This window comes from Pseudomonas sp. W2-17, from assembly GCF_041060445.1.
Lineage (GTDB): Bacteria > Pseudomonadota > Gammaproteobacteria > Pseudomonadales > Pseudomonadaceae > Aquipseudomonas.
Genome location: NZ_JAUFNS010000001.1, coordinates 227,475 through 284,051, shown reverse-complemented (window position 1 = coordinate 284,051; position 56,577 = coordinate 227,475). Strand labels below are relative to the sequence as shown.

Below are 56,577 nucleotides of genomic sequence, written 5' to 3'. Positions count from 1 at the left end.
GGCCACGACATCCAGAAAGATGCGGATGGAGGCGTCGATGATGCCGCTGTCGATGTTGTGGTTGTGGCGCACGCGGCGGATGGTTTCACGGAAGGTCTGGCCGACTTCGCTGACCAGCGCCAGGCCCAAGTGGTCCATGTCATCGAAATGCCGGTAGAAACCGGTGGGCACGATGCCGGCGGTTTTCGCCACTTCCCGCAGGCTCAGACTGCCGAAACCGCGCCCGCTCTCCATCAAGCCCCGGGCTGCATCGAGCAGGGCGTGGCGGGTCTGCTGTTTCTGTTCGGCGCGGGGCAGCATGGGGCGCGTATCTGATGGAGGCATGGGCCGCAACTCTAGCAAATGCGTTTGCGTGGCGTCGAACCCGGTTTATGTCGGGCAATAAAAAGCCCAGCGATCAAGGCCGGGCTCTTTATCTTTTAGTGGGACCGGCTTTAGCCGGGAAGCTTTTGATGCAGCGGATAAAAATCAGGAAACGCGCTGGTACTGCTGAATCAGCCGATCAGGGCCGTTGTCGGCAACGCGCTGGTATTGATTGATCAATCGATCCGGGCCGTCCTGCGCAACGGTCGGCAAACCGGAATGCTGCGTCGCCTTCGCCTTGCCCAGGATCGCTTGTTCGCTGGCAGGCATCGCGAACGCGCTTGAGGCAAGTAGGGAAAGGGTCAGGGCAATCAATTGGCGTTTCATGGAAGGATGCTCGGGTGTAAAGGGTTGTGTGAACGTGCTGGCGATTTTACCGCCGCACTGTGGATAAAGAAGTTCAGCGGGCTGATGGTGACCATCGACAGAAATGATGCGGCTGCGGACCCTTTGCCGGGCGGGCTTCTCAGCGCGTTTCGGATCAATAGTGGCGCTCGTCTGGACGTACGGTATGGATGGGGGGCGGAACTTTTCTGACCCTGAATACAGATTTCATCAAACCGACGCGGCTTTTCTCAGTCGAACCGTTACGACGTACGAGACGCGCCCTGGACGGCGCGTCGGTTTTGGGGAGATGACGCAATGACGCGAGGCCGTAAAATTTTCGCCTGGACAGCCGCAATCCTGCTGCTGTTGCTGGTGATTCTGATCATTGTGATCGCCACGTTCGACTGGAACCGGCTCAAGCCGACCATCAACGAGAAGGTGTCTGTAGAACTGCATCGCCCCTTTGCCATCAACGGCAATCTGGCCGTGAGCTGGCACCGTGAGCCCGACGAAGGCGGCTGGCGCGCCTGGGTGCCGTGGCCGCATATGTCGGCGGAAGACATCGCCTTGGGCAACCCGGAATGGTCGAAGACGCCGCAGATGGTCACGCTCAAGCGCGTCGATCTGCGCTTGTCCCCCTTGCCATTGCTGGCCCAGCGCGTGGTCATTCCACGTATCAACCTGACCGAGCCCAACGCCAAGATCGAGCGTCTGGCCGATGGCCGCGCCAACTGGGTGTTTGATCTGCCCAAGAGCGACCCGAACGCCAAACCCTCGAGCTGGGTGGTCGATATCGGCTCGATCGGCTTCGATAAAGGCTTCGTGAGCTACAACGACCAGAAGATCAACACAGCCGTTGACGTGGTCATCGACCCGCTGGGCAAGCCGATTCCCTACAGCGACATCGTTGGCAGCAGCGAGGCGAAGAAGGTCCAGGACAAAGGCGCTTCCGCTCAGGACTATGCCTTCGGCTTTACCGCCAAAGGCCAGTATCACGGCCAGAAACTCAACGGCAGCGGCAAGGTGGGTGGACTGCTGGCGTTGAAAGACGCGGCGTTGCCATTCCCGGTGCAGGCCGACGTCAGCGCTGGCGCCCTGCGTGTCGCTATCGCAGGCACCGTGACCGATCCGCAGAACCTCGGTGAACTGGACCTGCGCCTGAAATTGTCAGGCGACAGCCTCAGCAACCTGTATCCGCTGACAGGCGTGACCCTGCCGGATTCCCCGCCGTATTCCACCGATGGGCGTCTCGTCGCCAAACTGCACGATCCGGCGGGTGCGTCGTTCCAGTACAAGGGCTTCAACGGCAAGATCGGCGACAGCGATATTCACGGCGATCTCGGTTTCGTGGCGAGCGCACCGCGTCCCAAACTGACCGGCGCGCTGGTGTCCAACCAATTGCTGATGGCGGACCTCAAGCCGCTGATCGGTGCCGACTCCAATGCCGAGCAGAAAACCCGCGGCGGCGAGAGCAAGCAGCCAACGGACAAAGTGCTGCCGGTCGAGGAGTTTAAGACCGACCGCTGGGCTGCCATGGATGCCGACGTTGAGTTCACCGGCAAGCGCATCGTGCAGAGCGCCGACCTGCCGTTTACCGATCTGTACACCCACGTGGTGCTCAACGATGGCGTACTCAGCCTGCAGCCGCTGCGCTTCGGTGTGGCCGGCGGCAAGCTCGACGCCGACATCAAGCTCAACGGTCACACCCAGCCGCTGGAAGGCCGCGCCAAGTTGTCGGCTCGCGGCTTCAAGCTCAAACAGTTGTTCCCGACCTTCGAACCGATGAAAACCAGCTTTGGCGAGCTCAACGGTGACGCGGATCTCAGTGGCCGCGGCAACTCCGTCGCTGCCTTGCTGGGCACCTCCAACGGCGAGCTGAAAATGCTGGTCAATGATGGCGCTGTCAGCCGTGGCCTGATGGAGATTGCCGGGTTGAACGTGGGTAACTACGTGGTCGGCAAGCTGTTCGGCGACAAGGACGTGAAGATCAATTGCGCAGCCACTGATGTGGGCTTCAAGGACGGCCTGGCGAGCACCAAGGTGTTCGTGTTCGATACCGAGAACGCGATCATTTACGTCGACGGCACGGCGAACCTGAAGACCGAGCAACTGGACATGAAGATCACGCCCGAGTCGAAAGGCTTCCGGGTCTTCTCGCTGCGTTCGCCGCTGTACGTGCGCGGGCCGTTCAGCAAGGCCAATGCGGGTGTCGAGTCAGGTCCGCTGTTGCTGCGTGGCGCGGGCATGGTGCTGTTGGGCGCGGCAGTGGGGCCGGCGGCAGGCTTGCTGGCACTCGTAGCGCCGAGCAGCGGCGACGCGCCTAACCAGTGCACCGCGTTGCTGGAACAAATGCGCTCGGGCAAGGCGCCGAAAACGGTGAAGTGAATTCGGCACAGGATTCTGGCCGCACTTGGCCATTGTGGGAGCGAGCTTGCTCGCGAAGAGGGAGGTTGATCCAACGCATCTCAGGCGGCCATGATGCCGCCTTCGTGAGCAAGCTCACTCCCACAATTCCAGTGGCGCGCCCGAGATATCGAGTCAACCACTACCCCGTGGGAGCGAGCTTGCTCACGAAGAGCTCGGCATACCCTAAACATCCCGCCTAAAAGTTATCCACAAAAAAGCCAGGGCGTGTGCCCTGGCTTTTTGCATTGCGTGCTTCGTATCAGAGGCCGTCGAGCAAGTCGGCCATGTCGTCGGCGTGCTCTTCTTCCTGCGCCAGAATCTCTTCAAAGATGCGGCGGGTGGTTGGGTCCTGGTCGCCGATGTACTGAATGATTTCGCGGTAGCTGTCGATCGCGATGCGCTCGGCCACCAGGTCTTCAGTGATCATCTCTTTCAGCGTGTTGCCGGCCACGTACTGCGCGTGGGAATTCTGGCTCAGCAGGTCCGGGTTGAATTCCGGCTCGCCGCCCAGCTGCACGATGCGCTCGGCCAGCTTGTCAGCGTGTTCGAGTTCTTGATTGGCATGTTCCAGAAACTCATCGGCTGCTGCGTGGGATTTAATGCCCTTGGCCATGAAGTAGTGGCGCTTGTAACGCAGGGTGCAGACCAGTTCAGTGGCCAGCGACGAGTTCAGCAAACGAAGGACCTCATCACGATCACCGTTGTAGCCTTCAGTGACGGCGCCGTCTTCAACGTTTTTGCGCGCGCGCTCTCGCAGGGTGGCGACGTCGGTCATTGGGTGCAGATTGATCATCAGATTTCTCCAGGGCTGTTCCGGTTTTTTCCGTCGCGCTCTGTTGCGCCATGCCGAAGCAGGCGCCCGGCAGGATCGGGGTCTTAAGGTGTGAGTGGTGCGCGCTGGCAAAAGTTTGATTTTTGTTGAGGGACTTTTTGACGCGGGGCTTTTTTAGCGGGAGCAAAGCGGGGCGAGCGTGCTTCAGGATGAATCCCCCCGCGATCACGGCAGTGCCGGGCATCCTTGCGATGCACCGGCGCCTGTAATTGCGAGCGGACTCATCCATTCAAACCAATGGCGTCAGATCACATGGCGCGCTCGTTGGCGTCACGCTGTTCGCACGTCATGAAGCCTTTGCTGTTAACGCGGCCATTGTTGTCAAAGGTGACGTAGTAAGCCTGCTGATGGCCTTCGCGATTCAGCACGTAGTTGTTGCAAGTGCCGGGGTGGGCGCGACGCTGAACAGTTGTCGATGGCGTGCCACCGATGGTCAGGACTTGTTCCTTGGTCATGCCTTCTTCGACTTGCTTGACCAGCGGCTCATTGCGATAGGTCGCGTAATCAACCGGGTTGGGCAGGGTGGTCGATGCGCAACCAGCCAATGCGGCCATGGAAATCACTACTGCAAGGGATTGCTTGAACATTCGAATCGCTCCGCGAAAAAGGCCATTGTTGGCCCGTTGCTCTTAGGAGCATTGGAGAGGCAAAAGAGTTCGATCAAATTGATGGCGATGGGGCATTACCCGCACCTGTCGCCCTTATGGGCAATTCCGTCCCATCCTGGCCTGGTCATCGTCAAATCTCTCCTGCCGAAAATTGCTCGCACGTTCCCGAAACAGCGAGGTCAATCTGATGGCATGGTCGGGAGATGCAGTTCTCATCTGGTTCAGTCATCGGTGATGAATGCCCGCTCGACCATTTCGACATCGTCAACCAGCACTTCGGTCTGGTGGGGAAGGGAGCCAATCCCTTGGGTGGTTCCTTGAAAATGCCGCGCGTCTCAAAGCCGCCGGTCTTTGACTTATTTGGCCGTAGTTCGTGATCAGTCGACCCGTGAGGTCGCGTAGGAAGAGATGCGATGAGCGATAAAGAGCTTTATGAAATCGAGTACACGCTGGCCGGTGAGCACCATGTCGATCTGATTGAAAACCTCGACGTGCCAATCATCGAGGTCGTGCACGAGCTGGCGCTCAAGCACAACGTGGCCGTTGAAGATGACCCCTTCGATACTGGCGAAGACACCATCGGTCTGCCCCATGTGCTGGGCATTACCGATGTGTCGATTCACGCTGCGGAGGATCACGACAAAGCCTGACTGCCGGGTTCATCCGACAGACAGGTTTAACGGATCGCGGCCTTGCGCAGCGGTGTGGTCCAGCGTTCTGCCAGGATCACCCCGCCCAGCGTCAGGGCACCGCCGATAAAGTGATACGACGCCAGCTGCTCGCCCAGCGCAAGCGCGGCAACCAGCGCCGTCAGGATCGGCACCAGGTTGAAAAACAACGTGGTACGGCTGGGCCCGAGGATGGAAATTGCTTTCATCCACAGCAGCGGCGCGAGCATTGAAGTCGGGATGCATGCATAGAGCACCAACGGAATGTTGCTCGCATTCAAGCCAGTCTTCGGTGAAATCACGAACAATGGAAACAGCGCAATGATCGCCACGAGAATCTGCAGATAGAGCAGCTGCAATGGCGGCATGCGCAACTGCCATTTCTTCAGCAGCGTGCTGTAGGTCGCATAGGCCAGCGTTGCGACGAGCATCATCACGTCGCCGATGTTGATGCCATGGGCAACCAGCAAACTCCAGCTCCCCTGTGACACCACCCATAAGACGCCGGCAAACGACACAATTGCACCGACCAGTGCGCCTGCAGTCAGCCGCGTGCCGAGGCTGGCGATCGACATGCCCAGCGTCATCACCGGCACCAGCGACAGAATGATGCCCATGTTGGTGGCCGTCGTGATGTTCGCCGCGTAGTACGCAAGGCTTTGATAAATCGCCATGCCCAGGACGCCCAGTACCACGACCTTGCCAATGATGGGTTTGATCTGCGCCCGGTTGCGCAGCACGGGGGCGAGCAGAAACGGCGTGAACAACAACCCTGCCAGCAACCACCGATAGAAGCCGATTTCAGCCGGGAAAATACGCCCTGCGGCGGCCTTGGTGATGACGTTGTTGCCCGCCCAGATCATGACGGTCAGCAGTGGATAAAGGTATTGCATGAGCGAACCGGCTGTTGAATGAGGCGCCATTATCGGCCTGCCAGTCCGCACGTCCAGCGTACGCTGCGCATTTGCAGAAATATGCAGCAACATTCTTTGACTACACTGCTTTCAAAGCCATGCAGGTGCGTGGCGCTTCCGGAGAAAACCGATGACGATGCTGCGTATTCCTCTGCTGGTGATGGGCCTGCTGCTGAGCGCCCAGGGTTTTGCCGCCACCGCGCAACAAAACAAGATGACCACCTGCAACGCCGATGCCTCGGCCAAGTCCCTGAAGGGCGACGAGCGCAAGGCGTTCATGAGCACCTGTCTGAAAGCCGCGCCTGCGCCTGCCGCCACTCAGCAGGAGAAGATGAAAACCTGCAACGCCACGGCCAGTACCCAGGCGCTCAAGGGCGATGCGCGCAAGGCATTCATGAGCGATTGTCTTAAAAAGAAATAATTTTCCGAGCCGATTCCAGGCGCTGAAACGCGGCGCCAACCCCTGTACTTTCTGCGATTGCGGCCGATGATCTGGCCTGCAATCGCAGCCTCCTTGCGCTTGAGCCCTCAAGGGCTTTCGCGTCGCTGGTTCTCCACTCAGAACGCTGGCAGACTGCCCATCCTTCACGCCGCTCGTTTTGAGGCTGTATGCCAACGTTTACGCCCCGTCAAGTCTATCTGGCCAGTTGCATTCTCGTGTTCGGCGGGTTGCTGCTGGTCCTGCCGCTCAACCTTCTGCCCAGTCTGCTGGCGGGTTTGCTGGTGTATGAGCTGGTCGACATGCTCACGCCGCAGTTGCAACGGCTGATCGCCGGCGAGCGCGCGCGGTGGCTGGCGGTGGCGTTGCTGGGCACTCTGGTGGTGACCGTGTTGGCGTTGCTGTTTGCCGGCGCGATCAGTTTCCTGCTGCACGAAGCGGAAAATCCCGGCGCGTCGCTGGATAAATTCATGGTTCTGGTGGACCGTGCCCGCGGTCAGTTGCCGCCCTTCATCGACAACTACCTGCCCGCCAGCGCCACCGAGTTTCAGGTGTCGCTCAGCGCCTGGCTGACCAAACACCTCGGCGAGCTGCAACTGCTCGGCAAGGGCGCGGCGCACATGTTCGTGACGCTGCTGATCGGCATGGTGCTGGGCGCGATCATCGCCTTGCAGCGCATCCCCGATGTCACCAAGCGCAAGCCATTGGCGGCGGCGTTGTTCGAGCGTCTGCACCTCCTGACCCAGGCCTTCCGCAATATCGTCTTCGCGCAGATCAAGATCTCGCTGCTGAACACGGCGTTCACCTCGATCTTCCTGGCGGTGATCCTGCCTCTTTGTGGCGTGCACTTGCCGCTGACCAAAACTCTGATCGTGCTGACCTTCCTGCTGGGCCTGCTTCCGGTGGTCGGGAATCTGATGTCCAACACGCTGATCTTCATCGTCGGCATGTCGTTGTCGATCTGGGTGGCGATGGCGGCGTTGGGGTATCTGATCGTGATCCACAAGGTCGAGTATTTTCTGAATGCGCGGATCGTCGGCGGGCAGATCAGCGCCAAGTCGTGGGAATTGCTGCTGGCGATGCTGATCTTCGAAGCCGCCTTCGGCCTGCCGGGCGTGGTCGCAGGGCCGATTTATTACGCATACCTGAAAAGCGAACTGCGCCGGGCGGAGTTGGTTTAGCGACAGGTGCTCAACAGATGTGCCCCCTTTTCACCGCTCCACGCGGTCAGTAGGACCGGCTTCAGCCGGGAAGAGGCCGGTTTGTGCACCATAAGATTTGCGGCGTGACGCCTTCCCGGCTAAAGCCAGTCTTACATTTGCATGCGGTGTCTTAGTGGGACCGGCTTCAGCCGGGAAGAGGCCAGTGGGTGCGCCATAAGATTTGCGGCGTAACACCCGGCGTCTTCCCGGCTAAAGCCGATCCCACCAAGAGCATGTGGTCCCACTGAGGGCAAGACAGCTGCGAATCAGCCGTAGCGCTTTTTCGCTTCAATCGCCAGGCCGCTGCCGATGCTGCCGAAGATGTTGCCTTCGACGTGCCGGGCCTTGGGGAGCATGGCGGCGACGCTGTTGCGCAGGGCCGGGATGCCGCTGGAGCCGCCGGTAAAGAACACGGTGTCGACATCGGTCACGCCAACGCCTGCCTGATTCAGCAGATTCGTCACGCTGCCGCGCACGCGTTCGAGCAGCGCATCGATGGATGATTCGAACAGCTGGCGCGTCAGGTCGACGCTCAGGCCGGGCTCGACGCGGTCCATCGGCACCAGGCGGCTGTCCGCCTGAGTCAGCTGGATTTTCGTCTCTTCGACTTCCATCGCCAGCCAGTGGCCGGCGCGTTGATCAATCAGCTTGAACAGCCGGTCGATGCCCTGGGTGTCTTCGATGTCGTAGCGCATGCTGCCCAGCGCCAGTTGCGACTTTTGCGAATACACCGAGTTGATCGTGTGCCAGGTCGCCAGATTCATGTGGGTGCTGGTCGGCATGTACGCGCCGCTTTTCATCCGGCTGCCATAACCAAACAGCGGCATCACGCCCTGCAGGCTCAGTTGCTTGTCGAAGTCGGTACCGCCGATGTGCACGCCGCCGGTGGCGAGGATGTCGCTGTGGCGGTCATCGATCAGCCGGCGTTCGGGCGACAGACGCACCAGCGAGAAGTCCGACGTACCACCGCCGATGTCGACGATCAGCACCAGCTCTTCACGGTCCAGCGTCGACTCGTAATCAAACGCCGCCGCAATCGGCTCGAACTGAAAGGAAACGTCCTTGAAGCCGATCTTGCGCGCCACCTCGGCCAGGGTGTCTTCGGCCTCCTGATCGGCGGCAGCGTCGTCATCGACGAAATGCACCGGCCGGCCCAGCACCACTTGCTCGAAGGTGTGACCGGCAGCGGCTTCGGCACGTTTTTTAAGTTCGCCGATGAACAGCCCGAGCAGGTCCTTGAACGGCATCGCCGTACCAAGCACGCTGGTGTCGTGCTTTATCAGCTTGGAACCCAGCAGGCTCTTGAGCGAGCGCATCAGGCGGCCTTCGTAGCCCTCAAGGTATTCGTGAAGGGCGAGGCGACCGTAGACCGGGCGGCGCTCTTCAATGTTGAAAAACACCACCGAAGGCAGCGTGATCTTGCCGTCCTCCAGCGCGATCAGCGTATCCGCTCCGGGACGCAGCCAGCCGACCGTGGAGTTGGACGTGCCGAAATCGATGCCAAGGGCACGGGCCGGGGATGGAGTGCTCATCTGCATTGCATACCAGTCAAAAAACGGCCGCGCAGTGTATGCGAGTGCGCGCCGGATGCGTAGCGCGAAACGTCGGTTTATCAGCCGCCGGGCATCTATTTCGCGCGCATGTCTTGAACTGCGGCCCCGCGCCCCAATCTAGCAGGCAACTCTTAATGCTTTTGGCCGGTCTGGACAGCGTTTCATTTCGCGCGACTGCGTGCCGATAACCTTGCAACGTTCAACGCAGCCAGCGTTCACATGTGAAACGCGGTGCGGACTGGGCTGGATATTCCAGAATTGGGTGACCGTCAGATGGACTTCAAAGACTATTACAAGATCCTTGGCGTAGAGCCGACGGCGGACGAGAAGACAATCAAGACCGCCTATCGCAAGCTCGCGCGCAAGTATCACCCCGACGTCAGCAAAGAGCCTGGCGCGGAAGACAAATTCAAAGAAGCCTCCGAAGCGTATGAAGCGCTCAGCGATCCTGAAAAACGCGCCGAATACGACGAGATCCGCAAATACGGCAGTCAGGGCCGGTTCCAGCCGCCGCCTGGCTGGCAGGGCCGTGGCGGTGCGGGCGCAGGTCCGGGCTTTGGTGGCGGTGGCTTCGAGGACGGGGATTTTTCCGACTTCTTCAGCTCTATCTTCGGCAATCGTGGTGGTCAGCAAGGCGGTCGGGCGCAGAGTCCGGGGCGTCGAGGGCAGGATGTGGAGATGGAACTGGCGGTGTTTCTGGAGGAGACGCTCTCCACCGAGTCCAAGCAGATCAGCTTCAAGGTGCCGCAGCACAGCGCCAACGGCCAGCGCATGGCGGACATCACCAAGACGCTGAACGTGAAGATCCCGGCGGGCGTCACCGATGGCGAGCGCATTCGCTTGAAAGGGCAGGGCGCTCCCGGCGTGGCCGGTGGCGAGAAGGGCGATCTGTATTTGATCATCCGTCTGGCGCCGCACCCGATGTTCGACGTCGAGGGCCACGACCTGATCATCACGGTGCCGATCGCGCCGTGGGAAGCGGCGCTGGGCACCAAGGTCGCCGTCCCGACACTGACCGGCAAGATCAACCTGACCATCCGTCCGGACAGTCAGAACGGCCAGCGGCTGCGGGTCAAAGGCAATGGTCTGTTGAACAAGCAAGGCCAGCGCGGCGATCTGTACGCACAACTGAAAATCGTCATGCCCAAAACCACCGATGAGGCTACCAAAGCGCTGTGGGAGAAGCTGGCCGAGCAGGCCGCCTTCGATCCGAGGGCTCAATGGAGTAACTGATCATGAGCAACACCCTGGTCATCGACATGCAGGAGTTCTGTCAGGTGGTCGACCTGCCGGCCGCCTTCGTCATCGAGATTGTCGAACATGGCATTCTCGAACCCCAGGGAAGGCAGCCGGACGAATGGCTGTTCGATAGCGCGGCGCTGTCGATTGCCAAGCGTGCGGTTAAATTGCATTACGAATTGCAGCTGGAGTGGGACGGCGTCGCCCTGGCGCTGAACCTGCTCGAAGAGCTTGAACACGTGAGGGCGGAAAACCGCATGCTCAGGCAGCGGCTGGGGCGGTTTCTTGAGTGAGGCGCCGCCATAGGAAGTTGGCGGAGCCGGCCTGGCGCCTGCTATCAGGAACCGGATCGACTCGCTGATTTTCCTGCTGACCACGATCCTGTGGGAGCGAGCTTGCTCGCGAAGAGGCCTTCTCATTCGTTGCATCTTCGGCGGCAGGACTGCCGCCTTCGTGAGCAAGCTCACTCCCACATGCATCGAGTGCCCCTGCAACAGCGCGGTGTTTGGCGGATTTCGCGCAGTCGCTTGCTAGCCTTTCTTCGGCAACTCCACGGTAAACGTCGTACCGTCTCCGACGTTCGACACAACCGTGATGCCGCCGCCATGGGCGTTCACCACTTCTTTTACGATGAACAGTCCCAGGCCCAGGCTGGTGGACGGGTTGTGGATGCCGGCCTTTTCATTGGCCGAGCGCACCAGCGGGTCGAAGATGCTGCCGATGGCTTCCTCCGCAATCGGCTCGCCGTCGTTATGCACCGAGAGGCTCACATGGTTTTCGCTGCCGGTGAGCGTGACGGTGACACGACGCGTCGCCGCGCCATGCTGCAAGGCGTTGCCAATCAGGTTTTGCAGCAATTGCGCGATGCGCGCCTGATCCCACTCGCCCCGGGTCTCACCGGTGCTGGTGAACACTGCGTTGCAATCGGGCTGCCCCGCCGTGGCCGCGTCAATGGCTTCACGGCAGGCGAGGGTCATCTCCATCGGCTTGCGCTCGACCGGCAAGGTCACGCCGAGACGGCTGCGGACGAATTCCAGCAAATCGCTGATCATCGTTCCCATCAACAGGCTGCTGCTCTTGATGCGCTTGATATACGCAAGATCGGCGTCGGTCAGCGCGGTCTTGCGCATCAGCACTTCGGACGACATGCCGATGGCCTGCAAGGGCGCGCGCAGGTCATGACCGAGAATGGCGAGAAAGATGTCACGGGAGCGCGTCACGCGATCGGCGTAGGCGGCCGTCGACTCGGCCAAGGCTTCATCGATGGCCTCGTTGAAGCGAATCATGTCGGTCATGTGACTGGCCTGTGGCTCCAGCTGGCTTTCTGCCCAGAAGCGCACGACGGTGGCCCGCAGGTGGCGGAATTCAGAGGTCATCTGCACCAGATCAAACCCGACGATATGCCGCAGCTCGCCATGACTGGAGGCGGCCTGATCGAGTGTCGGGGTTTTGCCGATGTCTTCGCCCTGAGCCTTGGCGATGCGTTCGGCTTTGGTCTGGGCGGTATTCATGTCACGGGCCGCCGCCAGCAGGATCGCCTCGGCGTGGTCGCGCAGCTCGATCGAGCTCATCTGGGCGGCTGCAGGCGTCAGCGTGGCCGCAAACCGTTCCCACTCATCGACGATGCGATCCACATTCTGAACGATGAAGTCCGAAAGACGCATGGGGGGACTACCTTGCTGGCGGCGCGCTGAGTAAGAGCGCGCATAGTACCGCCATGTTGTTGCAGGAAACATCACGCATTTGCGCGCGCTTCCTTTTAGAGCCGGCTTGTCGTCCAGTTGGAGCAGTGTCGGGCAGCAAACACAGCCATGTGGAGTGAGTGTGCTCAAGAAGACGCCTTTTCAGCCGCTGAGACAGATGGCGGATGCGCCGGCCCCTTCGCGAGTACGCTTGCTCCCACAAGAAACTGAGTTCTGCGCTTAAAACAGAAAATACCGCTGTGCCATCGGCAGCACGTCGGCTGGTTCGCACCACAACAGCACGCCGTCCGCCTTGACCTGATACGTCTGCGGGTCGACGTCGATGTTCGGCAGGTAGTCGTTGTGGATGAGGTCGGCCTTGGTCACGCTGCGGCAGCCCTTGACCACGCCGATCTGTTTCTTCAGCCCCAATTGCTCCGGGACCCCGGCATCGAAGGCCGCCTGGCTAATGAACGTCAGGCTGCTGGCGTGCAATGAGCTGCCGTAGCTGGCGAACATCGGGCGGTAGTGAACCGGTTGGGGGGTCGGGATCGAGGCATTGGCGTCGCCCATGAGGCTGGCGGCAATCGACCCGCCTTTGAGGATCAGCGTCGGTTTTACCCCGAAGAAGGCCGGGCGCCAGAGCACCAGGTCCGCCCATTTGCCCACTTCCACCGAACCCACTTCATGGCTGATGCCGTGGGTGATCGCCGGGTTGATGGTGTACTTGGCGATGTAGCGTTTGGCGCGGAAGTTGTCGTTGCCTTCGCCATCACCGGGCAATGGCCCGCGCTGGCGTTTCATTTTGTCGGCGGTCTGCCAGGTGCGCATGATCACTTCGCCGACGCGGCCCATGGCCTGGCTGTCGGAGCTGAGCATCGAGAACGCGCCCAGATCGTGAAGGATGTCCTCGGCGGCAATGGTCTCGCGGCGGATGCGGCTCTCGGCGAACGCGACGTCTTCGGCGATGCTCGGGTCCAGGTGATGGCAGACCATCAGCATGTCCAGGTGCTCGTCGATGGTGTTGCGGGTGAACGGCCGGGTCGGGTTGGTCGAGCTCGGCAGCACGTTAGGGAAGCCGCAGGCCTTGATGATGTCCGGTGCGTGACCGCCGCCGGCGCCTTCGGTGTGGTAGGTGTGAATGGTGCGGTTCTTGAACGCTGCCAGGGTGGTTTCCACGAAGCCGGATTCGTTCAGGGTGTCGGTGTGGATCGCCACCTGCACGTCGTACTGATCAGCGACGCTCAGGCAGTTGTCGATGGCAGCAGGCGTGGTGCCCCAGTCTTCGTGCAACTTGAGGCCGATGGCGCCGGCCTTGACCTGCTCGATCAGCGGCTCGGGCAGGCTGACGTTGCCTTTGCCGGTGAAGCCGATGTTCATGGGGAACGCTTCGGCGGCCTGCAGCATGCGCATCATGTGCCACTTGCCGGGCGTGACCGTGGTCGCGTTGGTGCCTGTCGCGGGGCCGGTGCCGCCGCCGATCATGGTGGTGACGCCGCTCATCAGCGCTTCTTCGATCTGCTGCGGGCAGATGAAATGGATGTGCGTGTCGACGCCGCCGGCGGTGAGGATCATGCCTTCGCCTGCAATCACTTCGGTCGCAGCGCCGATGGCGATGGTCACGCCGGTCTGGATATCCGGGTTGCCGGCCTTGCCGATGGCCGCGATGCGCCCGTCCTTGAGGCCGACGTCGGCTTTGACGATGCCCCAGTGATCGATGATCAGCGCGTTGGTGATCAGCGTGTCGACGACTTCGGCGGCAACGCCCTGGCCCTGGCCCATGCCGTCACGAATGACCTTGCCGCCGCCGAATTTCACTTCCTCGCCATAGACGGTGAAATCCTGCTCGACCTCGATCCACAGCTCGGTGTCGGCCAGACGCACACGGTCGCCGACAGTGGGGCCGAACATGTCGGCGTAGGCTTGTCGGCTGATCTTCATACTTCGTTCCTCGAATCAAAGCGGCAAGCCTCAAGCGGCAAGCTGCAAGTAAAAGCGAATGTTGTGTACGCCGCGGACTGCTGTGCTTGGCCCTTGTGGCTTGGCGCTTGCAGCGTGACCTGGCTGGAAAGTGAACGCGTTTTACAGTTCACCCATAACTCTTCCGGCAAACCCGAAAACCCGCCTCAACCCGGCCAGGTCCACCAGTTCCACTTCCCGCGCCTGCCCTGGCTCGAAGCGCACGGCGGTGCCGGCCGGGATGTTCAGGCGCATGCCCCGGCTGGCGGCGCGGTCGAAGGTCAGGGCGTCGTTGGTCTCGAAAAAATGAAAGTGCGAGCCGACCTGAATCGGCCGGTCGCCGCTGTTGGCGACGCTGAGGGTGATGGTGCGGCGACCGGCGTTGAGCTCGATGTCGCCGGGCTGGATCTGGTACTCACCAGGAATCATGCGCTCTTCCTCGACAGTAACTTGTAGTAAATGGCCGTGGCCTTGTATTCGCCGTCGGGGTTGCAGGCGTAGTCCGGCAGCAGGCCAGACAGCTCGTAACCCAGCGCGCGATAGAAATCTTCAGCATCGGAACCTGCCAGCGTGTCCAGAAATAACAGCCCGCGCTGATGCTGCTGCGCGGCCTGTTCCACGGCGGTCATCAATTGAGTTGCCAGCCCGCGCCGACGCGCCTGACTGAGCACCAGCAACTTCTGCACCTCGGCGCGGTTCAGGCCGTTGGCCTTCTGGCACAGCGCCAGTTGCACCGTCGCCAGCACCTGGTCTTCTTCTGCCACCACCCACAGCAGCACGTTGCCCTGCTTGACCTCGGCTTTGACGCCGTCCCACCAGTCGGCAGCCTCCTCGGCGCCTAGATCCGCCATGAACCCGACCGACGCGCCGTCGCGCACGGCGTCGAGCAATAGCGCCACCAGACCCGGGCGGTAGTGGGCAAAACTTTCTGGCGTGACGCGGCGTAAGTGGGCGGCATTCATGGGCGAAATCCTTTCAGAATGAAAACTCAAGCGACAGGCTTGATGCCGGGCGCTTGCGAGGGTGGAGCAGAGGCGCCGGGCGACAGGTCCAGCTGCATGAAGGTCAGGTCCAGCCAGCGGCCGAACTTGGTGCCGACCTGGGGCATTTGCCCGGTGGTGATGAACCCCTCGCGCGCGTGCAGGTGAATCGACGCCGCGTTTCCGCTTTCGATGGCCGCGACCATCATGTGCTTGTCGCAGGCGCGGGCCCGTTCGATCAGCGCTTTCATCAGCAGCGGACCCAAGCCGTTGCCGCGTTGATCGGCACGCACGTAAACCGAATGCTCGACGGTGTGGCGAAACCCTTCGAATGGCCGCCAGTCGCCAAACGACGAATAGCCCAGCACCTGATCGTCGGCGTCGACCGCCACCAGAATCGGGTACGCCTGGGCCTGGCGCGCAGCGAACCAGGCTTCGCGGTTGGCGAGGTCCACCGGCTGCTCGTTCCAGATCGCCGTGGAGTTGAGCACGGCATCGTTGTAGATGGCCAGCACGGCCGGCATGTCCGTCAGCAGTGCGTCACGAATCGAATAGGTCATGTTCGTTTCCACGGGTTCCTGTGTGGCTGTTTCAGTGGGCATCTCAGCTTCAATGCGCAGTTCAGGCAATCGGCTGATGCACCGTGACCAGCTTGGTGCCGTCCGGAAACGTGGCCTCGACCTGGATTTCCGGGATCATTTCCGGGATGCCTTCCATCACCTGCTCACGGGTCAGCAGAGTGGTGCCGTAGTGCATAAGGTCGGCGACGGTCTGGCCGTCCCGCGCACCTTCCAGCAGGGCGGCGGAGATGAAGGCCATCGCTTCCGGGTAGTTGAGCTTCACACCGCGTGCCAGCCGCCGCTCGGCCACCAGGCCTGCGGTGAAGATCAACATCTTGTCTTTTTCGCGTGGTGTCAGGTCCATGGGTTTTGTCCGTCTCAAATAACTGAATAAGTCAGTACAGCAAGGCTTTTTGTAGGAGTGAGCTTGCTCGCGATAGCGATTCGTCAGATAGGAACATGTTTCCGACACAGCGCAATCGCGAGCAATCTCACTCCTACAGGAGTCTATGCATGCCCCGAGGGAGCGAATTGGGGAACGCGCCCCATCAAGTGCTCCAGATCCGCGGCGCCACTGCTTCCCGGCCCAACAGGGCAGGGCGCAGCAGCTTCCATAATTCAATCAGCCAGGCCCGGGCATGCAGCGCTTCGTCTGCCAGGCAGCGGGCAATGATCAGGCCGGGCAGCTGGCTCAGGTCGCCGCGTACGGGTGAATGTTCGGCCAGCTCGCGGCAGCGCTCCATTAACTCAGCGTCGATTTCCCCGGTCACAATCAGCGTCGCGAACACCGGTTTGCCACACAGGCCGATCGGCGAATCCAGCAAGCCGTCATTGCCGACAATGCGCTGGCGCTCATGCCACAACAGCTTGCCATCGCGCCGGATATCCAGATGTGCCTGAAAGTGGCCGTGATCGAATCGCTCGCCGCTGGCCGGTCGGCCCAGCGCAACCACATCCCAATAAAACAGCCGGGCGTCACCCTCAAGCTCGATTCGCGTGGTCAATTCAGCCTTGGCCTCGCTGAACACGATGCTCTCCTGCGGCAGCCACTCCAGCGTGCCGCCTGCAGCGACTTTGATGTCCAGTTGCTGATAGGCCGGACCCGCCGCGCGGTACCACTTCGCTGCGCCGGGGCTGGTCAGTTGCGCCCAGGCATTGGCGCCCACGCTGGCGCTGATGTCCAGCCGGTCGCCGCCGGCAATGCCCCCCGGCGGGTGAACGATGATGTGCTGGCAGACCTGCGGGCCTTCGGCGTACAGATGCTTTTGCACCCGCAACGGACCTTTGTGACGCCGCTGGGTCGGGCGCGTGCTGTCGCCGAAACGCCCATACGCCAGCTCCAGCTCGGCATGCCAGCTGGGGGTGAACAGGGCGGTGTGGGCAGGAAGATTCATAAGTCGATTATCGTGTTATCGAAGGACCGTACCTTAGCTGATCGGCGCATTAAATAGTGACCAGACCCCGAACGCCTTCGGCTTCCATGTTTTCGCCACGGCCCTGTTGGACGATTTCGCCCCGGGACATAACGATGTACTGATCCGCCAGCTCGGCGGCGAAATCATAGAACTGCTCGACCAGCAGAATCGCCATGTCACCCCGGGCGGCGAGCTTTTTGATCACCGCGCCGATTTCTTTGATGACCGAGGGCTGAATGCCTTCGGTGGGCTCGTCGAGGATCAGCAGGCGAGGGCGACTGGCGAGGGCGCGACCGATCGCCAGTTGCTGTTGCTGACCGCCGGACAGGTCACCGCCGCGCCGGTGCTTCATCTGCAGCAGCACCGGGAACAGCTCGTAAATGAACGGCGGGACTTCCTTGGCCTCCGAGCCCGGGAAACGCGACAGGCCCATTAATAGGTTTTCCTCAACGGTCAGTCGGCCGAAAACTTCCCGGCCCTGGGGCACATAGGCGATCCCGGAATGCACACGCTGGTGAGGCTTGAAGCCGGTGATCGGCTTGCCTTCCCACTGCACCACGCCCTCCTTGGCCGGCAACAGCCCCATCAGCACTTTCAACAGGGTGGTCTTGCCCACGCCGTTGCGACCGAGCAGGCACGTGACCTCGCCGATTTTTACGTCAAACGACAGGCCTCGGAGGATGTGGCTGCCGCCGTAGAACTGGTGGAGCTTTTCGACTTGGAGCATGGCTGAATTCTCAAGCAAATAGGTATGACCTGTAGGAGTGAGCTTGCTCGCGATTGCGGTGGATCAGTCAACGCTCATGTGTCAGATACAGCGCAATCGCGAGCAAGCTCACTCCTACACGGGGAGCGCATTACCTTCCGAGATACACTTCAATCACCCGTTCATCCGCCTGCACGTCTTCCAGCGATCCTTCCGCCAGCACGCTGCCCTGGTGCAGCACGGTAACGTGGTCGGCGATGGTGCCGACGAAGCCCATGTCGTGCTCGACTACCATCAGCGAGTGCTTGCCAGCCAGGCTTTTGAACAGCTCGGCGGTGAATTCGGTTTCGGCGTCGGTCATGCCAGCGACGGGCTCGTCGAGCAGCAGCAGTTGCGGGTCCTGGACCAGCAACATGCCGATCTCCAGAAACTGTTTCTGGCCGTGGGACAACAGCCCGGCGGGCCGTGACATCGACGCGGTCAGGCGAATGGTTTCCAGCACCTCATCAATGCGGTCGCGCTGCTCACCGTTGAGCTTCGCCCGCAGGCTGGCCCACACCGATTTGTCGGTCTTCTGCGCCAACTCCAGGTTTTCGAACACGCTCAGCGCTTCGAACACCGTGGGCTTCTGAAACTTGCGCCCGATCCCGGCCTGGGCGATCTGCACCTCGCTCATCTTGGTCAGATCGAGGGTTTCGCCGAACCAGGCCTTGCCGTGACTGGGGCGGGTCTTGCCGGTGATCACGTCCATCAGCGTGGTCTTGCCCGCGCCGTTGGGGCCGATGATGCAGCGCAGTTCGCCGACGCGGATGTACAGATTCAGATCATTGAGAGCCTTGAACCCGTCAAAACTGACGCTGATGTCTTCGAGCGTCAGGATCGTGCCGTGCAGCGTGTTCAGCCCCTTGCCGGCAACCTGCCCGAGACCGATGGCGTCGCGGCTGGTACCGGCATCGCTGTTCGGATCGAGCACCGGATCGAATGCGGGCGTCGGAGTGCTTTTCATTGCTCGCCCCTTTTCTTGATCAGGCCGATCACGCCTTTGGGCAGGTACAGCGTCACCACGATGAACAGCGCGCCAAGGAAGAACAGCCAGTATTCAGGGAAGGCCACGGTGAACCAGCTCTTCATGCCATTGACCAGACCGGCGCCGAGCAGCGGGCCAATCAGCGTGCCGCGACCGCCCAAGGCTACCCAGACTGCCGCTTCGATGGAGTTGGTCGGCGACATCTCGCTCGGGTTGATGATGCCGACCTGCGGCACATACAGCGCCCCGGCCAGGCCGCACAGCACGGCGCTCAACACCCACACGAACAGCTTGAACCCGCGCGGATCGTAGCCGCAGAACATCAGTCGGTTCTCGGCATCGCGCACGGCGGTCAACACACGACCGAACTTGCTGCGCGCCAGACGCCAGCCGACGAACAGGCTGCCCGCCAGCAACAGCACCGTCAGCAGAAACAACACCGCGCGGGTGCCCTGGGAGGTGATGCTGAACCCCAGAATGCTGCGAAAGTTGGTGAAGCCGTTGTTGCCGCCAAAGCCGGTTTCGTTGCGGAAGAACAGCAGCATGCCGGCGAAGGTCAGGGCTTGGGTCATGATCGAGAAATACACGCCCTTGATCCGCGAGCGGAAGGCGAAGAAGCCGAACACCAGTGCCAGCAACCCCGGCGCCAGCACCACCAGGCACATGGCCCAGAGGAAATGCTGCGTGCCGACCCAGTACAACGGCAGTTCGGTCCACGACAGAAAGGTCATGAACGCCGGCAGGCTGTCACCCGACGCCTCGCGCATCAGGTACATGCCCATCGCGTAACCGCCCAGGGCGAAGAACAGCCCGTGGCCGAGGGACAACAGGCCTGCGTAGCCCCAGACCAGATCCAGCGCCAGCGCGACGATCGCATAGCAGAGGATCTTGCCCACCAGCGTCAGCGTATAAGCCGACACCTGCAGGCCGTTGCTTTCAGGCAGCAGGGATAACAACGGCAGGGCGATCAGCAGGGCAAGAATCACCCCGCCGACTGCGACCGTGATTTTGGTGCCGGCGCGTTGCGCGGCAGTGACCATCAATGGCTGATTCATCAGTCGATCACCCGTCCTTTGAGTGCGAAGAGGCCTTGCGGACGTTTCTGAATGAACAGAATGATCAGCGCCAGGATCAGGATCTTGCCCAGCACCGCGCCGATCTGCGGTTCGAGGATCTTGTTGGCGATGCCCAGCCCGAAGGCCGCCGTGACGCTGCCGGCCAGTTGACCGACGCCGCCGAGCACGACCACGAGGAAGGAGTCGATGATGTAGCTCTGGCCCAGGTCAGGGCCGACATTGCCGATCTGGCTCAGGGCCACGCCACCCAGACCGGCGATGCCGGAGCCGAGCCCGAAGGCCATCATATCGATGCGGCCGGTGGGCACGCCGCAGCAGGCGGCCATGTTGCGGTTCTGGGTGACCGCGCGCACGTTGAGGCCCAGGCGTGTTTTGTTCAGCAGCAGCCAGGTCAGCACGACGACAAACAGCGCGAACGCAATGATGACGATGCGGTTCCAGGGCAGCACGAGGTTGGGCAGCACTTGAATGCCGCCCGACAGCCATTCCGGGTTGGCGACTTCGACGTTCTGCGCGCCGAACACCACGCGAATCAGCTGGATCAGCATCAGGCTGATGCCCCATGTCGCCAGCAGTGTTTCCAGCGGGCGACCGTACAAGTGGCGAATGACCGTACGCTCCAGCGCCATGCCGATGCACGCAGTCACGAAAAACGCGATCGGCAGCGCCACCAGCGGATAGAACTCAAGGGCGCCGGGGGCGTAGCGCTGAAACATCATCTGCACGACGTAGGTGGCGTAGGCGCCGAGCATCAGCATCTCGCCGTGGGCCATGTTGATCACACCGAGCAGGCCGAAAGTGATCGCCAGTCCCAGGGCCGCCAACAGCAGAATCGACCCCAGCGACAGGCCGGCGAAGGCTTGCCCGAGTATCTCGCCGAACATCAATTTGCGTTTGACCTGAGCCAGGCTGGTCTCGGCCGCCAAGCGCACGGTGGGGTCGGTTTCGACGTTGGGTTCGAGTAGTGTTTCCAGCCGGGTGCGGGCCAGCGGATCGCCGGTCTCGCCGAGCAGCCGCACGGCGGCAAGCCGCACGGTGGGGCTGACGTCGACCAGTTGCAGGTTGGCCAGCGCCAGGTTCAGGGCCGAATGGACGCTGTCGTCCTGTTCGCTGGCCACTTGTTGCACCAGCAAGGGCAACTGCGCCGGACGCGCGCTTTTCTGCAGGATTTGCGCGGCGGCCAGACGGACTTTCGGGTCGGCGGCTAAAAGCTGATGGCTTGCCAGCGCGGTGTTGATCAGGCCGCGAAGGCGGTTGTTCAGGCTGATGGCCTGGGGCGAATCGGGGTTCGGCGCATCAGCCAACGCGGGGGCGTCTGGATCGACGGCGATGAAGCTGTCGCCGTTCTGGATAAACGCCCGGTTGCTGCTGTCGGCAGCGACGCGGCCATCCTGCAGGGCAACCAGCAATTCGACGCGCGCCGGGTCAGGCTTGGCGGCCCAGGCTTCCAGCAGTTGGGCGCGCTCGGAGGATTCGGCCGCGACAAAGTCGCCTGCATCGCTGGCGTGGGCGGCGAAAGGCAGCCACAGGCATAGCGTGAGAATGAGGTGGTGGAAGTATCTGGGCATATCGAGTCCTGGGGGCACCCGCATGACGTAACGTCAGACGGGGAACCTGTAGGAGTGAGCTTGCTCGCGATCGCGTTATGCCGGACGCCATCTTCGTCTTGGTCAGGTCGCAATCGCGAGCAAGCTCACTCCTACAGGGATAGGTTCAGCCGGAACATTTCAACCGACCGTTTACCCTGTTTTCCTTAGTTGCTCTTCACCGCGTAGTCGGGCTTTTTGTCGTTGCCCGGAATGAACGGGCTCCACGGCTGGGCGCGAATCGGTTCTTTGGTCTGCCAGACCACATTGAACTGACCGTCGGCCTTGATCTCGCCGATCATCACCGGCTTGTGCAGGTGGTGGTTGGTTTTGTCCATGGTCAGGGTGAAGCCCGACGGCGCGGCGAAAGTCTGGCCAGCCATGGCTTCGCGGACTTTATCCACATCGGTGGACTTGGCTTTCTCGACCGCTTGCGCCCACATGTGGATACCCACGTACGTGGCTTCCATCGGGTCGTTGGTCACGGCCTTGTCGGCGTTCGGCAGGTTGTGCGCCTTGGCGTAGGCCTTCCAGTCGGCGACGAACTTGGTGTTGACCGGGTTCTTCACCGATTCGAAGTAGTTCCACGCAGCCAGGTTGCCCACCAGCGGTTTGGTGTCGACGCCGCGCAGTTCTTCTTCGCCGACCGAGAACGCCACTACCGGTACGTCGGTGGCTTTCAGGCCCTGATTGCCCAGCTCTTTGTAGAACGGCACGTTGGAGTCGCCGTTGACGGTGGAAATCACAGCCGTCTTGCCGCCAGCGGAGAACTTCTTGATGTTCGACACGATGGTTTGGTAATCGCTGTGACCAAACGGGGTGTAAACCTCTTCGATGTCCTTGTCCGCCACACCTTTGGAGTGCAGGAACGAGCGCAGAATCTTGTTGGTGGTGCGCGGGTAAACGTAGTCGGTGCCCAGGAGGAAGAAGCGCTTGGCCGCTCCGCCGTCTTCGCTCATCAGGTATTCAACCGCAGGAATCGCCTGCTGGTTAGGCGCGGCGCCGGTGTAGAAAACGTTCGGCGACATCTCTTCGCCTTCGTACTGCACCGGGTAGAACAGCAAGCCGTTCAGCTCTTCGAAGACCGGCAACACCGACTTGCGCGACACCGAGGTCCAGCAGCCGAACACCACGGCGACCTTGTCCTGGGTCAGCAGCTGGCGACCCTTCTCGGCAAACAACGGCCAGTTCGACGCCGGGTCGACCACCACAGGCTCAAGCATCTTGCCGTTGACGCCGCCCTTGGCGTTGATTTCATCGATGGTCATCAGCGCCATGTCCTTGAGCGAGGTCTCGGAGATGGCCATGGTGCCGGACAAAGAATGCAGAATGCCGACCTTGATGGTCTCGGCCGCCTGAGCGGTCCAGGTCAAACCCATCGCTGCGATCGATGCAGACAAAGTGAACGCTTTCAGCAAACTACGACGCTTCATTGGCTAGCTCCATTCCTTGATTTTTTTAGATGACGGCTGTTGGCGGTGCAGAGTTGAGTCTGCTTAAGCTTTAGCAATCGCTGGGCCAAGGGCGCGTACGTCGCAAAATGGAATGAAAACATCGCGTGAACAGAGCGCCTCGCACCAATGTGGATCGGTGCGCAGCGGATGGTGCGTCAGGCGCGCTCAACTGGTGCGAGCCTTTTGGGCGTCGCGAGGGAGGGGGCCTGACGCAATCGGAAAGCGCTGCTACCTGACGAAAAGCTCACGCTCCCCCGTGAACAGATCAAAGGTTTCGTAGACGATGTTGTCCGGCGCGGTGAAATAGGCGAACGCCTGTCCGTTCACTTCTTGAAACGCCCTGAGTTGAAGGCGGGTGCCGGGTGGGATGGCGACGTGGTCGGCAAGAAAATCCGAGAACATGTTCTTCTTCGGGACCGACGGCGCAAAGATCAAAAACACCTGATGCGTATTGCTCGGTGCCTGCTCGGTCACGAAGCTGGACAGGCTCCAGCGCACGGCATTGCCGCGGCTGATCGACGCCGATTGCACCCCTGCGTCAACGAACACCGCGCCGAGCTCGCGTCGAAATTGCTGCAGACCCTCGTCCGTGATGCGCGCGGTACGGAATGCATCGCCTTTCCATGACCGCAGGCGGTAGAACTGGTTGAGAAAGGTCTGCACCTGGGGCGTGCGTGCTCCGCTTCTCAATAGTCGGTTGATCTCCGCTGAGCCGCCCTCGATGTAATCCAGCAGCTCGGGGTACAGTTCTGCTTTTGCGCGTTGGGCAAGGGCCAGGAATCGAGGTTCATCAAGGGACGGTTCAGCGATGGCAATGCCTTCAGACGGGAACGGCCATCCGTTCAGCAAGAGGCTCAAATCATGCCGGGCCTGTCGGCTGGCGTTCGGGGCCAGGCGCACCAGCGGCTGCGAAACCTTGCTCCAGCCCCCAGTGCCTGACCTTACGACGTATTCGTCCTCATGGATCAGCAGCGCTGGATCCCGGGGATAGGGGCGATACAGGCGAGACCGCCCGAACAGGTTGAAGCGTCGACCCACGTAGCCCGTTTCGGAACCGAGGGTGATCTCCGTGAATTTGTTCGGGTCCAGCCGCGTGATCATGCCCGACTCGGCAAAGTAGGGCGCCCCTGCAGGTGACATCAAATAGCCGATCTGCACCTGTCCATGGCGTCCGATGCGGCGGACCAAATGCGGGCGTGTTATCAGCGCCAGTTCAGGGCCCTTCAACGCCGCCGCACTTGCTTGACCGATACCGGCAGTCAGCAGATATCCGGCCGCGTCCATAAACTCTTGGGCAGCACCGTCCCAGTCGTTTTCATCCACTTTTTGAAAGCCACTCCAGGCGTTGTACAGACCCAGCCCCAGCGCGAGCGGAATCATGACCGGCGGGGGCAACAGCAGCAGTGCGATGCTCGCCACCATGTCGAAGACTTCCGTCCGGGATTCTCCGCCCCCGGGCTGGGCCAAGAGGGATTTCGCTTCTTCCTTCAATTGGCGGATCCTGATCCCGAAATGCTCGTCAAACAGGTCGCCGGTCTGCGTCAAGAAAACCACTGGATACAACAATTGGAAAGGAACGGGAAATGGACTCGACAGCGACGTGAGTACATGCGGAAGACGCCAGTGCTTGAGACGCTCCTCGTAATCAAGCATCTGCCGAGCCTGCCGCCTGTCGGCCAGTGGCATCAACCTCGCCATGTAGGATTTGTACACGTCGCGTTCCAGAAACGCCTGCGTGAGGTGGAACATGCTGTCGAAGGCGCGGAGCATCACGTTATCCGGCGCGTTGAGCGTGCAAAGGACCAGGGGCCCCCTTTCGAATTTGCCGGCGGGTGCAATCAGCATGATGTCCGGGATCTTGATCCCGTTGATGTGCAGCCATCGCACCTCGATCCTGGCCCCGTCCACCTCAGGACGCTGCTGCGAATCGGGACCGTCCAGTACCGCTTTGATCCAGCGCAGGCGGGTTTCAGGAAAGCCGTTTAGCTGACTCTCCATGTACGCCATGCCCAACCGCGCCAGCATCAATTCCCGGTGCTGGTGCTTCAACTGGTTGGCGAAATCGGAGTGATCAAAGTGTTCGGCAAGGTACTCATCCAGTCGCTTTGGAATGTCGATTCGCGCCAGCAGCTCGGTCACGAAAGCGCCGGAGAGTCCCGGTATCTCTGCACCGTGCTCGCCTGCAGCCCGCAACTCGCTGGCGTCCTGAGTTTTCAGCCGCAGTGCGTTGTCGTGGGCCAATGCGTGCAGCGAGAAGGTCTGCGACTGAATCTCGGTCTCCAGCACAGTGATGGGGTAAGAGACCGACGGGAGGCGCTGGTGGAACGTCGCCATCACTTGAATTTGTCGGGGCGACAGTTGAATGTTTTTCTCCGCCAGTGCGGCGGTGACGGTCGCATCGGTGTAAGCCGTCAGGACGTGCGAACTGTCAGCTTGCGGTGTGTTGAAGTGATCAAGGCTGATGCGCCGGATGGTGCGGATCGCCTGTGCGTACACCATCGCGTGTCGAGTCCATTCGACCTGCTGATCGTCACTCATCCTTTGCCACCATTCCGGCATTTCCTGGCGCACGACATCGCAATCCAGCTGGCGCTCGATGCGGTGGTTATCGAACAGTTGTTCCGAGGCCATCAACTCGAGAATGAGGCGCTTAAAAGACGGCTGATCCAGCCTGAGAGACCGGGCGATGTACACCGCGTGGTCAAAGTCGGCCTTCTGTTTGATGATCTGCGACGTCAGCAGCAGGCTCATGAAATTGTTGCCCAGTCTCTGCAGGCCCCAACGCATGGCGGGCTGCACGCTTTCAACGCCAGGGAGCGCCAGAGCCACTACGTCATCGAGCTTGAGATGGCTCAGCAACCGACGGCGTTGAGTCTCGTCGGCAAGGCGACGGGTGAGGGTGTCGGTGAGCTGATTCAGTGAGTCGAATCGTTCCAGACTGTCGGCAGGGGTGTAGAGAATGACCTCTCCTACGGACTCGTCGTCGGTTGCCGGAACCTGATCGCTGCGTTGCTCGGTGATCGCAAACGCCCCTGTCAGGGGAAACAGCGCAGTGGAGCTTGTCCCCAGCCACAGGTTGAACACATCGTGTTTCTGCAGTGGGTCAGCCGAGGTGTCCGTGCCGTAATCCAGTGTGGCGTTAAGCATGCTGTACAGATGCGAGCGAAACTCGCCCTTTTCGACACGCATCTGGCCTTCCAGCCTGAGTAATTGAACCCGGTCCGCGAGAAAGTCATAGCGCCGGGTTTTGCCGGAGGGCTGAATCTCTGCCCAATGATCCGAGAGTGTTTGTTTGTAGCGGTCGGCCAGGCTTTGCGCGACGCAGGCGTAAAGGGCAACCAGACCCTTCCGGTCAAGCGCGCCGATCGAAGGCGTGTCAGCCGCCGGAAACTCAGTGGTGTAGAGCCCGGCAGACTCGACGTTCTGCCACTGAAAGAGCCCGGTGAAGTGTGCTGTCAGGCTCGCAAGCAGTGGATAACTGCTGATGATCGCTAGTGCGCCGGGTTCAATGCTTCGCTCGTGGCAGACCAGCCGTGCACTGGCGTAATCAAACGCGAGCCCGCGATGGCTCAGGCGAAGGCAATCAGTGAGCGTCTGCTCCAGGGCCTGGGTGAAATCGGGCAGTTCGTAGAGGGTAAGCGCGGGGCTGTCGACGGTGGGTGTCGATGACGGGGTAACGGTCGTGGGATTCATAGTGCCTGTTCATTGCATGAGGGATGACTCGCGGAACCGACGGGTTCGGCGACTCGTTTCATGGAGTCAGGGCTTGAGGCGTGCGTCTGTAGGTGGGACCAGGTCTGGATGTGTAGGGAAAGCGACCAGACAGGTAGGATTTTTCGCGGAGGAGGTGGGACATTCAACGAGCAGAAAAACAGGTGCGGAGCCTGAAACCCGAAATGAGGAGGAATTCATCACTAAACCACCCAAAAGAGGTTCCAGGCCCCGCGAGACGCAATCTAAGCTGTTGTCGCCGTTTTGGCAAAGCGCGAACGCACTATTCGATCGAGCATCCATACTGCCAACATCGAAACGCCCACCAGTGGGAACGCCACGCCCAGCACGACCATCACCACGGTCGCGGTTTTCCAGCGCGGCAGGTCATGGCGTAGGGGCGGAACGCCGAAGCCGTTCTGCGGGCGGCGCTTCCACCAGATCATGATCCCGCTCACCGAACTCAACAGCACCATCAGGCAGATGAACAGAATCAGCAGCTGGTTTACCCAGCCGTACATCTTGCCTTCGTGCAGCATCACGCCCAGTTCAGTGGCTTTGGACACGGTGCTGTAATCGCTGTAACGCACGTCCGCCAGCACCTTGCCGCTGTACTGATCGACATGCAGCGTGGAGTCCTGGCGCGGGTCATCGGCGAACACGGAAACGGTGAACACGCCATCGGCGGTTTTCGGTTGGGTGATGCTGTAGCCCGGCTCGATATTGCGCGCCTTGGCGATGTCGACCACTTGCTGCAGGGAGATGCCCGGCGCTGCGGGAGCGCTGGACATATGCGCATGGTTCATGTGCTCGGCATGATCCCCGGATGACACCGGCATCGGCGTGTTTTCCATGGCCCATGGCACGGTCTGCACGCTGGCGCTGTTCAAGGCGCCGGCCTGTTTGTCCGACTTGGGCACGTCATTCCACATCGCCGCCGGAAAAGTGTTCCAGACGTCGGCATAGACCTTTCCCCACATGCCGGTCCAGGTCATGCCGCTCAGCAACATGAACAGCAGCGCCACCGCCCCCCAGAATCCGGTCACTGCGTGCAGGTCGCGCCAGAGAATGCGACCTCGCGCGCTGATGCGAGGCCAGAGCACGCCGGCCGGTGATCGACCTCGCGGCCACCACAGATACACGCCCGAAACCACCAGCACGATGCCCCAGCCAGCAGCCAGTTCCACCAGCCGATCACCGACGGTGCCGATCATCAGTTCGCCGTGGAGTTCGCGCGCGATGGCTGGCAGGTTTTGTTTCGCGTCCTGTGTGCCAAGCACCGTGCCGCTGTACGGATCGATGAACACATTGACCTCGCGGCCGTCGTTTTTGACCACGAACTGCGCGCTGCCCTCGGCACTCAGCGGCGGCAGGTATTTGCTGACCTGTGACTGTGGGAAGGCCGTCAGCACACGCCTTTGCAGGTCATCGGCACTGAGTGAGTGGTGAGCGGGTTTGACCGTCAGCAGGTCGCTGTACATCAGCGCGTCGAGCTGCGGCTTGAACAGGTAAATGATCCCGGTGACCGCCAGCAGGATCATGAACGGTGCGACGAACAGGCCGGCATAGAAATGCCATCGCCACGCCAGGTTGTAGAAAGACACATTCGGTTTGGACATGGTGCAACGCTCCCGTCAGGGAAAACACGGCGCAACCCGCTGGCGGCCGGGAAGCCGTCAGCGGGTACGAATCAATTTGTGGTGTTCAGGCGACTGACGAGAGGGGCGGCGCGCGACTGCGGGCGTTGGGGAAGACGTTGCGCTGGGCGTGGCCGTTCTGCGGGGCCTCGTTATAGAAATCGGCGGGTTTGGGCGGTACCGGCGCCAGAACGGCCACGGTTTTCGTCAGCGCCGGGCAACTGAACAGCAGCGTGCAATAGCCGCACTTGGCCCAGATGACGTGATCGACGCCAGCGCTTTGCTCGGCCTTGGCGTGGCCGCTGTGCTCGCCCGCGCCCATGCCCATCGATGCCGACATGTCCATTTCGCCATGCATCGACTTCGACATGGATATCGGCGTTGGCATTGCCATGCCGCTGTGATGCTCCATGGGCATCGACTGGGAAATCAGCGGGCCGATGAAGATCATCAGCATGGCGAACAGGCTCAGCCATGCGCCCTGCGGGTGACGAGGGGCGGGGGCGGATCTGGCGCGGATAGCGGGCAGGCGGCTCAAAGGGTTCGGCTTCGGGGCTCGGCGGGTCAGTGGGTGTGGGCCGAAGCGGCCTGGTCGGGTGGCTGTTTCAATACCATCACCTCGACGGTCAGGTCGCCCGCTTTTTCAAAATGCAGGGTCAGCGGGAAGCTTTGCCCGTCAACTAATCTGCTGCGGTCCTTCAGGTCCAGCAACATCACGTGATAGGCCATGGGCGCGAATGTCACGGTGCCGCCGGCAGGGATATCCACAGTGTCGACGTGCTGCATTTTCATCAGGCCGTCCTGGCTGACGTGCTCATGCAGCTGAGCCGCACCGGCGATGGGGCTGTCGACCGCTTTCAGTCGTTCGGCGTCAGGGCCGTTGTTGGTGATCACAAAATAGGCTGCCACGGTGGGCGCGTTGGGCGGCAGCGCCATCGACCATGGCTGCGCGACGATCAGTTGGCCCTTGGTGTAATCCTGGGCTTCAACGAAACAGGCCGGCAGCGCGAGGGCGATCAGCAGGAGGATTTTGTTCAGCATCAAAACAGGTCTCCGGTTCATTCAGGTACGCGACGGCACAATCGACACATCAGACCCGGGGTGATGCGTGCGGATTGCGTTCAGGCCAGTGCTGACGGGGCGGCGCCCGCAGCACCAATACCGCGACAGGGAAACGCACCGGCTCGACCAGGGCGAACAGTCCGAAACCGATGCGGGTCGGCACTGCAACCAGTGGCGTGGCGTTCGTGCAGCAGGCGCAGTGCTGCATGAATGCGATGTCGGTGTGATAGGGTGATTGTTTATCGATGACTTCAACGGGCGTCATGGCCAGTCGTGACGCGGCGCCAGTGCAGGCGCTTCCCCACACCAGCCGCTCTCCCTCGGGGCGCGGCATGGTCGGTGTCATCGGCATTGCCAGCACGCCGAACAGCAACGCGAAACAGGCCACCCAGGCAAAGGCCCGGCGCCGCTTCTGCGTGATGATTAGATCTTGTTGTTTTTTCATGTCGGCCATTTAGCCTGATCGGCCGCCAGATGTAAAAAGCCCTCCCGCGACCTTATGTCGCGCCGCGGGTTTGGTTCAGGAAGGGTTCAGGCGGTTGAAGTCGGACCGATCCGCAAACCCAGACGATTTTCACGGCATCGTTGGCGTGCCTCAGCCAACGTCCCGCAACGCATCCAGCACCTCACCCACACTCCAGAACGCCCGGTCCACCTCCGGCAACACCGGCCGCTTCAACACCAACACCGGCATCCCGCGTTCTCTCGCCACTGCCAGCTTCGGCTCGGTCGCGGTGCTGCCGCTGTTCTTGCTGATGAGGACATCGATGTTGCGAGTCTCGAACAGCTCGCGCTCGTCCTCCAGCAGGAAAGGCCCGCGGGCGCCGATCACTTCACAGCGTTCATTGCCGGGGTAGATGTCCAGGGCGCGCAGCGTCCAGAACTGGTGGGCGGGAATCTCGTGCAGATGCTGCAAGGGTTCGCGGCCCAAGGTGAACAGGGGGCGCTTAAAAGGGGCGAGGGCGGCGATCAGTTCCGCCCAGTCCGCGACGTCGCGCCAGTCATCGTCTGGACCTGCCTCCCACGCGGGTCGACGCAATGCCCAGCAGGGGACGCCGGTCAGCTTTGCCGCCGTGACAGCGTTCTGGCTCATCTGCGCAGCGTAAGGGTGCGTCGCATCCAGGATCAGATCGATGCCAGTTTGCTGTACGAAGTTTGCCAACCCTTCAGCGCCGCCGAACCCGCCCACACGCACTTCACAGCGCAAGTCGGTGGGCACGCGACCCACGCCCGCCAGGCTGTAAATATGCTGAGGGCCCAGCGTGCGGGCGATCGCCAGTGCGTCGGTGACGCCGCCGAGCAGCAGTACACGTTTCATGGTGTGTGGTTTCAAACAAAGCCTCCCGCGTGGCCGACGATTCCGCCCTGGCGGTCGATGGCAAAGACCTCGACCTGAACCTGCGCCGGCACCACGCTGCGGGCGAAATTCAGTGCGTGCTGACACACCGCATCACCCAGCGCGATGCCGACGGCCGAGGCCATGGCCAGCGCTTGCTGACTGGTGTTGGCCTGGCAAATGTTCTGTTGCAGCTCGGCATCGCCGCCCACATCCGCCGCCCATCGCGCAAGCTGATGCAGATCGATGCTGGAGTGCCGGCTGTGCAAGTCCATGTGGCCGGCCGCCAGCTTGCTGATCTTGCCGAAGCCGCCGCAGACACTGAGTCGTTCCACTGGAGCTTTGCGCAGGTGCTTGAGGACGGCGCCGACAAAATCACCCATCTCGATCAGCGCGATGTCCGGGATCTGATACAGCCGACGCATCGTGTCTTCGCTGGCATTGCCGGTGCAGGCGGCGATGTGCTGATAACCGTTGGTGCGGGCGACGTCGATGCCTTGATGGATCGACGCGATGTACGCCGCGCAGGAAAAGGGCCGGACGATGCCGCTGGTGCCCAGAATCGACAGCCCGCCAAGAATCCCCAGTCGCGGGTTCATGGTTTTCAACGCCAGTTCGCTGCCGTTTTCGACGCAGACCGTCACTTCAAACCCGCCGCCATAGCCGACCTGTTGGGCCAGTTGCGTGAGGTGTTCGGCCATCATCCTGCGCGGCACCGGATTGATCGCCGGCTCGCCGACACCCAGCACCAGGCCCGGGCGGGTGACGGTGCCGACGCCTTCGCCCGCAACAAAACGCACGCCGGGCTCAGCGATCAGCCTGACCTGGGCAGACACCAGCGCGCCATGGGTCACGTCCGGATCATCCCCGGCATCCTTGAGCGTGCCGGCCTCGGCGCCGTCCGCAATCAGGCGGCAGAATTCCAGGCGCATCTGCACGCACTTGCCTTTGGGCAACGTGATTTCGATCGCGTCGTTGGTTTCGCCGGCCAGCAACAGGCGCGCGGCAGCGAGGGACGTCGCCGTGGCGCAGCTGCCGGTGGTCAAGCCGCTGCGCAGCGGAGCGGGTTGTTCGGCGGTTTCGTCGCGCATCAGGGTTTGATCGCTTCGAGCAGGGTGATCGGCAGCGCCTGGCGCCAGGTGTCGAACTCGCCCAGCGGCTTGGCGTGGGCCAGATGAATGCGGGTCAGTTCACCGCCGTATTGCTCGCGCCAGTTCACCAGCATCGCCTCGCTTTGCAGCGTGACGGCATTGGCGACCAGTCGACCGCCCGAGCGCAGGTTTTGCCAGCACGCGTGCAATACACCTTCGCGCGTCACGCCGCCGCCGATAAAGATGGCGTCCGGTTGCTCAAGGCCTTCAAGGGCATCGGGCGCACGTCCACGAATCAGTTGCAGGCCGGGCACGCCCAGCGCATCCCGGTTGAATTCGATCAGGTGCTGCCGGCTCTCATCAGCCTCGACAGCGATGGCGCGGCAGGTCAGGTGCGCGCGCATCCACTCGATGCCGATGGAGCCGCAGCCTGCGCCCACGTCCCACAGCAATTCACCGGGAACGGGGGCGAGGCGGGCCAGGGTAATCGCGCGCACGTCGCGCTTGGTCAACTGACCGTCATGCCGAAACGCTTCGTCCGGCAGACCGCCCAGCGGCGAGAGGCGCAGTGCATCAGGCTGTGCGCGGCACTCGATGGCGACCAGATTCAGCGCCGCGATGTCGGTGGCGTTCCACTCACCCGCAGTGCCCTCGATCTGTCGCTCGGCGCTGCCGCCCAAGTGTTCGAGGACGATCATACGGCTCGGGCCAAACCCGCGTTCGCGGAGCTGCGCCGCGATGGCCGCCGGGCTCGAACCGTCGTTGCTCAGCACCAGCAGGCGCAGGCCATGCTGCAAGTGGGCATTCAGCGCGGGGACCGGGCGGGCGACCACAGACAGCGTTACCACGTCCTGCAACGCCCAACCCAGGCGCGCGGCTGCCAGGGAATAAGAAGACGGTGCGGGAATCACCCGCATCTGCTCGAAGGGGACGAGTTTGGACAGGCTTGCGCCGACGCCGAACAACATGGGATCGCCGCTGGCCAGTACGCAGACCGGGGTGCCGCGTTGTTCCAGCACCGGATTCAGGGAAAACGGGCTCGGCCATTGGCGCTGCTCCGCCTGAATGCACGGCGGCAGTAAGCCCAGTTGTCGCGCGCCGCCGAACACCTGCCGCGCCTGCAACAGCGCGTGCCGAGCGTTTCGGCCCAGGCCTTTATAGCCGTCCTCACCGATTCCCACGACTGTCAGCCACGGCGACATGAATTGCCCTCAACCCGATTGCGTGCAACAGGCCCGCCTGCTCGACCTGTAAAAGTGGCCGGCATGATACCGCGCCGACGGGCCCGGTTCGTACGGGTTTGTGAATCCGACAGAGCGTCTTTTCATGGCAACGGCCAAAGCAGGCATAATACGGCCCCTGTAACTTTTCGTTTCTCTACGCGTCTGCCCGTTCGCACCAGGTGATCCTTTGACCGAGCCGTTGTCTGCTCGCCCATCCGCTACGCCCATCCGCCCCTCGGCTTGCCCGGGGTTGCTGCGTATCGTCCCGGCGCTGGATGGGGGCATCTGCCGGATCAAGCTGCCGGGCGGGGTGCTTTCAGCGGATCAGGCGTTGGCGGTGGCAGACGCCGCCGAGGGGTTCGCCGGCGGTGTGATCGAGGCGACCAATCGCGGCAATCTGCAGATTCGCGGCATTGGCGCCGGCCACGACGGGCTGATTGCCAGCCTGCTCGATGCCGGTCTGGGGCCGAGCAATCCGGCTAGCGACGACGTGCGCAACCTGATGCTCAGCCCGACCGCAGGCCTTGATCCGCTGCAACTGCTGGACGTGCGCCGGCTGGCCGGGCAGATCCTGCATTCCCTTGAGCACCACCCGCGCTTCCATGAGCTGTCGCCCAAGTTTGCACTGTCGCTGGACGGCGGCGAGGGGTTGGCGATGCTCGAGCATCCCCATGATCTCTGGCTGTCACCGTTGCAGGTCGATGGCCAGACGCTGCTGGGATTTGGATTCGCGGGTTGCCCGGCTACCGAGTCGCCGGTGGCGGCGGTGGCACCGGAAGCCGCACACGCATTAGTGGTTGCGGTGCTGGAAACCTTCCTCGACCTCGCTCGCCCCGAACATGCCCGCATGCGTGATCTGCTGAAAGAAGTGCCCGTTGCGCGATTCATCGAACACGTCGCCTCGCGTTTGCCGCAGCCACTCGTGGTAGATCAAAAAGTAACCAGCTGGCGGCGCGCCCCGATTCGGCCGTTTGCGCACATCGGCACGTACTCCCAAGCAAAAGCTGGCGTCGTGGCCGTGGGCGCAGGCGTGCCGTTGGGTCGTTTGCGACCTTCCATGTTGCGCGAAGCCGCCCGACTGGCGATCACGTTCGGCGACGGTCAGTTGTGCATGACCCCTTGGCAAAGCCTCATGTTGCGCAATGTCCCGGCAGGCAATTCGGTGGCCGTGATGGAAGGCTTGGGCCAAGCGGGTTTGCTCGTCGATGCCGCTCAATCGCTGTCGAAAATCGTCGCCTGCACCGGCTCCGCTGCGTGCGCAAAAGGGCTGGCGGACACCAAGGCCGATGCCCTGCTTCTGGCCGCACTGCTGCAAGAAAACGCCATCAGCCGCGCAGTGCATCTGTCCGGCTGCGCGCGTTCATGCGCCGCGGCGCACGTGATGCCGGTGACCTTGCTGGCAGCGTCGCCCGGTCGGTACGACCTTTATTTTCGTCATGCAGAAAAGGCCGGATTCGGCGATCTGCATGCACGTGACCTCACTATTGAAGCAGTCGGCGCGTTGTTGACCGCCGACTCACGGAGCAACACCGATGATTGATTACATCCGCGACGGCCAGGAGATCTACCGTAACTCCTTCGCGATCATTCGTGCCGAAGCCCGGCTCGATTCCATCCCGGCCGACCTGGAAAAACTCGCCGTTCGGGTGATTCACGCTTGTGGCATGGTCGATGCGGTCGAGGGCCTGCGCTTCTCCCCCGGTGCGGGCACGGCCGGTCGCCGCGCGCTGGCAGCCGGTGCGCCGATCCTGTGTGACGCGCACATGGTTGCCGAAGGGGTCACGCGCACGCGTCTGCCGGCCAACAATCAAGTGATCTGCACCCTGAAAAACGAACGCGTGCCGGAGATGGCGCGGGAACTGGGCAACACTCGCTCGGCGGCAGCGCTGGAGCTGTGGCGGCCGCATCTCGAAGGGGCGGTCGTGGTGATCGGCAACGCACCGACCGCGCTGTTTTATCTGCTGGAAATGCTCGACGCCGGCGCACCGAAACCTGCGCTGATCCTGGGTTTTCCGGTGGGTTTCGTCGGCGCCGCTGAATCCAAGGACATGCTCGCTGCCGACAGTCGCGGCGTGCCTTACGTGATCATGCAGGGCCGTCGCGGCGGCAGCGCCATGGCGGCGGCGGCGGTCAACTCACTCGCCACGGAGATCGAATGATGGCACCACGCGGTCGTCTGATTGGCCTGGGCGTGGGGCCGGGTGATCCGGAACTCATTACCGTCAAGGCGCTGCGCCTGCTGCGCGAATCACCGGTGGTCGCGTACTTCGTCGCCAAGGGCAAGAAGGGCAATGCGTTCGGCATCATCGAAGGCCATTTGCAGCAGGCCCAGACGCTGATGCCGCTGGTGTATCCGGTGACCACCGAGGCGTTGCCCGTCCACATGTCTTACGAACAAGTGATCAGCGATTTCTACGACCGCTGCAGCGCTGATCTGGCGGCGCATCTGGACGCCGGGCGCGATGTGGCGGTGATCTGCGAGGGCGACCCGATGTTCTACGGGTCCTACATGTACCTGCACGATCGTCTGGCCGATCACTACGACGCCGAAGTCATCCCGGGCGTCTGTTCGATGCTCGGCGGTGCGTCGGTGCTGGGTGCGCCGCTGGTGTACCGCAATCAGAGCCTGTCGGTGCTGTCCGGCGTGTTGTCCGCCGAGGAACTCAAGCGCAAGCTTGAGGACGCCGACGCTGCGGTGATCATGAAACTGGGGCGCAATCTGCCGAAAGTGCGCCAAGTGCTGGTTGAAACCGGGCTGGCCGAGCGCGCGCTGTACGTCGAGCGCGCGACCATGGCCAATCAGAAGATCGTGCCGCTGGCCGAGGTCGACCCGATGTCTTCGCCGTATTTCTCGCTGATCATTGTCCCCGGCGAACGGTGGCAAGGCTGATGAGCACAACCCCTCTCAACGCCCCGGCCATTGTCATTCTGGGCAAAGGCGCGCTGGCGACGGCGCGACACGTTCAGCAGCTGTACCCCCAAGCGCTGATTTATGGGCTGGCCAGACGTGTCGAAGACGTCGACCGCAGCTATTCGGATTTTGGTTCGACGCTGCGCCAGCTGTATCAGCAAGACACGCCGATCATCGCGCTGTGCGCGGCGGGTATCGTCATCCGCACGCTGGCGCCGGTGTTGCTGGAGAAGGGCGTCGAGCCCCCGGTGCTGGCCGTCGCCGAGGATGGCAGCGCGGTGGTGCCGCTGCTTGGCGGACTGGGCGGCGTCAATGTCATGGCCCGGGAAATCGCCGCCGCGCTGAACACTGCAGCGGCGATCACCACCAGCGGCGAACTGCGCTTCGGCACCTGTCTGCTTAATCCTCCCGCCGGCTATGCGTTGGGCGATCTTGAGTTGGGCAAGCGCTTCGTCAGCGATTTGCTGTCGGGCGAAAGCGTGCGCGTCGAGGGCGCGGCGCCGTGGCTGGCGCAGGCGCAGCTGCCTGAGGATGACCAGGCGCAGTTGGCTATTCACGTGGGTTACGCCGAGCGCGAGCCCAACGACCACGAACTGTTGATCTACCCGCGCAACGTGCTGGTGGCGGTGAGCGGTGATCTGGAAGATCCCGCCGATACCGTGAAAGCCGCGCTGCATGATTCGCGCATCGCCGTGCAGGCGCTGGGCTGTTTACTGGCCAGCAAAGCCGAGATGGCCAATCCTGCGCTGCATGCGGCTGCCGAATCCCTGGGCGTTGCCCTGCGTTTCACTGCTGCCGATACGCCCGCCGAAATGACCCGGCAGGTATTGCCGCAACTGTTGCCACCGCTTACGCCAGCGGCAGGTGTTGCCATTGCCGTCGCGCCGCAGCCCTTGGAGGTTCAGCAGATCGGCTGTGCACGGGGGCGGCTGGCGGTCATCGGGCTCGGCCCGGGCGCCACCGAATTCATGATTCCCGCCGTTAAAGCCGAGCTGGCGCGCGCCAATGATGTATTGGGCTACGAAACCTACGTGCGCATGGCTGGGCCTTTCCGCGCCGACCAAGTGCTCCACTGCACCGACAACCGTGAAGAAATGCTGCGCGCCCGGCATGCATTCGAGCTGGCTGCTGAAGGGCGATCGGTAGTGGTGGTTTCATCGGGTGATCCCGGCGTGTTCGCCATGGCCGCGGCGGTGCTGGAAGCGCTGCATGAGTCGGACAATCCCGACTGGCACCGGGTGGACTTGCACATCCTGCCGGGGGTCTCGGCTTCGCTGGCGACGGCGGCGCTGGCGGGTGCGCCCTTGGGTCATGACTTCTGCGTGATGTCCCTGTCGGACAACCTCAAGCCCTGGGAGATCATCGAGAAGCGCCTTGATCTCGCCTGCCAGGCGGATCTGGCGCTGGCGTTCTACAACCCGATCTCGCGCTCTCGCCCCTGGCAGCTGGGGCGGGCGCTGGAAATTGTGCGCCAGCATCGCGGTCCGGACACCCCGGTGACCCTGGGGCGGGATATTGGCCGGCCGGCGCAGACCTTGCGGGTCATCACCCTCGGTGAACTGATGCCGGAGCATGTCGACATGCGCACGATGGTGTTGATCGGCTCGTCGCTCACCTGCGTATTCCCTCGCGCCAATGGCCAGCAGTGGGTCTACACGCCGCGCTGGTACGGTGCCAAGCCGATGTGAGCGACGGTTCGGTTTGCGTTGTGGGATTGGTCCGATAACTCGCGCAGGCCTGACGCCAAGGCCGTGACGAAACCGCTGCAGACGCCTGCGGAAATCCCGTTGGCCGGACTCGGGGTTACGTCGTCCGGTTCCGCGTTGACTGACCCGACCCTCGAAAGCGTCCGAGTTCCTTGAGGTGTAGACGCTTCATGTTTCCTGAATTCGGCGCTTTGCTGTAGGACGGGCTGCGCAAACGCACCGCGGGAGCCCTTTGCCACTGCGTTGCGACCCAAGGAAATTTCGTTAACCTCGGTGGTGTCCACGACGGACATTCCCACCAGTTAAAGGATTAACGAAATGACACATGAAGCAAACCTCACCGATTCTGAACGCCGCGCTTTTCTTGCCGGTTGCGAACTGGCCGACTGTTCTCACTCGCTGATTGACCACGTTTCAAAGATGGGTGTGCCGGCCATAGACACTCCCCCTCAGGGCGCTGTAGTCGGCAGTAATCTCCTCGCCTTTGCAGAAGGTGTTTCGCGGCAGAACAAGGAAGACGTTATGGATTCCTTCCTGTACGCAACGATGGTGGCTAACAAAGCGTTCAATCCAGAGACTCAGAGTCAGGAGTGGTACGGGCGCTTCAACCGAGTGCTGTCAACCCTGGGCTGGCTCTCAACCAACTGGAGTTACGCCCGTTATCGCTCCTCCCACCAGCAGTTCAGCATGGAGCAAGCAGGGCTTGAGATTCTGGGCTCGGCTATCGCTGCTGCCGCTCTGCCCGGACCTGCCAGTGCCGCAATGCTTAAAGTGGCTGGCGATGCCATCGCTGCGCTGAGGGCTCAGGAAAAACCGCTGCAATTGTTCGAGCGTCAGACCAAGACTCATCGGGGTGCAAGCTTCCGGGTCGGCGCATGTGCCGAGTCCGCGGAAGGAACCGTCACGATGGCAATGGGCGCGGTCAACTTCTCCGCCAACTCGACCGTCACCGACGTGCTCTTCTGGACATGGAACAGCGCAGACGTGTCGACTTTCCGGGGCGAGGATATCCTGGTGTTCAACACCCGCGTCTACTCGCGCATTCGCAATCAGGTTCTGGAGCAATTGAGCAAGAGCGCTTCTTTGGCCATCTCGGAATTCGAGATCTGAACAAAAAGGGAGGCGCCATGCGCCTCCTTTTCTCTGGAGATGTGCCATGCATCAGGGAATGATTGAAGCCCGGATCAGCGCAGGGTGCTTATTGTTCATGCACCGTGACTGCACGGATACCCATAAGAGCGATATCGCTGATTGCGTGTTGTACACGCAACTGGCGGCCACAAAAAAACACGAACGGTTTGCCGCAACGCCTGCGTGGAACGAGACCTGGCTCGCGGCCTTCACCCGCTTTGGCGGGATGCTGAAAGCCCATGAGGCGGTCAGCTGCCCGGCGCTGGAGCTTGGTCCCGGCTCTGTGTGGGCATGGATGAAAAGCAGACTACCGCTCTTCATACCTGGCGCTATGGTATTTGAGAGTGAATCCGCCGCGTGGCGCGCTCTGTCCAGCCATCCCGCTCAGCCAGCCTTCGACCTGCTGGCCGCTCAGGTGCTTGAGCCGAAGGCGACGGCGATTCCGGGGGAGATCCGCAACGAGCAGAAAGTGGTGATGCAAATCGCTTTCCTGGATGAAAACTCAACGCTTTCGGTTGTCCTGGTCACCTTTACTCACCGCTTGCCGCTGACCAATGACTTTCTGTTCGAGCCTCTACAGCCCGGCGATATCATCGGCAACGTCGAGTTGCGGTTCTACTCTCTGCGGCTGATGGATTTGGTCTACTCGCCGTTTCGCCAGAAGATCAGCCAAGCGCTGGAGGATCGTCGACCCACCCTGGTGAGTGCGCTGGCAGGAGCTGACGCATGAGCGCTACAGGGGCGGTCGTCGGTAATGGTCTGGTGTCGTTGTCGGCCGGCATCAAGAAGCAGGACCGCGAGGATCTGTTTGACTGCCTGCTGCGAGCCGAGCGAGTGGCCGGTCAGGTCAGCCGGGATGAGCATTTCACCTACTGGGCGTACCGGTATGGCAAGGCTCTGGAGCAACGAAGTTTCGTGAAACTGAGTCCGATCATGCATCAGCCGATGGTGATCCGGAGCGCATCAGAGCTGGAGGAAATCAGCTTCAGTGTTATCGAATCACGCGGGTCCGCTCTGTTGGCGCGACAGGCGCAGGCGTCGCTTCAGGCCATGCAGATTCACCACTATGCGCAGCACTTTTTTGAAAGCATCAACGGAAACAGCGTCATCGCGGGCTTTCAGGTCATTCCGTGCGCAGTGGACTCGGCAGGTGCTGTGATGGTGCTGCTGTGCGGCATCCAGATGACAGGTAACGTTGAGACACGGGATTTCGACTTCTGGTCTGACTCACGCAGTGAGCTGACGTTGCGTATCACGGGAGGGGCCTACCGTTTTGATCGTCGAGATTACGCCAGGCATCGCGATGCCGTCGCAAGGGAGCTGGATGCCCATGGACCGCGGGCCATTCAGACCTTTGCGCTCTGAGCGCGCGTCAGGTCAGCAGGTAGCCCTTGATGCCGGTGAAGATGATCTGGGCCGCGAGTGCGCATACAAACAACCCCATCAGGCGGCTGACAATCTGTAGCCCCTGATCCCCTAAAATTCGCTCGATGCTGTTGGACAGGTAGAGGATTACGCCCACCGTCAGGCTGGCCAGCGCGATGCTGACGATAGCAGTGAGTTTGTCATCCCAATGGGGCTGGCTGATGCCCATCACCAGCAGTGCACCAATGGTGCCGGGGCCGACGGTGATGGGAATGGTCAGCGGCACGATGGCGACGTCCTGCTGAACATTGTCGGTCTGCACGCCGGACTTGCCCTGGGCCATGGCCAGGGCGGAGATGAACAGCACACTGCCGGCACCGATACGGAAGGCGTCGGCGGTGATGCCGAAGACCCCGAAAATCACCCGCCCGAACAGGTACAGCAGGACGCTGGAAACCAGGGTCGCGAAGGCGATCTTCCAGGCCAGGTGCCGACGTTCCTTGCGCGAATAACCGCGGCTCAGGGAAATAAAACAGGACAGGACGAAGAACGGGCTATAGAGCACCAGCATCTTCAGGTAAACGCTGAACAGCACGTGAAGCATGGTTTGAGCTCATGGCAGCAGACTGGGACGGCGCCAAGTCTATCAGCCCGTCACGGACACTTGGCGGTCAGTTTTGCTCGTAGCGGTCTTCGCCACGGATGGCGCGTGTCGCCTCATCCCGGGCACGCTGTTCCACCCAGTATTCGACCAGCTCGCGTAACTGCGACAGCTCCACCGGTTTGGACATGTGGCCGTCCATCCCGGACTGGCGCGCGCGATCCTTGTGCTCCGCAAGGATGTGCGCAGTCAACGCCACCACAGGGGTGCGAATGCGCTGGTTGCCGGTTTCCCAGGCGCGAAACTGCTGTGTGGCCGAGAACCCGTCAAGGATCGGCATTTCGCAATCCATCAGCACCAGGTCATAGCGCTGGGTCTTCATCGCCAGCAGCGCCTCTTCGCCATTGCTGGCGGTGTCCGGCTGAAGGTTGAGCTTGCCAAGCATGCCGCGAATGACCTTGGTGGAAATGCTGTTGTCTTCGGCGACCAGAATGCGGAAATCGCTGGGCACATCGATGTCGCTGATCAGCCCCGGCGCCGCAGGGAAGGGCGCGTTACCTTTGCTGCGCTGATTAAGCTCGTCCGCCAGCGTGGTCTTCAGCGTGTACCCGGCGACCGGTTTGGCGAGGATGCGTTTGACCCCGGCATTGCGCGCGATGACCTTGCTCGGCGCGTTGCTGATACCCGTGAGCATGATCAACAGAATGTCGTGGTTCAGGCTCGGGTCTTCCTTGATCTTGGCAGCCAGTTGCATGCCGGTCATGCCGGGCATGTTCTGGTCGAGCAAGACGATATCGAAGTAGTCGCGCAGGTGAGCCTTGGTGCGCAGCAGCGCCAGTGCTTCCTTGCCCGATGGCACGGCGCTGACGTTCAGCCCCCAGGCGCTGCACTGCTGGACCAGTACCTTGCGGCAGGTGTCGTTGTCATCGACCACCAGAACCCGCGCGCCTTTGAGCGGGCTGTCCAGATCAGCGGGCGGCTGCTCCAGTCGTTCTGCATCAAGGGGCAGACTCAGCCACAACGTGCTGCCCTGATTGGTGCCGCTCTGGATGCCGAACTCGCCGTTCATCAAGAGGATCAGCTGTCGGGCAATGACCAGCCCCAGGTGACCGCCGACCTTGCTGGCGGCCAGGAAATTCTTGCTGTGCAGTTCGGCGTGCAGCAGTGCGTCGCGTTCCTTGGGCGTCAGCGGCGTGCCGCTGTCCTGCACCGCGATGCGCAGCCGTGGCTTGCCGCCGCGGGAGTCGAGGGCGACGACCAACAGGATCTCGCCCTCGTCGGTCTTCTTTAAGGCGTTCTCCAGCAAGCTGAGCAGCGTCTGCCGCAGGCGTGTCGGGTCACCGCTGATGACGCGCGGCACCTGGGGCTGAATGAAGCTGATCAGTTCGACACTTTGTTGCTCGGCCTTGGCGCGGAAGATGCTCAGGCAGTCCTCGATCATCGCGTTGAGATCGAACTGCACGTCGTCCAGCTCGATCTGCCCGGACTCCAGCTTGGTGATGTCGAGGATTTCGTTGATCAGAGTGAGCAGTTCGTTGCCGGCGCTGTGAATGGTCTGCACGTAATCGCGCTGTTTGACCGACAACGGCGTGCCCAGCAGCAGCTCGGTCATCCCCAGAACGCCGTTCATGGGCGTGCGGATCTCGTGACTGATCTTCGCCAGAAACTCGGCCTTGGCGTTGATCTCTGCCGTGCTCGCCGCCAGTTCACGGCTGATGCTGAAGTTGTCTTCGGTGATGCTGCGATGACGCTCGCTGAGGGCGATGCTCATCAGCAGGCCGCACAGGCAAAACACCGCCAGCACCCCGATGATCAGCGTCTGCGCCGGAATGCTCGTCAGCCAGAGCATGGCCGGCAGCACCACGAGATTGCCGAGATTGAACGCGATCATGGCGATCACGAACGGCCTGGCAGGGGAGTAACCCTTCTGCAGGTGGTAGATCGACACCAGCGTGATGCTGACCGTGGTCAGTGCCACCAGCAGGAACGTCATGATGTTCAGCGGCAACGTTTCAACGAACAGCACCAGCAGCGCGCCAAAGCCGACCACCAGCAGCACGCCCATCAGCAGCCGGTTGAGTATCTCGACCCCGCGCTGAATGAAGAAACAGTACGTGTACATCAGCCCTGTCGCGGCGGCGAGCAGCAGAGCCAGGTGAGCGCTCGGCGTCTGCGCCAGATGCCAGCGCGGCAGCCATGGCGCCTGAAGGTTGAGCAGCAGTAAGGCGCTCAGCCCCAGAAACGCCTCGCACGCTGCCAGCCACAAGCTACTGACCGAGCGGGACTGGGCGAAGCGCGTGAGGTTCTGCACGATCAGCATGGCCAGCGAACCGAAGAACAGACCGAGCAGCAGCGGTCGGCGCTCGTCTGCGGCACTGGTGACGGCGGACTGCAGAGTGATGTTCGGGCGCAGTTCCTGCTCGGACTTGAGGCGCAAATACAGGTCGAGCGGCTTGTCGCTCTGGGGCACCGGCAGCAGGAAATCCAGTGACGGCAGGGGTTGGGCTTCGCGCGGCACCCGGTTACCGGAGCGCGAATGATCGATCAGGCTGTCGCCGTCGAGCACGTACATGTCGACCGTTGCCAGGTCCGGCGCAAAGATCCGCACCAGTTGTTCATGGGTGGTCGGGGGCAGGCGGTAGTGCAGCCACAGTGCGGCGTCGCGGCTTGTCGCGCGCACCTTGTCGAGTTCGACCGGGCTGAACTGGGATTCGTAGTGGGGGGAGCGGATGTCGCTGAGGTTCAGGTTCGCCTGATCGTCGACAAGGGTTGACCAGCCTGCACTGACCTCGGCGGCGGCCGAGGATATACAGAGCAGGGTCAGCAATGTGACGGTCAAACGAGTGGCAATCCTGAGCCAGCGCACGGCGAAATCCCTTCGTGAATGAAGCCTGTTTAACTCTGGGGCACCGGATGAACGATCAGCGACTCGACGAGGAGTCGCTGATCGGGCCGAGGCTCACGCCAGATCTTCGCCGCGTTCCCGGGCAATGGCGCGGTAGCCAATGTCCTTGCGGTAGAAACAACCGTTCCAGTCAATCTTTGCCGCCAGTTCGTACGCTTGTTTCTGCGCATCGCCAACGGTGTCGCCCAGGGCCGTCGCGCACAGCACGCGACCGCCGGAGGTTACGATACGGCCATCCTGCAATGCGGTGCCAGCGTGGAACACTTTGCCCGGCAACGCCGCCGCAGCTTCAAGCCCGTGGATCTCGTCGCCCTTGGCGTAGTCGGCCGGGTAACCGCCGGCTGCCAGTACGATTCCCAGACTCGGACGCGGATCCCACTGAGCATCCACTGTATCCAGCGTTTGCGCCAGAGCGGCTTCGACCAGCGACACCAGGCTCGACTGCAGACGCAGCATGACCGGCTGGGTTTCCGGATCACCAAAGCGGCAGTTGAACTCGATGACTTTCGGATTGCCAGCCTTGTCGATCATCAGACCAGCATAGAGGAAACCGGTGTAAATGTTGCCCTCGGCAGCCATGCCCCTGACGGTCGGCCATATGACCTGATCCATCACGCGCTGGTGAACCTCGGCGGTGACCACCGGGGCCGGGGAATAGGCGCCCATGCCGCCGGTGTTCGGCCCGCTGTCGCCGTCGCCGACGCGTTTGTGGTCCTGGCTGGTGGCCATGGGCAGCACGTTCTTGCCGTCGACCATGACGATGAAGCTGGCTTCTTCGCCATCGAGGAATTCCTCGATCACCACGCGTGAACCTGCGTCGCCGAAGGCATTGCCGGCCAGCATGTCGCGCACGGCGTCTTCTGCTTCCGCGAGGGTCATCGCGACGATTACGCCTTTGCCCGCGGCCAGGCCGTCAGCCTTGATGACGATCGGCGCGCCTTTCTCTTGCAGGTACGCCAGTGCCGGTTCGATCTCGGTGAAGTTCTGGTAATCGGCAGAGGGAATAGCGTGGCGCGCCAGGAAATCCTTGGTGAAGGCCTTGGAGCCTTCCAGCTGCGCGGCGCCCTTGGTCGGGCCGAAACAGTTCAGGCCACGGGCACGGAACAGGTCGACAACACCGGCCACCAGCGGCACTTCCGGACCGACGATGGTCAGCGCGACGTTCTTTTCAGCGAAATCGGCGAGTTGCTCAAGCGCCAGTACGTCGATGGCGACGTTTTCGCACTTGGCTTCAGTGGCCGTACCCGCATTGCCCGGGGCGACGAAGACTTTCTCGACACGAGCGTCCTGCGCGACCTTCCAGGCCAGAGCGTGTTCACGGCCACCGCTGCCAATGATCAAAACATTCATTTCCAAAACCTCTATAACGACAACGCGTAAAAATCCGAAGGCAAAAAGCGTGGGACGCCGAACGCAGACTGTGGGACCGGCTTTAGCCGGGAAGAGGACAGTACATCCGACACATCTGTCGGGTCAGTCATGCCGCCTTCCCGGCTAAAGCCGGTCCTACAAAAGCCAACAGCGTAAACCGTATCAGTGACGGAAATGGCGCATGCCGGTGAATACCATTGCGATGCCTGCTTCGTCCGCTGCTGCAATCACCTCGGCGTCACGCATCGAGCCGCCTGGCTGGATCACTGCGGTGATGCCAACCTTGGCCGCATTGTCGATGCCGTCGCGGAACGGGAAGAACGCATCGGAAGCCATGACAGCGCCCTGCACCTGCAAACCGGCGTGTTCGGCCTTGATCGCCGCGATGCGCGCGGAATTCACGCGGCTCATCTGGCCGGCGCCGACGCCGATGGTCTGGCGGTTCTTGGCGTAAACGATGGCGTTGGATTTCACGTACTTGGCGACTTTCCAGGCGAAGATCAGGTCGTGAACTTCCTGCTCGGTCGGCGCACGTTGGGTGACCACTTTCAGGTCGTCGGCGCCGATCATGCCGATGTCGCGGCTCTGCACCAGCAGTCCACCGTTGACGCGCTTGTAATCCCAGGCTGGCGCGCGCTCGGCGTCCCACTGGCCGCTGGTCAACAGGCGTACGTTGGCTTTGCTGGCGATGATGGCCTGGGCTTCGGCGCTGACGCTCGGGGCGATGATCACTTCGACGAACTGACGCTCGACGATGGCCTTGGCTGTCTCGGCATCCAGCTCACGGTTGAAGGCAATGATGCCGCCGAACGCTGATTCGCTGTCGGTGGCATAAGCCAGTTCGTAGGCCTGACGAATGCCGCCTTCCGCGTCCGGGCTTACCGCAACGCCGCACGGGTTGGCGTGCTTGACGATCACGCACGCGGGTTTGACGAAGCTCTTCACGCACTCAAGCGCCGCGTCGGTATCGGCGACGTTGTTGTAGGAAAGCTCTTTGCCTTGCAGTTGGGTCGCGGTGGCGATGCCCACTTCGGCAGGCTTGGCTTCAACGTAGAACGCCGCGCTCTGGTGCGGGTTCTCGCCGTAGCGCATTTCCTGCGCCTTGACGAACTGAGTGTTGAAGGTGCGCGGGAATTCGCTGCGGCCTTCGGTGCTCAGGGTTTCAGCGGACTGGTCAACGCTGCCCAGGTAGTTGGCGATCATGCCGTCGTAGGCCGCGGTGTGCTCGAAAGCCTTGAGCATCAGATCGAAGCGCTGCGCGTAAGTCAGGCCACCGGCCTTGAGGCTTTTCAGCACGTTCGTGTAATCGCTGGCGTTGACGACGATGGCAACATCTTTGTGGTTTTTGGCGGCAGAGCGAACCATGGTCGGGCCGCCGATATCGATGTTCTCGATGGCCGTCGGCAGGTCGCAGCCCGGCTTGGAAACTGTCGCTTCGAACGGATAGAGATTCACGGCGACCAGGTCGATCGGCTTGATGCCGTGGTCGCTCATGATGGCGTCGTCGATGCCGCGACGGCCGAGGATGCCGCCGTGGATTTTCGGGTGCAGCGTCTTGACCCGGCCATCCATCATTTCAGCGAAGCCTGTGTAGTCGGCGACTTCTACTGCGGCAACGCCGTTGTCCTTGAGCAGCTTGAACGTACCGCCAGTGGAGAGGATCTCGACACCGAGGGCTTCTAGTTCACGCGCGAATTCAAGGATGCCGGTCTTGTCGGATACGCTGATCAAGGCGCGGCGGATCGGCAGGCGGGTCGTCTGGTCGGTCATCTCAACTTCCATCAAAAGCAAAAGAATTTTGCAAAAAAAACGACCGCATTGAAGTGAGGTCGCTTGTTTTTCGGATGCTTACAGCAGGTCGTACTGCTTGAGTTTCTTGCGCAGGGTGCCGCGATTCAGCCCCAGCAGCTCGGAGGCCTTGGTCTGGTTGCCCTTGACGTAATTCATCACGCACTCGAGCAACGGCGCCTCGACTTCCGAGAGCACCAGGTTGTAGACATCAGTGACGGCCGCACCTTCCAGATGAGCGAAGTAGTTGTGCAACGCCTTCTCGACGCTTCCGCGCAGGGTCTGACCCTCTTCGCTCGGCGTATTGAGGTGTTGTTTCAAATTGACGTTGTCGCTCACGGGCGTTGTTCCACTCACTAAAGTCTCAGTCATCATCGTCATGCGGCCACCTCTTCTTCGTTCCCTGCTGGGCGGGATTTATCGCGCTGGGAAAAGAACTCCCGAACGTTGGCGCACTGTGCTTCTGTATCGTCCAAACAGTTGAAAAGGGCGCGAAACTCCCTGGCGCCCGGCAACGTTGCGAGGTACCAGCCGACGTGTTTGCGGGCGATTCGCACGCCCATCACGTCACCATAGAACGTGTGAAGCGCAGCCAGATGCTCTAGCAGAATGCGTTCCACTTCACCGACGGGCAGGCCCGGAAGTTTTTCCCCGGTCTGCAGGTAGTGTTCTATCTCGCGAAAAATCCATGGGCGCCCCTGGGCGGCCCGGCCAATCAACAGCCCGTCGGCGCCGGTAGCGTCCAGGACGTAGCGGGCCTTTTCCGGTGAATCGATGTCGCCGTTGGCAAACACCGGGATGGACACCGCCTGCTTGATGGCGGCGATGGTGTCGTACTCGGCTTCACCGGTGTAGAGATCGGCACGGGTTCGCCCGTGCACCGCCAACGCCTGGATGCCGGCTTGCTCGGCGATTTTGGCGACGGTCAGACCGTTCTTGTTCGCCCGGTCCCAGCCGGTGCGAATCTTCAGCGTGACCGGTACCTCGACTGCCGCGACCACCGCGTGCAGGATTTCGGTCACTAACTGTTCATCTTTCAACAGCGCGGAGCCGGCGGCCTTGTTGCAGACCTTTTTTGCCGGGCAACCCATGTTGATGTCGATGATCTGCGCGCCGAGTTCGACGTTGGCGCGTGCTGCATCCGCAAGCATCTGCGGGTCCCCGCCAGCGATCTGTACCGAGCGTGGCTCGGGATCGCCTTCGTGAATCATGCGCAACCGCGACTTGCGGCTGTTCCAGAGGCTCATGTCGCTGGTGACCATTTCCGAGACCACCAGGCCTGCGCCGAGCTGGCGACAGAGTTGTCGGAAGGGCTGGTCGGTGACACCCGCCATCGGGGCGAGGATCAAGCCGTTTTGCAATGTGTAAGGGCCGATGCGTACCGCCGACATAGGGTGACCTGTTGTGGGGCCGAATCACGAGGTCTGGTCCGAAAAGTGCTTCAGCGCCAATTCAGACGGGACCCAGAGTATGAAAAAGGGTGGGCATGATACCCGCTCTCGATGACTGGATAAAGGCTGAATTGGATAAAATCTGAACAGCTCCGTTCTTATCGCGAACGGTTAGGGTTAGGCCGGTATTGTCATAAAAGTGTCGTCGGATTTCGGGCATCCCGTCCCGCACAGGGTGCTGCATTTCGGTGCGGACAAACCCGCTGAGGGCGGTGTTTTACTCCGGCGAACGAAAGCTCAGGCTGTAATTCGCCGCCTTGGGGCCCGGGTCGAGAATGTCCAGTGCGATATGAATCGGCGTCTGCGGCGGCATCTCGTCCTTGCCCGCCAGCTCGCCGCTCAGGTACTCGCCCGGTTTGAATCGACGACTGGCGATCAATTGACCGGTCGCATCGGCAAAGCGTAGTTCGAGCAGCGGGAACGGCTGGGAAAAGGACGCGCGGTTATAGATGATCGCGTCAACCACCAGCGCACCCTGGAATTCGGGGTGGCTGCGCACGACAAGGTTGCTGCTCTTGAGCAGTTTGATATCGACCTTGGACGGGACCTTGCAGCCGAGTGTCGGGCACAGATCCTGGAAGAGGGGGCGGTACTGATCCTGCCGCGCGAGTTCTTCGAAGTGGTAGGCAACGTATTGCCCGGCCAGCGCGCCCAACGCAATCAGGATCAATAGCATCCACAGCAGACGCCGACCCCAGCGCGGTTTGGGTTTTTGCCAGGACAGCTGCAGCGGGTCATCCGTCAGGTCGACCAGCGCTCTGTCCCGCAGGCCCGGCTCGTTGCGGCCGCCACGCTTGCCATCGGCAGAAGCGCGAGGAGGCTCATCGTCGTCCTCATCGTGACGTGCGCTGAGGCGATCCTGATCATCTTGGGTGTCCAGGGCAGAGAAGCGTTCCGACGACGGCTGATCGTCAGCATCGGCTTGATGCTTGAGCGAATGGGGACGAGCGGGTTCGTCGTCCAGGTCGTCCGGGGTCAGCGAGAATGAAGGCTCGGTGCGATGGCGGTCGTGCTGGTTGATTAGCTCCTCCAGCGGGCCTTCGTCAATCGTGTGGTCGGTGTGCTCTTCGCGTTCCTCGACGACTTCGGCGCGCAGTTCGGGCAACCGGTCCACATCGTCGTGACTCATGCCGTGGGCCCACGACTCCTGCGCGACGTCAGGCTCGTCGCGTCGGGCGCTGAAGGACTCGACTTCGTCGTGATCGCGCGCCTTGCTGACCCGCCCGAAGGACTCGGGCAGCTGAATTTCGCGCTGTTCGAGGCGGGCCAGCTCAACATCGAGATCGTCCAGATCGAGGCTGTCCAGGTCCACCTCACGCTCTTCACGCTTGACCGGCAGCGGCGCTGGCTGGGTCACGACGAGTGACTGCGGCGCGAGGATCTCTGGTTTTTTCTCAACGTTTTCGGCGTTTGGCGCGGAAGGCGACGGCGTTTCCGGAGTTGCATCGGCGCGCTGTTCCAGCAGTTGCTTCGCGGCGTTGAACACCTGCAGGCATGAGCCACAGCGCACCATGCCTCGGGCCACGCTCAACTGAGCGTGACTGACGCGGAAACTGGTCTGGCAATGCGGGCACTGAGTGACGAAGCTGTCGGTCATGCGGGTATCCGGGGTTAAAGAGCGCCTGATGGTTGGATCTTAGGGCAACTGGCTGTCAGCGGCGACGACCGGTGATCCGTACCCAGCCCTCGCGGTTGACGATCGGGTCCAGCTCGAAGGTATCAGCGTAAGCGGCAGCGACTTCATCGCCTTGCTCGGCAAGGATGCCGGACAGCGCCAGACGGCCACCGGGTTTGACCAGGCTCGCCAACTGCGGCGCCAGAGAAACCAGCGGGCCCGCGAGGATGTTCGCCACCAGCACGTCGGCCGGCGCGTGGGGCAGGTCTTCAGGCAAGTACAACGGGAATTTCGCGGCCGGGACGTTGTTGCGGCCGGCGTTGTCGCGCGAGGCTTCAAGGGCCTGGACGTCGATATCGGTGCCGACGGCTTGTTCAGCCCCCAGCAGCAGGGCGGCGATGGCGAGAATGCCGGAGCCGCAGCCGAAATCCAGCACGTTGCAGCCGGCGAGGTTCTGGCCGTCGAGCCACTCAAGGCACAGCGCGGTGGTCGGATGGGTACCCGTGCCGAACGCCAGGCCCGGGTCGAGCAGCAGATTGACCGCCTCGGGCTCCGGCGCGGCATGCCAGCTCGGCACGATCCACAGCCGCTGGCCGAAGCGCATCGGGTTGAAGTTGTCCATCCAGCTACGTTCCCAGTCCTGATCTTCGATCACTTCATGGGTGTGTTCCGGCAGCTCGGCGTCGGTGAGCAATCTCAGGTGAGCGAGCACGTGATCGGCATCGGTGTCGGCTTCGAACAGCGCCAGCAAGTGCGTGTGCGACCACAGCGGCGTGGTGTTCAGCTCTGGCTCGAAGATCGGCTGGTCTTCAGCATCCATGAACGTCACCGATACGGCGCCGACTTCAAGCAGGGCGTCTTCGTAGGTTTCGGCTTGTTCTGGGCTAATGGCGAGACGGACTTGCAGCCAAGGCATGGCGGGTGACCTTCGAGTTGGAAAATTGAAAGGCGGCCGACGGCCACGAAAGACCGGCAAGTTTACGGGGTTCGCGGGGAAACAACAAAGTGGGTGTGGCGATCTGTGGCGTGCCTGTGATTCTGGTGGGGGTGGTGAATAGGTAGGACCGGCTTTAGCCGGGAATGCGTCAGGGGTCACACCACAAACTTGATGTCGGTCACCCCGGCCCCTTCCCGGCTAAAGCCGGTCCCACTGGATAGCGCGACCCGAACAACAGATCGCAGGTCTTAAAAACAACAAAGCCGCTCGAAAGCGGCTTTGTTGGTCTGTAGCACTTACTGGCGGATCAATGCTTGTCAGCGGCCAGCTTGTGTTCCAGGTAGTGGATGTTGACGCCTCCTTCGCAGAAGCCTTCATCGCGGGTCAGATCACGGTGCAGCGGGATGTTGGTCTTGATGCCGTCGACCACGATTTCATCCAGGGCATTACGCATGCGCGCCATCGCTTCATCGCGGGTGGCGCCCCAGGTGATCAGCTTGCCGATCAGCGAGTCGTAGTTGGACGGAACCTTGTAGCCGCTGTACAGGTGCGAATCCACACGCACGCCGTTGCCGCCTGGCGCGTGGAAATGCTTGACCAGGCCCGGACTCGGGACAAAGGTCTTCGGATCTTCAGCGTTGATCCGGCATTCCAGCGCATGCCCGGTGATGACCACGTCATCCTGGGTGTACGACAGCTTGTTGCCGGCGGCGATGCTGAGCATCTCCTTGACGATGTCGATACCAGTGACCATTTCCGATACGGGGTGCTCCACCTGAACACGGGTGTTCATTTCGATGAAGTAGAAGCGGCCGTTCTCGTACAGGAACTCGAACGTGCCAGCGCCACGGTAGCCGATGTCGATGCACGCTTTGACACAGGCCGCGAACACGTCCTTGCGGGCTTGTTCGTCGATGAAGGGCGCCGGCGCTTCTTCCAGGACCTTCTGGTGACGGCGCTGCAAAGAGCAGTCGCGATCGCCCAGGTGGATCGCGTGGCCCTGACCGTCGGAAATTACCTGCACTTCCACGTGACGTGGGTTGGTCAGGTATTTCTCCAGGTAGACCATCGGGTTGCTGAACCAGGCAGCCGCTTCAGCACGGGTCTGCTTGGCCGCTTCGATCAGGTCTTCTTCCTTGTGCACCACGCGCATGCCGCGACCACCGCCGCCGCCAGCGGCTTTGATGATCACCGGATAGCCGACTTCACGGCCGATGCGCAGCGCGGTTTCTTCGTCTTCCGGCAACGGGCCGTCGGAACCGGGAACGGTTGGCACCTTGGCAAGCTTCATGGCGTCTTTGGCGGAAACCTTGTCACCCATCAGGCGAATGGTTTCGGCTTTCGGGCCGATGAACGCGAAGCCGGATTTCTCGACCTGTTCGGCAAAGTCTGCGTTTTCCGCGAGGAAACCGTAGCCCGGGTGAATCGCCGTGGCGCCGGTCAGCTCAGCTGCCGAAATAATGGCCGGAATGTTCAGGTACGACAGATTGGCTGGCGCCGGGCCGATGCAGACGGTTTCGTCTGCCAGGCCAAGGTGCATCAGCTCACGGTCTGCCGTGGAATGGACCGCGACGGTCTTGATGCCCAATTCTTTACAGGCACGCAAGATACGCAAGGCGATTTCGCCGCGGTTGGCGATCAGGACTTTTTCCAACATCGCAGGCTCTCCCCGGTTCAAACGATGGTGAACAGCGGCTGGTCATACTCAACCGGCTGACCGTTTTCTACCAGGATGGATTCGATCGTGCCGCTGACTTCAGCTTCGATGTGGTTCATCATTTTCATCGCTTCAACGATGCAGATGGTGTCGCCTTTCTTGACGGTCTTGCCGACTTCAACGAACGCTGGCGAGCCAGGCGCCGGAGTGCGGTAGAAGGTACCGACCATTGGCGACTTGATGACATTGCCGGCGTACTGTGGAGCAGCAGGTGCTTCAGCGGCGGCGGCCACTGGCGCTGCAACCGGGGCAGGTGCCGGAGCGGCAACCGGAGCAGGCGCGTAGTACTGCTGTGCTGGAGTCTTGCTGTGACGGCTGATCCGTACGGATTCTTCGCCTTCACGGATTTCCAATTCGTCGATGCCGGACTCTTCCAGCAATTCGATCAGTTTCTTGACTTTACGGATATCCATTAATCATCAACTCCCAAGGGACGGTCAGGGGGATTTGGTAGCCGGTTCCGGCGGTCTGGCTCAGTACGGGACTGTGCCGTTCACGCTTTCGAACTCTTGGCCAATTGTTCCAGGGCGGCCTCCAGGGCCAGTCGGTAACCGCTGGCGCCAAGGCCGCAGATCACACCTACAGCAACATCTGAAAAGTAGGAGTGATGGCGGAAAGGTTCGCGCTTGTGCACGTTCGACAGGTGCACTTCGATGAATGGGATGCTCACTCCCAGCAACGCGTCACGTATCGCAACGCTTGTGTGCGTAAAAGCAGCCGGATTGATCAGAATGAAGTCCACGCCTTCATCGCGTGCAGCGTGGATGCGATCGATCAGCTCGTATTCAGCGTTGCTCTGCAGGTACATCAGATGGTGGCCGGCTTCGCGCGCACGCTGTTCCAGGTCCTGGTTGATATCGGCCAACGTGATCGAGCCGTAGATCCCCGGTTCACGGGTCCCCAGCAGGTTCAGGTTAGGTCCGTGAAGAACCAGAAAAGTCGCCATCGAGTGTTCCTTGTTGTTCGCGTTTTCGACGCTCACGCACAAAGTGAGCCGCTGATGGGCAGCGACTATGCCGGAAAGTACGATGGACTGTCCAGTTACCCACAATATTCAGCACGATGCCCGATGTTCGCGCGAAGTTTGTGACCATGACGCTAAATTTGGTCATTTGCTCTAGAAAGGCGCTCTGCGAAGGCTTCGACGTCGATTTCGCCGACGACCCGCACGTTTTCCAGCTCGTTGCCGTTTTTTCCGAAAAACAGCAGTGCGGGAGGGCCGAACAGCTTGTAGCGATCCAGTAGCGCGCGTTGTTCGGCGTTGCTGTCGGTCATGTCGAAACGGACCAGCCTGAACGCTCCCAGCTCACTGGCAATTTTCGGGTCCGGCAGCACTTCATGCTCGATGACCTTGCAGCTGATGCACCAGTCCGCGTACCAGTCGACCAGGACCGGCTGACCTGCGCTTTTGGACTCCGCAAGAATTCGGTCCAGTTCACTCGCCTGGGTCACCGTCTGCCAGCGGCTGTCGGACTTTGGCTGGGCGCCGCTCGCAATGACTTGAGCCTGACCCAGCGGGCGCAGCGGGTCAGTCTGACCACTCAGAGCGCCGTACCAGCACGCGAGGGCGTACACCAGCAGGATCAGACCCAGCAATTGGGCGAGGCGGCCACGGGTGGTTTTTTCGCCCAGATCCAGCGTGCCCAGAAAAATCGCAACGCCGGCCCCCAGCAGCCCGATCAACAGCAACGTGGCTTGCCCCGGAATCACCCGGCTCAGCAAACCGATGGCCAGGGCGAGCAGCAGCACGCCGATGGCGTTCTTGACCGCAACCAGCCATGGCCCGCTTTTCGGCAGCCACGCCGCGCCACCCGTTGCCACCATCACCAGTGGAGCGCCCATGCCCAGGCCCAGAGCGAACAGCTTCAAAGCGCCGCCCAGCGCATCGCCGCTCGCGCTTATATAAAGCAGTGCGCCGGCCAATGGTGCCGAGACACAAGGCGAGACCAGCAGGCTCGACACCACGCCCAGAACCGCCGCTCCCCACAAGGATCCGCCCTGGGTATTGCCGGCGATGCGGTCCAGCCGGTCATTGAGCGCGCGGGGCAGGCGCAGCTCGAACGCGCCGAACATAGCGATAGCGAAGAGCGCAAAAAAACCGGCGAACGGCACGAGGACCCATGCCGACTGCAGGCGAGCTTGCAGGTTGAGACTGGCGCCAAACATGCCCATCAGTGCGCCGAGGATGGCGAAGCAGATCGCCATCGGCAGCACGTAGGCCAGGGACAAAGAGAAACCGCGCAGCCCGCCGATCTGCCCGCGCAGGACCACGCCGGAGAGGATTGGCAGCATGGGCAATACGCACGGCGTAAAGGTAAGCCCGACGCCGGCGAGGAAAAACAGCACCAGTTGTTTCCAGCTGAAGGAGGGTACCGGTTGCTCATTGCCTGATGGCGCCGCAGCCGATGCGTCGGCAGAAGAGGTCGCGCTGCCGCCGATGCTCAGGCGCTCGGTTTCCGGCGGGTAGCAGAGCCCTTTGTCCGCGCATCCCTGATAGGTGACGACTAGCGTGAAAGGGCGGTCGTCCCCGGCTTTGCGCGGCAAGTTGACGTCGAGAATGCCGTGATAGACCTCGACGTCGCCAAAGTACTCGTCGTGTTTCTTTTCGCCGTCTGGCAGTTGGGCGGCGCCGAGGCCGATGTCGGCGGGCTCGGTGCGGAACTGAAAGCGATGGCGATACAGGTAGTAGCCTTCGGTGGCGACAAACTGCAGCTTGATGGACTCAGGGGTGGTGTCGCTCAGGTTTAGCTGGAACGCCTGCCGCACCGGCAGGAAGTCCTTGCTGTTGTCGACTGCTGCGCTGCCCAGTGTGGGGCTCGATCTGTTCTCCAGAAAGCTCGCGCCGACGGCGGGCAGGGCACAGATCAGCAGTAACAGACAAAGCAGGCGGCGCATGGCGGTCTCGCATCACAGAAGTCCGCGCATGATAGCGGAGTGGCTGCGGACGTGCAGGGAGGGCTAGAGTTCTTCGGTCTGCTTCGGTCTGAAAATGATGTAGGACGTAGCGGTCAAACAGTGTCCGGCTGGGTGTGTTTGCTCAAGGGCGACACGGCAACGCGCTCCTCCAGCCCATGCACCTGATTGCGGCCAGCCTTTTTTGCGCGGTACAGCGCTTCGTCTGCTTGCGAGGCCATCATCAGCGCGTCGTCGTCCTCGGCGATTTCCACCACCCCGGCGCTGAACGTGCAGAACAGATCCACGGGCTGCGCGGGGTAGTGGATTTCGGCGAAGCGCTGGCGGATTTCGTCGAGCACGCCGTGGGCGGCTGCCAGATCGGTGTCCGGCATGACCACCGCGAACTCTTCACCGCCATAGCGACCGATGTAATCGGTCTTGCGCAGGCGTTGCTTGAGGAACAGCGCCAGGCTCTTGATTACACGGTCGCCCATGGGGTGGCCGTGGCTGTCGTTGACCTTCTTGAAGTGGTCGATGTCCAGCATGGCGAAGCTCAGCGGCTTGTTCTCCCGCCGCGAGCGGAAGCTGCAATCTTCGAGCAATTGCAGGATGTGCGTGTGGTTGTACAGGCCGGTCAGGCTGTCGCGGACCATGCGCGCTTTAAGGTTGCGTGCCCGCGCCGCGCGATTGCGCACGGTGGTGATCAGGTGGCGAGGCTTGATGGGTTTGGTCAGGAAATCGTCGCCGCCTTCGCTCATCGCATCCAGCTGTTTATCCAGATCGTCCTCAGCCGAGAGGTAGATGATCGGCACGCTGACGTAGCGGTCATTGTGGCGGATCACCTTGGCCAGCTCGGTGCCGGTGCAGCCGGGCATGTACATGTCGAGAATGATCAGGTCAGGCTGAAATTCGGCCAGTTCAGCCATGGTCTTGATCGGGTCGAGCAGGGTCCGGGTGACAATTCCGGCGCCGTTGAGCAAGCGCTCGGTGTGTGTGGCCTGGGCGCGCGAATCGTCGATGATCAGGACCTTGTACGGTTCGTACTGCGCGACCCGGGTCAGGATTTCAATCTTCTCCAGCAGGCTGGACGCCTCAAGCGTGCCGGTCAGAAATTCTTCACCACCGGCG

Annotated in this window: 52 protein-coding genes and 1 pseudogene (2 of these 53 running past the window's edge); 14 read left to right on the top strand and 39 right to left on the bottom strand. The window is 61.6% G+C overall.

Features of this window, described 5'->3' with window-relative positions; all coding sequences use genetic code 11:
* A protein-coding gene (locus QWI20_RS01390; protein WP_369303997.1) for a TetR family transcriptional regulator crosses the window boundary here: on the bottom strand, positions 1 to 300 show its beginning. The gene continues 333 nt to the left of window position 1, outside the view; only the first 300 of its 633 coding nucleotides appear in the window; it begins with the start codon at positions 298 to 300; the stop codon falls past the left edge of the window.
* Between the two features lie 168 nt (positions 301 to 468).
* A complete protein-coding gene (locus QWI20_RS01385) occupies positions 469 to 690 on the bottom strand; it encodes a hypothetical protein (RefSeq protein WP_369303831.1) in 222 nt (73 codons plus the stop codon).
* 315 nt (positions 691 to 1,005) lie between these two features.
* Between QWI20_RS01385 and QWI20_RS01380 the strand changes: the two genes are divergently transcribed.
* Positions 1,006 to 3,075: an AsmA family protein gene (locus tag QWI20_RS01380; RefSeq protein ID WP_369303830.1), complete on the top strand. Its 2,070-nt coding sequence runs from the start codon at positions 1,006 to 1,008 to the stop codon at positions 3,073 to 3,075.
* A gap of 280 nt (positions 3,076 to 3,355) precedes the next feature.
* Here the strand turns inward: QWI20_RS01380 and QWI20_RS01375 are convergent, their stop codons facing one another.
* Both QWI20_RS01375 and osmE read right to left on the bottom strand, forming a co-directional pair.
* Entirely contained in the window at positions 3,356 to 3,889 is a 534-nt protein-coding gene (locus tag QWI20_RS01375) for a bacterioferritin (protein ID WP_369303828.1), read from the bottom strand.
* Positions 3,890 to 4,176: 287 nt separating this feature from the next.
* The gene (gene osmE / locus QWI20_RS01370; RefSeq protein ID WP_133774484.1) at positions 4,177 to 4,515 is read right to left on the bottom strand and encodes an osmotically-inducible lipoprotein OsmE; all 339 of its coding nucleotides are present in this window, start codon (positions 4,513 to 4,515) and stop codon (positions 4,177 to 4,179) included.
* A 151-nt stretch (positions 4,516 to 4,666) separates the two neighbouring features.
* Here osmE and QWI20_RS01365 point away from each other — a divergent pair.
* Together QWI20_RS01365 and QWI20_RS01360 are read left to right on the top strand one after the other, a co-directional pair.
* Positions 4,667 to 4,891 (top strand): annotated as a pseudogene (locus QWI20_RS01365) (triacylglycerol lipase); the annotation flags it as partial.
* A 58-nt stretch (positions 4,892 to 4,949) separates the two neighbouring features.
* On the top strand, positions 4,950 to 5,186 hold the full coding sequence (locus QWI20_RS01360; protein ID WP_037015625.1) for a hypothetical protein: 237 nt from the start codon (positions 4,950 to 4,952) through the stop codon (positions 5,184 to 5,186).
* 26 nt (positions 5,187 to 5,212) lie between these two features.
* Here the strand turns inward: QWI20_RS01360 and QWI20_RS01355 are convergent, their stop codons facing one another.
* A complete protein-coding gene (locus QWI20_RS01355) occupies positions 5,213 to 6,097 on the bottom strand; it encodes a DMT family transporter (protein ID WP_369303827.1) in 885 nt (294 codons plus the stop codon).
* 151 nt (positions 6,098 to 6,248) lie between these two features.
* Here QWI20_RS01355 and QWI20_RS01350 point away from each other — a divergent pair, with 151 nt between their 5' ends.
* Positions 6,249 to 6,539: a PsiF family protein gene (locus QWI20_RS01350; protein WP_122533784.1), complete on the top strand. Its 291-nt coding sequence runs from the start codon at positions 6,249 to 6,251 to the stop codon at positions 6,537 to 6,539.
* A 188-nt stretch (positions 6,540 to 6,727) separates the two neighbouring features.
* Positions 6,728 to 7,738 carry an AI-2E family transporter gene (locus tag QWI20_RS01345; protein WP_369303826.1) on the top strand — a complete coding sequence of 337 codons (1,011 nt, stop codon included), beginning with the start codon at positions 6,728 to 6,730 and terminating at the stop codon, positions 7,736 to 7,738.
* Between the two features lie 287 nt (positions 7,739 to 8,025).
* Here the strand turns inward: QWI20_RS01345 and QWI20_RS01340 are convergent, their stop codons facing one another.
* Entirely contained in the window at positions 8,026 to 9,291 is a 1,266-nt protein-coding gene (locus QWI20_RS01340) for an Hsp70 family protein (protein WP_369303825.1), read from the bottom strand.
* A gap of 294 nt (positions 9,292 to 9,585) precedes the next feature.
* On the opposite strand from QWI20_RS01340, the gene cbpA reads away from it, so the two are divergent.
* The gene (cbpA, locus tag QWI20_RS01335) at positions 9,586 to 10,545 is read left to right on the top strand and encodes a curved DNA-binding protein (RefSeq protein ID WP_369303824.1); all 960 of its coding nucleotides are present in this window, start codon (positions 9,586 to 9,588) and stop codon (positions 10,543 to 10,545) included.
* 2 nt (positions 10,546 to 10,547) lie between these two features.
* On the top strand, positions 10,548 to 10,844 hold the full coding sequence (locus QWI20_RS01330) for a chaperone modulator CbpM (protein WP_369303823.1): 297 nt from the start codon (positions 10,548 to 10,550) through the stop codon (positions 10,842 to 10,844).
* 237 nt (positions 10,845 to 11,081) lie between these two features.
* Here QWI20_RS01330 and QWI20_RS01325 read toward each other — a convergent pair whose 3' ends face one another.
* The 20 genes from QWI20_RS01325 to cbiE form a co-directional block, all read right to left on the bottom strand.
* Entirely contained in the window at positions 11,082 to 12,215 is a 1,134-nt protein-coding gene (locus QWI20_RS01325) for a sensor histidine kinase (RefSeq protein WP_369303822.1), read from the bottom strand.
* A 258-nt stretch (positions 12,216 to 12,473) separates the two neighbouring features.
* Complete coding sequence (ureC, locus tag QWI20_RS01320; RefSeq protein ID WP_369303821.1) at positions 12,474 to 14,174, bottom strand: urease subunit alpha; 1,701 nt, start codon at positions 14,172 to 14,174, stop codon at positions 12,474 to 12,476.
* A gap of 141 nt (positions 14,175 to 14,315) precedes the next feature.
* The gene (locus QWI20_RS01315) at positions 14,316 to 14,621 is read right to left on the bottom strand and encodes an urease subunit beta (RefSeq protein ID WP_065987755.1); all 306 of its coding nucleotides are present in this window, start codon (positions 14,619 to 14,621) and stop codon (positions 14,316 to 14,318) included.
* The gene (locus QWI20_RS01310) at positions 14,618 to 15,154 is read right to left on the bottom strand and encodes an N-acetyltransferase family protein (RefSeq protein ID WP_369303819.1); all 537 of its coding nucleotides are present in this window, start codon (positions 15,152 to 15,154) and stop codon (positions 14,618 to 14,620) included. Before QWI20_RS01310 ends, QWI20_RS01315 begins: the two co-directional genes overlap by 4 nt.
* 26 nt (positions 15,155 to 15,180) lie before the next feature.
* Positions 15,181 to 15,732: an N-acetyltransferase family protein gene (locus tag QWI20_RS01305; RefSeq protein WP_369303818.1), complete on the bottom strand. Its 552-nt coding sequence runs from the start codon at positions 15,730 to 15,732 to the stop codon at positions 15,181 to 15,183.
* A gap of 61 nt (positions 15,733 to 15,793) precedes the next feature.
* A complete protein-coding gene (locus QWI20_RS01300) occupies positions 15,794 to 16,096 on the bottom strand; it encodes an urease subunit gamma (RefSeq protein WP_020293711.1) in 303 nt (100 codons plus the stop codon).
* 184 nt (positions 16,097 to 16,280) lie between these two features.
* Positions 16,281 to 17,126, bottom strand: a complete 846-nt coding sequence (locus QWI20_RS01295) for an urease accessory protein UreD (protein ID WP_369303817.1) — start codon at positions 17,124 to 17,126, stop codon at positions 16,281 to 16,283.
* Between the two features lie 49 nt (positions 17,127 to 17,175).
* Positions 17,176 to 17,874 (bottom strand): urea ABC transporter ATP-binding subunit UrtE, encoded by a 699-nt coding sequence (gene urtE / locus QWI20_RS01290; RefSeq protein ID WP_369303816.1) that lies wholly within the window; start codon positions 17,872 to 17,874, stop codon positions 17,176 to 17,178.
* A gap of 130 nt (positions 17,875 to 18,004) precedes the next feature.
* A complete protein-coding gene (gene urtD / locus QWI20_RS01285; RefSeq protein ID WP_192173458.1) occupies positions 18,005 to 18,859 on the bottom strand; it encodes an urea ABC transporter ATP-binding protein UrtD in 855 nt (284 codons plus the stop codon).
* The gene (gene urtC / locus QWI20_RS01280; RefSeq protein WP_369303815.1) at positions 18,856 to 19,935 is read right to left on the bottom strand and encodes an urea ABC transporter permease subunit UrtC; all 1,080 of its coding nucleotides are present in this window, start codon (positions 19,933 to 19,935) and stop codon (positions 18,856 to 18,858) included. Before urtC ends, urtD begins: the two co-directional genes overlap by 4 nt.
* Entirely contained in the window at positions 19,935 to 21,524 is a 1,590-nt protein-coding gene (urtB, locus tag QWI20_RS01275) for an urea ABC transporter permease subunit UrtB (protein WP_369303814.1), read from the bottom strand. The genes urtC and urtB overlap by 1 nt, the downstream gene beginning before the upstream one ends.
* 185 nt (positions 21,525 to 21,709) lie before the next feature.
* Positions 21,710 to 22,975: an urea ABC transporter substrate-binding protein gene (gene urtA / locus QWI20_RS01270; protein ID WP_369303813.1), complete on the bottom strand. Its 1,266-nt coding sequence runs from the start codon at positions 22,973 to 22,975 to the stop codon at positions 21,710 to 21,712.
* 249 nt (positions 22,976 to 23,224) lie between these two features.
* The gene (locus tag QWI20_RS01265; protein ID WP_369303811.1) at positions 23,225 to 26,689 is read right to left on the bottom strand and encodes a DUF6543 domain-containing protein; all 3,465 of its coding nucleotides are present in this window, start codon (positions 26,687 to 26,689) and stop codon (positions 23,225 to 23,227) included.
* A 263-nt stretch (positions 26,690 to 26,952) separates the two neighbouring features.
* Positions 26,953 to 28,326: a PepSY-associated TM helix domain-containing protein gene (locus QWI20_RS01260; RefSeq protein ID WP_369303810.1), complete on the bottom strand. Its 1,374-nt coding sequence runs from the start codon at positions 28,324 to 28,326 to the stop codon at positions 26,953 to 26,955.
* Positions 28,327 to 28,411: 85 nt separating this feature from the next.
* Positions 28,412 to 28,882 carry a DUF2946 domain-containing protein gene (locus QWI20_RS01255; protein WP_369303809.1) on the bottom strand — a complete coding sequence of 157 codons (471 nt, stop codon included), beginning with the start codon at positions 28,880 to 28,882 and terminating at the stop codon, positions 28,412 to 28,414.
* Between the two features lie 26 nt (positions 28,883 to 28,908).
* Positions 28,909 to 29,385 (bottom strand): copper chaperone PCu(A)C, encoded by a 477-nt coding sequence (locus QWI20_RS01250; RefSeq protein WP_369303808.1) that lies wholly within the window; start codon positions 29,383 to 29,385, stop codon positions 28,909 to 28,911.
* Positions 29,386 to 29,434: 49 nt separating this feature from the next.
* Entirely contained in the window at positions 29,435 to 29,860 is a 426-nt protein-coding gene (locus QWI20_RS01245; RefSeq protein ID WP_369303807.1) for a DUF2946 domain-containing protein, read from the bottom strand.
* A 141-nt stretch (positions 29,861 to 30,001) separates the two neighbouring features.
* Positions 30,002 to 30,724: a cobalt-precorrin-6A reductase gene (locus QWI20_RS01240; protein WP_369303996.1), complete on the bottom strand. Its 723-nt coding sequence runs from the start codon at positions 30,722 to 30,724 to the stop codon at positions 30,002 to 30,004.
* A gap of 11 nt (positions 30,725 to 30,735) precedes the next feature.
* Entirely contained in the window at positions 30,736 to 31,833 is a 1,098-nt protein-coding gene (locus QWI20_RS01235; RefSeq protein ID WP_369303806.1) for a cobalt-precorrin-5B (C(1))-methyltransferase, read from the bottom strand.
* The gene (gene cbiE / locus QWI20_RS01230) at positions 31,833 to 33,035 is read right to left on the bottom strand and encodes a precorrin-6y C5,15-methyltransferase (decarboxylating) subunit CbiE (RefSeq protein ID WP_369303805.1); all 1,203 of its coding nucleotides are present in this window, start codon (positions 33,033 to 33,035) and stop codon (positions 31,833 to 31,835) included. The genes QWI20_RS01235 and cbiE overlap by 1 nt, the downstream gene beginning before the upstream one ends.
* Positions 33,036 to 33,243: 208 nt before the next feature.
* Between cbiE and cobG the strand changes: the two genes are divergently transcribed.
* From cobG to QWI20_RS01195, 7 genes are all read left to right on the top strand, one after another.
* Positions 33,244 to 34,596 carry a precorrin-3B synthase gene (gene cobG / locus QWI20_RS01225; RefSeq protein WP_369303803.1) on the top strand — a complete coding sequence of 451 codons (1,353 nt, stop codon included), beginning with the start codon at positions 33,244 to 33,246 and terminating at the stop codon, positions 34,594 to 34,596.
* Positions 34,589 to 35,215, top strand: a complete 627-nt coding sequence (locus tag QWI20_RS01220) for a precorrin-8X methylmutase (protein WP_108119017.1) — start codon at positions 34,589 to 34,591, stop codon at positions 35,213 to 35,215. Before cobG ends, QWI20_RS01220 begins: the two co-directional genes overlap by 8 nt.
* Positions 35,212 to 35,946 (top strand): precorrin-2 C(20)-methyltransferase, encoded by a 735-nt coding sequence (locus QWI20_RS01215; protein WP_244655966.1) that lies wholly within the window; start codon positions 35,212 to 35,214, stop codon positions 35,944 to 35,946. Before QWI20_RS01220 ends, QWI20_RS01215 begins: the two co-directional genes overlap by 4 nt.
* A complete protein-coding gene (gene cobJ / locus QWI20_RS01210; RefSeq protein WP_369303802.1) occupies positions 35,946 to 37,655 on the top strand; it encodes a precorrin-3B C(17)-methyltransferase in 1,710 nt (569 codons plus the stop codon). The genes QWI20_RS01215 and cobJ overlap by 1 nt, the downstream gene beginning before the upstream one ends.
* Before the next feature lie 336 nt (positions 37,656 to 37,991).
* Positions 37,992 to 38,783: a hypothetical protein gene (locus tag QWI20_RS01205; RefSeq protein ID WP_369303801.1), complete on the top strand. Its 792-nt coding sequence runs from the start codon at positions 37,992 to 37,994 to the stop codon at positions 38,781 to 38,783.
* Positions 38,784 to 38,829: 46 nt separating this feature from the next.
* The gene (locus QWI20_RS01200) at positions 38,830 to 39,534 is read left to right on the top strand and encodes a hypothetical protein (RefSeq protein ID WP_369303800.1); all 705 of its coding nucleotides are present in this window, start codon (positions 38,830 to 38,832) and stop codon (positions 39,532 to 39,534) included.
* Positions 39,531 to 40,169: a hypothetical protein gene (locus tag QWI20_RS01195; protein WP_369303799.1), complete on the top strand. Its 639-nt coding sequence runs from the start codon at positions 39,531 to 39,533 to the stop codon at positions 40,167 to 40,169. Before QWI20_RS01200 ends, QWI20_RS01195 begins: the two co-directional genes overlap by 4 nt.
* A 7-nt stretch (positions 40,170 to 40,176) precedes the next feature.
* Here the strand turns inward: QWI20_RS01195 and QWI20_RS01190 are convergent, their stop codons facing one another.
* The 13 genes from QWI20_RS01190 to QWI20_RS01130 all read right to left on the bottom strand — a co-directional run.
* Complete coding sequence (locus QWI20_RS01190; RefSeq protein WP_369303797.1) at positions 40,177 to 40,773, bottom strand: MarC family protein; 597 nt, start codon at positions 40,771 to 40,773, stop codon at positions 40,177 to 40,179.
* A 67-nt stretch (positions 40,774 to 40,840) separates the two neighbouring features.
* Complete coding sequence (locus QWI20_RS01185; RefSeq protein ID WP_369303796.1) at positions 40,841 to 43,636, bottom strand: response regulator; 2,796 nt, start codon at positions 43,634 to 43,636, stop codon at positions 40,841 to 40,843.
* A gap of 93 nt (positions 43,637 to 43,729) precedes the next feature.
* Positions 43,730 to 45,025 (bottom strand): phosphoribosylamine--glycine ligase, encoded by a 1,296-nt coding sequence (gene purD, locus QWI20_RS01180; RefSeq protein WP_369303795.1) that lies wholly within the window; start codon positions 45,023 to 45,025, stop codon positions 43,730 to 43,732.
* Positions 45,026 to 45,208: 183 nt separating this feature from the next.
* Positions 45,209 to 46,816: a bifunctional phosphoribosylaminoimidazolecarboxamide formyltransferase/IMP cyclohydrolase gene (gene purH, locus QWI20_RS01175; protein WP_369303794.1), complete on the bottom strand. Its 1,608-nt coding sequence runs from the start codon at positions 46,814 to 46,816 to the stop codon at positions 45,209 to 45,211.
* 78 nt (positions 46,817 to 46,894) lie between these two features.
* On the bottom strand, positions 46,895 to 47,215 hold the full coding sequence (fis, locus tag QWI20_RS01170; protein WP_007907419.1) for a DNA-binding transcriptional regulator Fis: 321 nt from the start codon (positions 47,213 to 47,215) through the stop codon (positions 46,895 to 46,897).
* Positions 47,212 to 48,225 (bottom strand): tRNA dihydrouridine synthase DusB, encoded by a 1,014-nt coding sequence (dusB, locus tag QWI20_RS01165; protein ID WP_369303793.1) that lies wholly within the window; start codon positions 48,223 to 48,225, stop codon positions 47,212 to 47,214. The genes fis and dusB overlap by 4 nt, the downstream gene beginning before the upstream one ends.
* 277 nt (positions 48,226 to 48,502) lie before the next feature.
* A complete protein-coding gene (locus QWI20_RS01160) occupies positions 48,503 to 49,882 on the bottom strand; it encodes a DUF3426 domain-containing protein (protein WP_369303792.1) in 1,380 nt (459 codons plus the stop codon).
* 55 nt (positions 49,883 to 49,937) lie between these two features.
* Positions 49,938 to 50,816: a 50S ribosomal protein L11 methyltransferase gene (gene prmA, locus QWI20_RS01155; RefSeq protein ID WP_369303791.1), complete on the bottom strand. Its 879-nt coding sequence runs from the start codon at positions 50,814 to 50,816 to the stop codon at positions 49,938 to 49,940.
* A gap of 328 nt (positions 50,817 to 51,144) precedes the next feature.
* Positions 51,145 to 52,494 carry an acetyl-CoA carboxylase biotin carboxylase subunit gene (accC, locus tag QWI20_RS01150; protein WP_192173435.1) on the bottom strand — a complete coding sequence of 450 codons (1,350 nt, stop codon included), beginning with the start codon at positions 52,492 to 52,494 and terminating at the stop codon, positions 51,145 to 51,147.
* A gap of 17 nt (positions 52,495 to 52,511) precedes the next feature.
* Positions 52,512 to 52,967 (bottom strand): acetyl-CoA carboxylase biotin carboxyl carrier protein, encoded by a 456-nt coding sequence (accB, locus tag QWI20_RS01145; RefSeq protein ID WP_369303789.1) that lies wholly within the window; start codon positions 52,965 to 52,967, stop codon positions 52,512 to 52,514.
* Positions 52,968 to 53,047: 80 nt separating this feature from the next.
* Complete coding sequence (gene aroQ / locus QWI20_RS01140) at positions 53,048 to 53,500, bottom strand: type II 3-dehydroquinate dehydratase (RefSeq protein WP_074890452.1); 453 nt, start codon at positions 53,498 to 53,500, stop codon at positions 53,048 to 53,050.
* A gap of 152 nt (positions 53,501 to 53,652) precedes the next feature.
* Positions 53,653 to 55,449: a protein-disulfide reductase DsbD gene (locus tag QWI20_RS01135; protein WP_369303788.1), complete on the bottom strand. Its 1,797-nt coding sequence runs from the start codon at positions 55,447 to 55,449 to the stop codon at positions 53,653 to 53,655.
* A gap of 113 nt (positions 55,450 to 55,562) precedes the next feature.
* On the bottom strand, positions 55,563 to 56,577 hold the 3' portion of the coding sequence (locus tag QWI20_RS01130) for a diguanylate cyclase (protein WP_369303787.1). 650 nt of this gene lie beyond the right edge of the window; only the last 1,015 of its 1,665 coding nucleotides appear in the window; the start codon falls outside the window, past its right edge; it ends in the stop codon at positions 55,563 to 55,565.

Excerpts from the sequence above, each read along its gene's own strand:
- QWI20_RS01385 (WP_369303831.1), bottom strand. The coding sequence starts at position 690 with ATGAAACGCCAATTGATTGCCCTGACCCTTTCCCTACTTGCCTCAAGC.
- QWI20_RS01380 (WP_369303830.1), top strand. The coding sequence starts at position 1,006 with ATGACGCGAGGCCGTAAAATTTTCGCCTGGACAGCCGCAATCCTGCTG.
- QWI20_RS01375 (WP_369303828.1), bottom strand. The coding sequence starts at position 3,889 with ATGATCAATCTGCACCCAATGACCGACGTCGCCACCCTGCGAGAGCGC.
- osmE (WP_133774484.1), bottom strand. The coding sequence starts at position 4,515 with ATGTTCAAGCAATCCCTTGCAGTAGTGATTTCCATGGCCGCATTGGCT.
- QWI20_RS01360 (WP_037015625.1), top strand. The coding sequence starts at position 4,950 with ATGAGCGATAAAGAGCTTTATGAAATCGAGTACACGCTGGCCGGTGAG.
- QWI20_RS01355 (WP_369303827.1), bottom strand. The coding sequence starts at position 6,097 with ATGCAATACCTTTATCCACTGCTGACCGTCATGATCTGGGCGGGCAAC.
- QWI20_RS01350 (WP_122533784.1), top strand. The coding sequence starts at position 6,249 with ATGACGATGCTGCGTATTCCTCTGCTGGTGATGGGCCTGCTGCTGAGC.
- QWI20_RS01345 (WP_369303826.1), top strand. The coding sequence starts at position 6,728 with ATGCCAACGTTTACGCCCCGTCAAGTCTATCTGGCCAGTTGCATTCTC.
- QWI20_RS01340 (WP_369303825.1), bottom strand. The coding sequence starts at position 9,291 with ATGAGCACTCCATCCCCGGCCCGTGCCCTTGGCATCGATTTCGGCACG.
- cbpA (WP_369303824.1), top strand. The coding sequence starts at position 9,586 with ATGGACTTCAAAGACTATTACAAGATCCTTGGCGTAGAGCCGACGGCG.
- QWI20_RS01330 (WP_369303823.1), top strand. The coding sequence starts at position 10,548 with ATGAGCAACACCCTGGTCATCGACATGCAGGAGTTCTGTCAGGTGGTC.
- QWI20_RS01325 (WP_369303822.1), bottom strand. The coding sequence starts at position 12,215 with ATGCGTCTTTCGGACTTCATCGTTCAGAATGTGGATCGCATCGTCGAT.
- ureC (WP_369303821.1), bottom strand. The coding sequence starts at position 14,174 with ATGAAGATCAGCCGACAAGCCTACGCCGACATGTTCGGCCCCACTGTC.
- QWI20_RS01315 (WP_065987755.1), bottom strand. The coding sequence starts at position 14,621 with ATGATTCCTGGTGAGTACCAGATCCAGCCCGGCGACATCGAGCTCAAC.
- QWI20_RS01310 (WP_369303819.1), bottom strand. The coding sequence starts at position 15,154 with ATGAATGCCGCCCACTTACGCCGCGTCACGCCAGAAAGTTTTGCCCAC.
- QWI20_RS01305 (WP_369303818.1), bottom strand. The coding sequence starts at position 15,732 with ATGACCTATTCGATTCGTGACGCACTGCTGACGGACATGCCGGCCGTG.
- QWI20_RS01300 (WP_020293711.1), bottom strand. The coding sequence starts at position 16,096 with ATGGACCTGACACCACGCGAAAAAGACAAGATGTTGATCTTCACCGCA.
- QWI20_RS01295 (WP_369303817.1), bottom strand. The coding sequence starts at position 17,126 with ATGAATCTTCCTGCCCACACCGCCCTGTTCACCCCCAGCTGGCATGCC.
- urtE (WP_369303816.1), bottom strand. The coding sequence starts at position 17,874 with ATGCTCCAAGTCGAAAAGCTCCACCAGTTCTACGGCGGCAGCCACATC.
- urtD (WP_192173458.1), bottom strand. The coding sequence starts at position 18,859 with ATGAAAAGCACTCCGACGCCCGCATTCGATCCGGTGCTCGATCCGAAC.
- urtC (WP_369303815.1), bottom strand. The coding sequence starts at position 19,935 with ATGAATCAGCCATTGATGGTCACTGCCGCGCAACGCGCCGGCACCAAA.
- urtB (WP_369303814.1), bottom strand. The coding sequence starts at position 21,524 with ATGCCCAGATACTTCCACCACCTCATTCTCACGCTATGCCTGTGGCTG.
- urtA (WP_369303813.1), bottom strand. The coding sequence starts at position 22,975 with ATGAAGCGTCGTAGTTTGCTGAAAGCGTTCACTTTGTCTGCATCGATC.
- QWI20_RS01265 (WP_369303811.1), bottom strand. The coding sequence starts at position 26,689 with ATGAATCCCACGACCGTTACCCCGTCATCGACACCCACCGTCGACAGC.
- QWI20_RS01260 (WP_369303810.1), bottom strand. The coding sequence starts at position 28,326 with ATGTCCAAACCGAATGTGTCTTTCTACAACCTGGCGTGGCGATGGCAT.
- QWI20_RS01250 (WP_369303808.1), bottom strand. The coding sequence starts at position 29,385 with ATGCTGAACAAAATCCTCCTGCTGATCGCCCTCGCGCTGCCGGCCTGT.
- QWI20_RS01245 (WP_369303807.1), bottom strand. The coding sequence starts at position 29,860 with ATGGCCGACATGAAAAAACAACAAGATCTAATCATCACGCAGAAGCGG.
- QWI20_RS01240 (WP_369303996.1), bottom strand. The coding sequence starts at position 30,724 with ATGAAACGTGTACTGCTGCTCGGCGGCGTCACCGACGCACTGGCGATC.
- QWI20_RS01235 (WP_369303806.1), bottom strand. The coding sequence starts at position 31,833 with ATGCGCGACGAAACCGCCGAACAACCCGCTCCGCTGCGCAGCGGCTTG.
- cbiE (WP_369303805.1), bottom strand. The coding sequence starts at position 33,035 with ATGTCGCCGTGGCTGACAGTCGTGGGAATCGGTGAGGACGGCTATAAA.
- QWI20_RS01220 (WP_108119017.1), top strand. The coding sequence starts at position 34,589 with ATGATTGATTACATCCGCGACGGCCAGGAGATCTACCGTAACTCCTTC.
- QWI20_RS01215 (WP_244655966.1), top strand. The coding sequence starts at position 35,212 with ATGATGGCACCACGCGGTCGTCTGATTGGCCTGGGCGTGGGGCCGGGT.
- cobJ (WP_369303802.1), top strand. The coding sequence starts at position 35,946 with ATGAGCACAACCCCTCTCAACGCCCCGGCCATTGTCATTCTGGGCAAA.
- QWI20_RS01205 (WP_369303801.1), top strand. The coding sequence starts at position 37,992 with ATGACACATGAAGCAAACCTCACCGATTCTGAACGCCGCGCTTTTCTT.
- QWI20_RS01200 (WP_369303800.1), top strand. The coding sequence starts at position 38,830 with ATGCATCAGGGAATGATTGAAGCCCGGATCAGCGCAGGGTGCTTATTG.
- QWI20_RS01195 (WP_369303799.1), top strand. The coding sequence starts at position 39,531 with ATGAGCGCTACAGGGGCGGTCGTCGGTAATGGTCTGGTGTCGTTGTCG.
- QWI20_RS01190 (WP_369303797.1), bottom strand. The coding sequence starts at position 40,773 with ATGCTTCACGTGCTGTTCAGCGTTTACCTGAAGATGCTGGTGCTCTAT.
- purD (WP_369303795.1), bottom strand. The coding sequence starts at position 45,025 with ATGAATGTTTTGATCATTGGCAGCGGTGGCCGTGAACACGCTCTGGCC.
- purH (WP_369303794.1), bottom strand. The coding sequence starts at position 46,816 with ATGACCGACCAGACGACCCGCCTGCCGATCCGCCGCGCCTTGATCAGC.
- fis (WP_007907419.1), bottom strand. The coding sequence starts at position 47,215 with ATGACGATGATGACTGAGACTTTAGTGAGTGGAACAACGCCCGTGAGC.
- dusB (WP_369303793.1), bottom strand. The coding sequence starts at position 48,225 with ATGTCGGCGGTACGCATCGGCCCTTACACATTGCAAAACGGCTTGATC.
- QWI20_RS01160 (WP_369303792.1), bottom strand. The coding sequence starts at position 49,882 with ATGACCGACAGCTTCGTCACTCAGTGCCCGCATTGCCAGACCAGTTTC.
- prmA (WP_369303791.1), bottom strand. The coding sequence starts at position 50,816 with ATGCCTTGGCTGCAAGTCCGTCTCGCCATTAGCCCAGAACAAGCCGAA.
- accC (WP_192173435.1), bottom strand. The coding sequence starts at position 52,494 with ATGTTGGAAAAAGTCCTGATCGCCAACCGCGGCGAAATCGCCTTGCGT.
- accB (WP_369303789.1), bottom strand. The coding sequence starts at position 52,967 with ATGGATATCCGTAAAGTCAAGAAACTGATCGAATTGCTGGAAGAGTCC.
- aroQ (WP_074890452.1), bottom strand. The coding sequence starts at position 53,500 with ATGGCGACTTTTCTGGTTCTTCACGGACCTAACCTGAACCTGCTGGGG.
- QWI20_RS01135 (WP_369303788.1), bottom strand. The coding sequence starts at position 55,449 with ATGCGCCGCCTGCTTTGTCTGTTACTGCTGATCTGTGCCCTGCCCGCC.